The sequence below is a fragment of the Breznakiella homolactica genome, from assembly GCF_016616095.2.
Taxonomy (GTDB): domain Bacteria; phylum Spirochaetota; class Spirochaetia; order Treponematales; family Breznakiellaceae; genus Breznakiella; species Breznakiella homolactica.
The window spans coordinates 1,092,533-1,150,203 of sequence record NZ_CP067089.2; the positions used below are offsets into that span (position 1 = coordinate 1,092,533).

Here is a 57,671-nt window from a genome sequence, read left to right on the forward strand (position 1 = left end):
TCCCCTGGCGGTCGATGAAATATTCCTTGTTCGCCAGCACCACCAGAGCCGATCCGATGGAGGCATCGCCGTGGGGGTGATACTTCATACAGTGGCCCACCACATTGGCGACCTTATGGAACTTCCCGTCGTCCATCTCAAAAAGTGAATGGAGGATACGCCGCTGGACAGGCTTGAGGCCGTCCTCAAGATCCGGGATGGCCCGGTCCTTGATTACATAGGAAGCGTACTCCAGAAAATTTTTATCAAACAGGTTCTTTATATATGCCATGGTTTTGCCTACAAATCGTTAACCAGATTTTTCATGATATACTCCCGGCGTTCCGGGGTATTTTTCCCCATATAGAAGGTCAGAACCTGGGGGACCGCCTTGAGGGTATTAACCGATACCGGGACGAGGCGCATATCCTCGCCGATGAACTGGCCGAATTCCTTGGGGCTTATTTCGCCAAGGCCCTTAAACCGGGTAACCTCACTCTGGCTGCCCAGGGCTTTTACCGCCGCGTCCCGTTCCTTCTCATTGTAGCAGTAGAGGGTTTCCTTTTTGGTCCGCACCCGGAACAGGGGGGTCTCCAGAATATAGATATGGCCCGATGTAACCAGCTCCTCGAAATAGGACAGGAAAAACGTCAGCAGCAGATTACGGATGTGGAATCCGTCAAAGTCCGCGTCCGTGGCAATGACGATCCGCTCATACCGGAGTCCGTCCACATCATTCTCGATTCCCAGGGCCATCATCATGTTGTAGAGTTCTTCGTTCCGGTAGATTGAAGTCCGCTTCTTGCCGTACATGTTCTCGACCTTACCCCGGAGGGCGAAAATCGCCTGGGTCATCACATCCCGGCTCGATACCATGGAACCCGCGGCGGAATCGCCTTCGGTTATGAAGATGGTCGAATTCTCACCCTTTTCGCCGTCCTCCAGATGGTATTTGCAGTCCTTCAGTTTCGGGATTTTAAGGGCGATTTTTTTCGCCGCCTCCCGGGCTTCCTTTTTGACCACATTGAGTTCGGTCCGGAGTTTCTCGTTGGCCAGGATCTTCTGCTCGAGCTTTTTGGCGGCCTCGGTGTTTTTGTGGAGCCAGTCCTCCACGGCAACCTTGGTTTCCTGGACAACCCAGGTCCGGATATCGGAATTACCCAGCTTGTTTTTTGTCTGGCTTTCAAAAACGGGGTTCTTAAGTTTTACCGCCACCGCGGCGATGGTACCTTCCCGGACATCCTCGCTCCGGTAATCCTTTTTAAAATACGCCTGGATACCTTTAAGAAAACCTTCCTTAAAAGCCGAAAGGTGGGTTCCGCCGTCGGAGGTGTACTGGCCGTTCACAAAGGAGAAATATTCCTCCCCGTAGTTATTGGTATGGGTAAAGGCGAATTCAATATGATCTCCCCGGAAGTACCCGATGGGATAGATACAATCCTCGCCGGTCTCCTCGGTCAGAAGATCGTAGAGTCCCCGCTGGGAGATATAGGATTTTCCGTTGAGGGCCAGGGTCAGTCCGGCGTTGAGGTAGGCGTAATTCATTATCCGCCGTTCAATAAATTCGAGGTTGAATTCATAGTCGCCGAATATTTCATTGTCCGGGACAAACTCCACATAGGTGCCGTTTTTCTGTTTGTTTTTGAGTTTTCCCTTGCGCTCGGTTTTAAGACTTCCCCGTTCAAAAATGGCTTCGGCGAATTCATTGTCCCTGATGGCCACCACCCGGAAATAGGAGGACAGGGCGTTCACCGCCTTGGTCCCCACCCCGTTGAGTCCCACGGAAAACTGGAACACATCATCGTTGTACTTCGCGCCGGTGTTGATTACCGAAACGCATTCCACCAGTTTCCCCAGGGGAATCCCCCGCCCGAAATCCCGGACCTTTACCTTGCCGTCCTTTACCTCGGTTTCGATAAGCTTGCCGTTTCCCATGATGAATTCATCGATGGCGTTATCGATGACTTCCTTGAGGAGCACGTAGATCCCGTCGTCGGGATTTGAACCGTCCCCCAGGCGGCCGATATACATCCCCGTACGGAGCCGGATATGCTCCAGGGATGACAGGGTTTTTATTTTCGATTCATCGTATACCGCGGGGCCGGCCTTGGCGGCGGCTTTCTGCGCCGGCTTCGCCGGAGCCCCCTTCGCCCCCGAAGGGGCGGATTTAACCGCCGGTTTAGCCGGCGCCTTGGCCGCAGCCGCGGTCTTTTTCCCCGCCGCCGGTTTTCCGGCGGCTTTCATTTGAGTCTTAACTGCCATGGCATCCTACACTGAAAAATTCTTCATACTGTCAATCACTTCCGGAATAAATATCCGGAAGTCCCCTCCCGATTGTTTTTTAACTGTCCGTTCCGGCTATTTCCTGAAGTTCGGCAATTTTCTTTTTTATATCTTCTATTTTAATACTAAATTCGGAAATTGTCTTTTCCGCGGCGGAAATTCTCATCCGCTGCTCTTCGGTAGCCTTCTCTAATTTTAGAATTTCGGCTTTTTCTTCGTCGATCTTTATAGCCGCTTCCAGTTTTACGATTCTGTTCTGGGTATCCGCCACCGCGTCCCGGAGATCATGGATCCTGGTAAGGAGCAGTTTATCCTCGTTATCGAAATATTTTGAAAACTCCTTTTTCCGTTCCCCAGCCGATACGTAATCCCCGAACCGGAGGTACACAGCCTGGAGATTCTTTTTTTTCTGTTCCCGGTTTTTCTCAAGGCCGTCAATTATTTTGGCCGGATTCGATTCGGAACCGAAGCTCTCACCGATCCTGCGGCGTTCTTCCTTAAGCACCGCCGACCGGGTTTCCAGGTCCGTCAGGGAAGTCCGGATCTTTTCTGTTTCCCCCAGGATACTGAGCACTCCGGAGTTCGTGATGGTCTCTTCGTGGGTAAGGTGGCTGAACCGTTCCCCCATGGAGGTGTAGAGTTTCCGCAGGGAAGTCTGGCTGTTTTTAAGGGAGGTCCGAAGCACCATGGATTTGGCGTTATTGCCTACCCAGTTGAAAAAATTCCCGTTGTTTTTCTCATCCAGGACACCGAGGGTTTCCTCCAGGGACTCGATCTTCGGGATGAGGTTATCAAGCTGGCTGCGGTAAGGCGCCGCAAACGCTGAAAAAGCCGGATCCTCCGCGAGGCTTTCGCCGAGGCGGGTATAGAGATCCACAAGCTCCTTATTGCCGGTCCCCTGCTCCTGGGCAATGCCGAGCAGTTCGTCCTCCACGGCCTTAATCCGGGAAGAATCGGTCTCAATCTGCCGGATCCGGGTCTGGGATTCTTCCAGTTCCCGCTGAATTTCCAGGTACTCCGTACGGGCGGCTCCTGCCTCGGCCTGTAAATTTTCATCCACCAGCCGTTTAATCAGTGATTCCCCGAAATCCTCCAGCATAAGATTAAGCGATTTCTGGTCTTCACTCTTTTTAATCTCCAGGTCCTTAATAACCTTTTTTCTTTCATCCATACTTTTTACTATAAGCTAAAGACATTTTTCTTGACAATCCGCCCAGACCGCCCCATCATAAATAATGTCACCATCATTGGGAGATTTGTGCTTCAAGGAGACCTAACATGAGCTACACCACCGATGCTATCCGGAATGTTGCCATTGCCGGCCACGGAGGAACCGGCAAAACCACCCTTTTTGAAGGCTTGCTTTTTGCCGGAGGCGTGATTTCAAAGCCCGAAACGGTGGATTCGGGGAAAACCGTAGGAGACTACACGCCGGAAGAAATTGAACGGAAGATTTCGATTCATGCTGTTATGGGCCATGTGGAACGGAACGGCAGGAAAATAAACATATTTGATACCCCCGGTTCATCGGATTTTACCGGGGACGTGATACTGAGTTTCAGGGCCAGTGAATTCGCCCTGCTTACCGTGGACGGCCGGTCCGGCGTCCAGATTGAAACCATTAAACTCTGGCGCAACCTCGAAGGCCGGGAGAAACCCCGGGGAATTTACGTTACCCGCATGGATGACGAACGGGCGGACTTCGATAAGGCGCTCCAGGACATTAAAGAGAAGTTCAAGGTAGACCCGGTTCCGGTAACCATCCCCATGGGATCCGGAACCTCCTATAAAGGGGTCATCGATATTCTGAACGAAAAAGCGTATTTCGTGCAGGACGGCGCCCTGGAAAAGGCCGGGGATATTCCCGCCGAATACAAAGACGCGGTGGACGCAGCCCGGGAACGGCTCATTGAAGCCGCCGCCGAGGGTGACGACACCCTGATGGAACATTACATTGAAAAAGGTTCCCTGGATGCGGATGAAATGCATACGGGATTAATCGAAGCCCTGGCGGACCATAAATACGTTCCCGCGTTCTGCGGTGTGCCGGTTAAGAATTCAGGGCTCACCCCGCTGCTGGACTTCCTGGCAGACGCAAGCCCGGATCCGCGCACGGCCCATGACATAGCCGTGGGAGCCGACGGAGCCGCCCAGGATATACCGGTGGATCCCGATAAATCCCTGGCCGCGCTGGTGATCAAAACAACCTATGACCAGTTTTCCGGGAAGTTATCCTGGGTCAAAGTAATCCGCGGCAAACTGAGCGCCGATTCCGAGGCCCTCAATGTAACCGAAAACAAAAAGGAACGGATCGGCAAACTGTACACCGCCCAGGGCAAAAAACTGGAGGAAATTAAGGACCTTTACGCCGGTGACGTGGGAATTATCGCGAAATCAGCAACCCTGAAAACAAACGATACCATTGCCGCGCCGGATGCGCCCCTCACATTCCTCCCCCTGCGCCTGCCGGAACCGGTTCATTCCGTTGCGGTCAACGCGGTTCAGAAAAAGGATGAGGACAAGCTCGGCGAATTCCTGCTCCGGGCGACCGAAGAGGACAAGACCTTCCGGTATTTCTTCAACACCGAAACAAAGGAAACGGTCATATCCGGCATGGGAGAACTCCACGTTAACATCATCCTGGATAAGATCAAGCAGAACCAGAAAATTGAGGTACAGACCCATATTCCCCGGGTCGCCTACCGCGAAACAATAACCAAAAAAGCCGCCGCCGAATATACCCACAAAAAGCAGACCGGCGGACACGGACAGTATGGCAAGGTGGTGCTGGAAATCGCCCCGCTTCCCCGGGGAGACCAGTACAAATTCACCAACGCCATCTTCGGCGGCGCCGTTTCCAAGGGGTATATTCCCGGGGTCGAAAAGGGTGTCCAGGAAGGTATGGCCGCCGGGGTTATGGCGGGCTATCCCGTGGTCGATGTGGAAGTGAAAATCGTGGACGGCAAGGAGCATCCCGTGGATTCATCGGAACTCGCCTTTAAACTGGCGGCCCGAAACGCCTTCCGGGAGTCCATGCGCCAGGCGGCCCCGACGCTTCTGGAACCGGTTATGAACCTTACGGTTTTCGTGGAGGATAAATACCTGGGGGACGTCATGTCGGACCTTTCGGGGAAGCGCGGAAAAATCCAGGGACAGCAGTCCATGGGCGGCGGCATTGAGGAACTCAAGGCCCAGGTTCCCCAGGCGGAACTGCTCCGGTATTCCATCGACCTCCGGTCCATCACCAGCGGCACCGGTTCTTTCGGGGTCGAATTCGACCACTACTCTCCAATCAGCGGCAAAATTGCCGATGATGTAATAAAGGCCGCCGAGGCGTTCCGCGTCCAGGAGACCGACGATTAAACAGCGACCAGAGTTACCGGCCCGCGGCGGGCCGTAATCAAACGCCGCAAAAAGGAGGCGGGGCTGCTGCATAGTTTTGCGGCAGCCCCTTTTTTTACCGTTCGCCCATGGGCGTATAGGGCATCCTGGATTGTACGCATTTATAGGCGGGGCGGATGATCCGGCCGCCGGAAATGATTTCCTCCATGCGGTGGGCGCACCATCCCGCCACACGGCTTACCGCAAAGAGCGGGGTGAACAGTTCGTCGGGGATACCCATCATGCGGTACACAAACCCGGAATAGAAGTCCACGTTGGTGCAGATGTCCTTATCCGAACCCTTTACCTTTTTAAACACCTCCGGGGTAAGCCGTTCAATAAGTTTATAGAGGTTGAATTCATCACTCAGCTTTTTTTCTTCCGCCAGGCCCTGGGCCTTGTCCCGGAGCAGGGTCGCCCGGGGATCGGATTTTGTGTAAATTGCGTGGCCCTGGCCGTAAATAAGACCGGAACCGTCATAGGCGTTTCCCTGGAGTATTTTCGTCAGGTAGTCCGCGACTTCACTTTCATCATCCCACTTCTTTATGTTGGACTTGATATCCTCCATCATTCCCATAACTTTAATATTGGCGCCGCCGTGCTTAAATCCTTTAAGGGAGCCGATGCCCGCGGAAATGGCCGCATAGGTGTCGGTATCCGCGGAGGAAACGAGATGGACCGCAAAGGTTGAATTGTTGCCGCCGCCGTGTTCCGCGTGGAGGATCAGCGCAAGGTCAAGAACCTCCGCTTCGAGGCGGGAATATTTCTGGTCGGGCCTGATCAGGGAGAGAATGGTTTCCGCGCTGTTGCAGCCCGCCGCGGGGCTGTGGATTATAAGGCTCTTATTGTCGTAGTAATGCTTTTTTGCCATGTAGGAATAGGCAATGATAGTAGGAAACCGGGCAATGAGTTCAATACACTGGCGCAGGGCATTTTCCGGGCTGTTATCATCCGGATTGTCATCGTAGGAATACAGGGTGAGGACCGACCGGGCAAGCTTGTTCATGATATCCCGGGAAGGGGCTTTCATGATGTTGTCCTCGGCGAAATTATCCGGCAGAGCGCGGTTTTCACCCAGGATACCGCAGAACTGTTCCAGTTCCGCCTTGCTGGGAAGCCGGCCGAACATAAGGAGGTATACGGTCTCCTCAAACCCGAAACGGTCTTCCTTTTCCGCCGCGGCAACCAGGGATTCTACATCGATACCCCGGTAATACAGTTTCCCGTCCACCGCAACCTTTTCACCTTCATCTATAATATATCCGTGGACGTCGCCGACCCGGGTAAGCCCTACCAGAACGCCGGTCCCGTCCGCGTTCCGGAGCCCCCGTTTTACATTAAACCGGGTATACAGCTCGGAATCAATGTAATCGTTGCCGGTGACTTCGGCTAAATAGTTTTTCGTATTGCTCATGGCGCCTCCGTATATTTATACGCTATAATGCCGTATTATGAATGTTTATGCAATAGGAATTCCGGGGTACCTGCATTATATATGCACATCACAGCAAAGAAGCATGGCGATGCAAGTACCGGGGGGCCCGTCGTATGAAAAAAATCCCGCGGGGCGGTATTTCTTTTCATACGACACCCCATGAGACTTTGTCCCGCCATGCTTCTTTGCTGCCCAGTTGTTTATATGCAGGTACCCCGGCTTTGGCGGGAGGGCTGGGTGACGGGGAACAGGTTTGTTCAGGCCTTCGGTCTCTGCGAAGAAAGCTTCCTAAATCACCTCACCGACGGCAGGGCCGCCGCAGTATACCCGGAACGGCAGAAACATGGGGCGTACCGGTAACGCGGGGTGTCGGAGGCAAAGGGGGAAAAAGCGGCTTTCGAGACCTTTAGGTCGACGAGGAGCCCTTCCCCCTTTTCCTCCGGCAGGACCCCCGGACCTGTATCACCATGCTTCTGTACCGTTCCCATGGCTGCTGCGGTTGCCCTTCCCGGGTAATGCAGGATATAGTAAACCATGTTGTACCCTCAGATTAAGGAAATTCTGAAATTCCCGGCGGACTCCCGGGATGTTACGGTCCGCGGATGGGTCCGCACGAAACGGGATCTCAAGAACCTGGTTTTTGTGGAAGTTAATGACGGCTCATGCTTCAGCAGCATCCAGTGTACCTTTGACAGGGAAGCGGGCCTGGACAGCGATACGGAACAATCTCTGGGGGAACTTTCCACGGGCAGTTCCGTGGAGATCCGGGGAAAGCTGGTCACCTCCCCGGCTTCGGGCCAGGCGGTGGAAATTGCCTCCGCGCAGCTCAGGATTATCGGGATTGCTCCGGCGGAGTCCTATCCGCTCCAGAAGAAACGCCATTCATTCGAATTCCTCAGGGAAATCGGCCACCTCAGGGCACGGACCAATACCTTCGGCGCGGTAGCCCGGGTGCGGAGCCGCATGGCCTTCGCCATCCATGAGTTCTTCCAGCAGAACGGCTTCCAGTATGTGCATACCCCGATCATAACCGCCAGCGACGCGGAAGGCGCCGGAGCCATGTTCCAGGTAACGACCCTGGATCTCGACGGCATCGCAAAGTCGGGAAAACCCGTGGATTATTCCAAGGACTTTTTCGGCAAGCAAAGTTTTCTGACCGTTTCCGGCCAGCTTGAGGGAGAAACCTACGCCACGGCCCTGTCCCGTATTTACACCTTCGGGCCGACCTTCCGGGCGGAAAACTCCAATACCACCCGGCATCTGGCGGAATTCTGGATGATTGAGCCCGAATTCGCCTTTGCTGAGCTCGAAGACAATATGGAACTGGCGGAGAATTTCCTCAAATTCCTTTTCCGGAAAGCCCTGGATGAATGCGCCGAGGATCTTACGTTTTTTGACAACCAGATCCAGAAGGGCATCATCGAAACCCTTACTTCGGTGGTTAACTCGAAATTCACCCATATAACCTATACCGATGCCGTGGCTGAGCTGGAAAAGCACGCCGGGGAATTCGAATTCAAACCCTACTGGGGCTGCGATCTCCAAAGCGAACACGAGAAGTTCCTCACGGAAAAGGCCGCCGCGGGGCCGGTGATTGTCACGGATTATCCCAAGGAAATCAAAGCCTTTTACATGAAGCAGAACGATGACGGAAAAACCGTCCGGGCCATGGATGTGCTCGTCCCGCGGCTGGGGGAAATCATCGGCGGTTCGGAACGCGAAAGCAGCCTGGAAAAACTGGAAAAACGCATTACCGAAATGGGAATGAATCCCGAGGATTACTGGTGGTACCTGGATCTCCGCCGGTACGGGACGGTGCCCCATGCCGGGTTCGGCCTCGGTTTTGAGCGGCTGATTCTGTATATTACCGGCATGGCCAATATCAGGGACGTCATTCCCTATCCCCGGGCCGTGGGTCAGGCTGAATTCTAGGAGTTCCCGTGAACAATGCTGTCCTGCGGCGGCTGCCGCTTTTCCTCTGGCTTTTCTGCATCACCGCGGCGGCAGGAGCCCTGGATCCCGGGGCCGCGGCTCCGTCACTCCGGTCCCAGGCGGCGGTTCTTTTGGACGCCGCCACCGGAACGGTGCTGTATTCAAAAAACGGTGATGAACCCATATCACCCGCATCCCTGACGAAACTGATGACCATTCATCTTGCCCTCAAGGATTCTGAATCGGGAAAAACCTCTCTGGATACGGTTGTAAGCCTTCCCCGGGAAACATGGGCCATAAACCAGCCGCCCCGGTCGAGCCTTATGTTCCTTGCCCAGGGACAGACCGTAACCCTCGGGGAACTCCTCCTGGGACTGGCGGTATCATCGGGGAACGACGCGGCGGTGGCGGTAGCCCTCCACCTGGCGCCGTCGGTGGACGCCTTTGCGGAACGGATGACCGCGGAAGCCAAGGCCCTGGGACTGGAAAACACCAGTTTCGTTGAGCCCTCGGGGATATCGGAATACAACATGACCACGGCCATGGATTACGCCCGGTTCTGCCGGATCTACATAACCCTCCACCCGGAAACCCTGGAGCAGCTCCACTCGGTTCCGTCTTTTGCCTATCCCAAACCGGAGAACCTGCCTGAGATTTACCGGCAGCGGCCGGGAACCATAGAACAGTACAACCGGAACGCCCTGCTCCGCAGCTACAGCGGTGTGGACGGCCTCAAAACAGGCTACATTGACGAAGCCGGCTACAACATTGCCCTGACCGCCCGGCGGGACGGAACCCGCCTGATCGCGGTTATCCTCGGCGGTCCCGCGAATCTCGGCTCCCAGGAAGGTGAACGGATCAGGCGAGCCGACAGCACGGCCCTCCTGGACTGGGGGTTTGAATACTTCAAAACCCTGCGGCCGGTGGTGGCCGAACTTCCTCCGGTCCGGATCTGGAAAGGAACGGAGAATTCCGCCTCCGTGGTACCCGGAGAAACCCTGGAACGCACAATTATCAGCGACCGGGGAGACGGCCTCCGCTGGGAAGCCCGGATCAACGAACCGGTTACAGCTCCCCTGACCGCGGGCTCCAGTGTCGGGGATCTTGTTTTTCTCGATACCCAGGGAGAGCTGTTCCGGGTTCCCCTGGTACTCCAGGATGACCAGCCCCAGGGGAATGTGTTCAAACGTCTCTGGGATTCCATCCGCCTGTTCTTCCGTTCTCTGGGCAAAAAAAACTGACAGCAAAGGAGCGGCCGTGAAAATCACCATAATCGGAGGGGGAGTTTCGGGCCTTTCCGCCGGAATTTACGCCCAGCTTGCGGGATTCGAAAGCAGTATCTATGAAAAAGAACCTGTCCTCGGGGGCCAGTGCACCGGGTGGGACCGCATGGGATACCATATTGACGGCTGCATCCATTGGCTTACGGGGACCAAGGATGGTTCGGGAATCAATACGATCTGGAAGGAAACCGGCGTACTGGGAAACACCGAAATAATACAGCTTGAGAGTTTCGGCACCTATGAATTCGACGGAACATCCATAACCCTCTGGAGAGATCTCGATCGCCTCCGGGACGAACTGATCCGCCTTTCACCGGAGGATACCGGGGTCATAGAAAACATGGTCCGGGATATCCGCATCATGCAGAAAATGGTCATCCCCGTAAGTATGCCCCTGGACATGATGCCCCTCAGGGAAAAGCTGGCCATGCTTTGGGTACTCATGGGGACCGGCGGCATCATGACGAGAAACAGCAAAACGAGCTGCGCCGAATACGCGAAACGGTTCAGGCATCCGGCGATCCGGAAAATCATCGAAAAGCGGGTTCCCCCTGATTTCAGTGTGCTGGCGTTTCTGTTCGGTATGGGCAATTTTACCGGCGGGAACGGCGCCATTCCCCGGGGCGGAAGCCGGGGAATGATTGAACGCATGGAAAAGCGGTACCGGGACCTCGGCGGGACGGTTTATACGAATATGGCGGCGGAGGAAATACAGGTCGAAGGCACCCGGGCCCGGGCGGTCCGCTTTGCCGACGGGTCGGCCGCTGAAGCCGATTACGTGGTCGCGTCCTGTGACACGAATATTACCTTTTCAAACCTGCTCAAAGGCCGGTTCCGGGATAAACGCTTCGAACTGCGGTATAACAATCCCCGGGACTACCCGACCCTTTCGACTTTTCATACGGCTTTCGGGGTTTCCGCGGACCTGAAGGAGTACCCGTCTTCCCTGGTTTTTGAGATAGATCCCCTCAAGGTGGGCCATACGGTTTTTACGTCCCTGGGTGTCAGGAATTACGCCTATGAACCGGATTTTGCCCCGCCGGGAAACACCGTCATCACCACCGCGTACAACCAGACCGGAGAGGATTACCATTTTTGGAAAAAGCTCTACAGCAGCGACCGGAAGGCCTACCGCCGGGAAAAGAAAGCCATTGCCGAGGCAATTCTGGATAGGATACAGCGGCGGTTTCCGGAACTTTCCGGCAAAATCCGCGTTCTGGACGAAGCGACTCCGGTCACCTACAACCGGTATACCGGGGCGTGGCGGGGATCCTGGATGAGTTTTATGATGACCCCCAAGGCGAAGATAATGATGCATTCCGGCAGGATACGGGGCCTGAAAAACTGCTTCCTTACCGGCCAATGGCTCCAGCCTCCGGGGGGGCTGCCCACCGCGGCGATCTACGGAAAATTCACCATCCAGCGTATCTGCAGGCTCGAAGGCAGGCCGATTCTATTCCCTTCGGCTCAACCCACCTGAGAAACCGCGGTTAGTCCCGTTCGGAAGGATGTTTCCGGTCTTTCATCGAAGCGGCTTTTTTCATCTGAAGTTTCCGGTCCCGGAGGGCTACGTAAACAATCAGAGAAAAGATTATAAAGAGAATTCCGAGAAATATAATAACATTCTTTAAATCGCCGCCGGCTGCCTCCACGGGAAAATCCGAAACCACGCTGCCCGCGGCACCGGCTTTTCCGGCGGGTACGCTGAATATGAGAAACAGGCTGACACCAACGGAAGCAAGGATCAGTACAAGCGCGACGATGGAAGCCACCCTGACGGCGGTGGTTGATTTTTTTGACACAACAAAATAGATAAGCCCCGCAAATACGGCGAGTGACAGAAAACCGCCCCCGATAAATAAAACCAGTTCCATTTTTTACTTTTCCTCCGGAAAGACAGATTTTGAATTGTATTCTTGTTCAGAAACGCAGCTGCTCCGCGGTGTATCCCCGGCGTTCCAGCTGATCCAGCAGGCCGTCGGGGCCGTGCAGGTGGGCCAGGCCGACGATAACCAGTTCAATTATTTCTGAATTCAAATACTCTTCAAGTATCGGCATCCAGGATGAATTTCTGTCCGAAACCATCTTTTGATACACCGTGGGAAATACTTCCTTCATTTCCGCCAGCGACTGGTTCATATCGGAAGAACCGCCGCTTTTCCATTCTTCGATAAGCACCGGTATACCCTGCTCGGTGTTTTCGAAGTCATCCAGGGAATAGAGGATGTACTCATTTTCATATCCGTATCCCAGGTCGGTGAGGAGGTCCACCTGAAAATCGACGGATTCCAGAAAGTCCAGTGATTTTCCGTCTTCCTTGGCCTTTGAAAGATAGTACTGGTCAACCCCGAACTGGGAGAACCCGAGCATCTGCAGTTCCGCCATGGTCAGCATGTTGACCGCAATGGATGGTTTAAACCGTTTCAGGGACTGCGGCGGGATCCCCAGTTCAATGCATTTTTCCTCAAACCGGCGGTACACGGATTCACCGAGAACCGACCGGAGGGTTTGGTTTTCCGGCAGCACCATCTTCCGGATGGTTTTTTGGATCACCTCAGGATCTTCCATCCGGTCAATGTCCGCTTCAAGGACGAGCACCGACGCCTTTTTATAAGCCATGTCGAATTCCGCCGGCAGGGGGTAATCCTCCGCCCGGAGAATGTGGACACTGCCACCCAGGAAAATACTGTTTCCGTTTTCCGAGGAGATTTTCCATACCGAGGACTGGCCCTGGAGAACCGCCGCAAAGAGAAAAACCTGCGCCAGTACGCAGAAAAACCTTTTCATCGGCGCCGCGGTGCCGTGCATTGCGGGCCCCCGCTACCGGCTGTGTTCGATCAGGGTTGAAACCGGCACCACCGAATATCCCGCCCGGATGAGGGCATCCAGGAGCACATCGATCCGGCTGAACAGATAATCGTCCCTGCCTCCGGGAAGCAGTCCCAGCCGGACCGGAATAATGGAACCGGGTTTCTTCTGGGCCATTATGCGGTCCACCATGGCGGATGCGCCGAACTGGCTGATGCCGATACGTTTCGCGTCCTCCCGCAGGATCCAGTCCATGGGATCAACATCCCGGCCGATGGTCCGGTAGCCCGCGGAAGCCGCGGCGGTTACTATTTCAGCTGACGCGGCGTAATAGGGAGCGTGCCAGAGAAGACTCAGTTCGGCGGAAGCGGCCTTGAAAAATTCATCCTCATTGCGCGCGAGCCCCCGGGTTATGAATTCCCGGTTTATACGGTACCGGGCGTCGGACAGGTCAATGGGGGCGAAAAACATGGAAGCGCATTCATGCCCCGCGTCGCTTATTTCCCTGGCCGCATCGGGATGGCGGCGGATGAATTCACCGTTCAAAAAAAACGTCGCCCGGATATTGAACTGAGAAAGGGTATTGAGTATAAGCGGAAGCCCCTCGGAATCATCCATCAGGTCGAAGCAGAGGGCAACTTCCCGGAGTCCGGTCCGTTTGCCGTGGGCAAAAACCCCGGCCACCGCCGTATCCATGGTATCGGACACATCGGGAATCGCCTCAAAGAGGTTTTCTCCGGAAGGAAGCAGCGGAAAAGTTCCTACGGAAACGATGTTCCGGATCATGGGAATATTCGCATAGGGACCGGATGCCTGCCGCTCCAGATATACCCGGTACTGCCCGGAAACCTGGCTCTGGTTCCGGAGAACCGGGCTTGCCACCTGGCGCCAGGGACTTGTTCCGTCGGTGGCGTACCAGGAATTCCCGGAAAGCGCCATGATACGGGATGTTTTTTCCTCAAACCCGTACCGCTGGGCCGACGACAGGCAGATAAGATTGCCCTGCCCGGAAAGGCGGAGCCGCTCGATTTTCTGCGCATCCCCGACAATGATTTCATCGTTGCCGGTCCAGATCCCGGCGTAAACCGGTACGGTTCTGAGGGACGAAATCTGTTTCCAGTTTATGTAATCGTACAGGACCATCCCCTCGGCGCCCCACAGCAGCGCTTTTGTGCCGTCCGGGGAAAGGGCCGCTCCGGAACCCATGGGTATCTCCAGGGGAGAAAAAATCCGGGCCGACGACTCGGAAATCGTGTTAAGCCGGTACGCGGAGGTCGCCGCCCCTTCCCTGCGGGGGGAAGAAACGATTACCGTCACCAGCCCCGAGGCCGACCAGAGTACGGTGATGTCCGAACCCGACCGGGGAATGAAAACATAAGGAAGGGAAGATTCCCCGGCGGCGGAATAATCGTCGATTCCCAGGGGATAATAAAAGAGGTTCCGGCCGCCCTTGGCCAGCAGCATGGACCGGGAATCCGGCGAAACCCAGAACTGGTCGAAATTCTGGTCGAATTCAAAGGGAATTTTCCCGGCGATGGAGCCGATTTCCAGGAAATCCGCGTACATGGTCCGGGCAAACAGGTCAGAACTCCGCACACGGTAGACCGTAGAGCCCCGGAGGTAAAAAAAGTCCCCCGAAAATCCCCAGTACACCGATTTTACGGTTCCCTTTCCGATAATGCGGTACCGTTCATCCACCGTACCGGCGGCGGTATTAATGGCGTAATAATACAGGGTATCTCCCCGGTTGTACACAAAAACCCGGGAATCGGGACTCCAGCACGCGGGAAAGTAGCTTCCCGGACGTTCGATATTTTCCGAAATAACGGTCCGCGCGCCGGAAAGGGCGTCAACCATAACCAGATTGCCGTACGCCGGGCTTACCGGTTCAATATACAGAACCCAGCGGCCATCCCTGGAGGGAGCCATGGATTCCACCCGGCCGCCGAGGACCGGAGCACCGTCGGCAAAAGAAGGAAACCCCGGGATACTCCGGGGAAGCCCTCCGGTTACGGGAACACGGACCGTTCCGAAACTGTTCCTGATCTGGATGGTTCTGCCGTTTTCAATAAGGTCGATTTTTTCCGGGAAGGCGCTTAGCTGCCGCGTCTCCAGGGTTCCCAGGGACGCTGAAAAAAGAGCTCCCTGAGGGTACGCGCCGTTTCCGTCGGAATCGGCGTAAAAAAGCAGTTCATTGTTTTCGGATAAATCGAGACCGCTGAATACTACCGACGCAAACCCGGAAAACACGGAGCAAAGAAGCAGAATAAAAACTGCGGAAATCCTCGGTATGGCCGTTTTTCTCATGGATCACTCCCTTATTTGTTCCGTATCCCCCAAAAATTCATCCAGGTCATCTTCCATAGCCCGGAGCTGCGCTTCCATTTCGCAGAGCCGTTCCATGGTGTGCTTTACCTTCTGGGCCCAAAGCTGATCCATACTCCGGCTGAGTATGCCGTGGAAAGTTTCGTTCCGGGAAATATGGGGATACTCGATCTTGATGGATCTGTCGGTTTCATGCATTCAGCAAAACCGCCTTATAAAGGATCCGAGTCTGTACTGCGGTATATTGCGGGTGGTCAAAAAATCGCCGGTCATACATACAAAGTGTAATCCCCAGGATTCCGGACTGCAAGACCATCAATGGTCCGGGGAAATAGTAATCATCGCCTCGGTAAATTCCTGGGATGATTCGTGGGTGTTATCATAGGCTCTTATAAATGTTGCGGCAGCGATGAACGCAATAAGAATAAAAACTAGCTTTCGCATGGAACCTCCCGCTCCGGCAGATGACAATGTAGTACAGGATGGGATGGTTCGGGAAACCCAGCGGTTTCCCCTCCCACCACTAATTCTATCCCTAGGAATTGAGAAATTCAAGGGGATTCACGGCACGGCCGTTTTTATATATCGCGAAATGAACGTGCGGACCGGTGCTCAGCCCGGTGCTTCCCACTTCACCGATTTTGCTGCCCTGGGTAACATAGTCACCCTTGACCGCGGAAGTAGCATTCATGTGGGCATACAGGGTCTGATACCCGTTGCTGTGGGTCACGATGACGTATTTTCCGTACACGGAATTGTATCCCACCGCGGAAATCCGCCCGTCCATGGAGGCTTTTATGGTGGTTCCCGTGGGAGCCGCCAGATCGATCGCCGCGTGGAAGCGCCGGACCCCGGTAAAGGGATCGCTCCGCCAACCGTAGGGTGAGGTAAGCCGTCCCCGGATGGGATAGATAAACAGCTCACCCAGGGCCATCTTGAGATCCTCGGTCCGCATTTTCGCGCCGGGGATAAAGAGGACCGTACCGGGGGTTATGATTTCGCTGTCCAGGTCATTGGCGTCCAGGACCGCCTCCAGGGGAACCCCGAGGCCGGATGCTATTTTCGAAAGGCTGTCCCCCGATTTCACCGTATAGGGAACGCCGTCCATATTGGGAAGCCTGAGGACCTGTCCTTCCTGGATCCGTTTTGCGTTGGTTATGCCGTTGGAGGCAATCACCGCGTCCATGGATAATGACCGGGAAGCCGCGATTTTAGAGACCGAATCCCCCCGCTGCACCGTATAGGATTCCCAGGAGAAGGTTTCCATAAGGTCAAGCGGAATGGCGTCATCCTGGGCTTCCCCCTGCTCCGGGGTATTGAGTCCGGTATACGCCGCCAGGGCAAGCCGGTGGCCGCCGTCGTCCTCGGGGATTACCGACACGGAACGGTACGGAGCGAAGCCTTCCCAGTTTATTGCCAGGAAGGAGACAATGCCAATGATGGCGACACCGCAGATAGTTCCCAGGGTGGAAAATACCGACCCCGGAGCGGGAGCCTTTGCTCCGGAAGATTTCCGTTTGGCCGGGCGGTTTATACCAATTCCCGCGGTCCCGGGAAACAGCGCGGAACGCCGGGTTCCCGAGGAAGGAGTATTCTTTTTTCTGCGGACGGTTGTATTTTTCAGCGGGTTACGGCCGGAATAGTTTACCTTAAACAAATTTGACAGAACCCCGGGCTGTACCGGAAAGCCCTGGGATGTATCTTTTCTGTGTTTTTTTCCCTGGGCAGGGTGCTGTTTGAACTGATTAATATTAAAATGAAGGTAACCGGTATTTTCGGTCCGGGGTGTATAGGACTTACGTTTATGCACACGCTGCGCCGCAATTATATCTTTCATGATACTGGTTTATCGACATAATTGGAGGGAATCATTATACTAAGGTCTAATGGGGAAAAACACACGGACCTGGCAGCCTGGACGAGCTATACTTGCGGCTTTTGGCATAGCCTTATTCATGAAGTTTTTCCTCTTTGATTTTATGATCGCGGAAGGCCGTTCCATGGTGCCCGCCATATCTCCGGGTTCTATCCTCCTGGTAAACCGGGTGGCCTACGGCTTCCGTTTTCCCTGGGATCAGGGGTATTCCCTGCGGTGGAACCATCCCAAGGAGGGTGACATTGTGGTATTCATTACCCCCCTGGGACAAACCGCGGTAAAACGGTGCGCCGGACTCCCCGAAGGTGATGTGTTCATAGCCCTTGGGGATAACCGGGATGAATCCTATGATTCCCGGGCATACGGCTCCGTTCCGGTGGACCGGATTTTAGGCAAAGTAGTAGGAAAAAAATGAGCGATACCGAGGATAACCGGCACACTTCCCCTCCCCCCTCAAAAAAACGCTTTATTATATTCGCATCCATGCTGGCTCTTGCCGCTTTGTACATAGTTGTCCGCTACGTTGTGGTGATGGTGAATCCGCCGGACACGAACCCCTTCGGTCCCCGGCGCAGTTTCGTTGAACGGGGGCCTATTCTCGACCGGAACGGCCGGATCCTTGCGATCCAGACCCGCCTGGGCAACATTACCCTCTGGAAACCGGAAGCCGATGACATGGAAACCCTCATCAGGGAGCTGTCGCCGGTCCTTGAGACTCCCCCGGAGGTGCTGCGGGATACCATAGAGTTTTCCTACAGCGACTTTGTGTACCTTAAACGGCGGGCGGACCAGAGCACGGTGAAAGCCGTGGAAGAAGCGAAAGCCGAGGGACGGCTCCGGGGAGTCGGAATCGAGCCGATTGTGGGGAGGATTTATCCCGAGAAAAACCTCGCCAGCCAGATTATCGGTTTTGTGGGGGATGATAATACCGGCCTCGCGGGAATTGAGTACGCCTTTGATCAGCAGCTTGGCCCAAATGACGGGAGCCCCGGCGGAAGCCAGATTATTCTGACCATTGACGCCAACGTTCAGCATATTCTTGAGGAAATTGCCCGGAAGACCTATACGGAAAATGAAGCCGAAGCCGTCATGCTCATGGCCATGGACCCCCGGAGCGGGGAAATCCTGGGGTCAGCGTCCATTCCCGACTTCGATCCGAACGATATCCGGGCTTCGGATGAACGGTCCCGTATGGACCGGCCCGCCATCTGGGCCTATGAACCGGGTTCAGTTTTCAAAATCTTTTCCCTGGCGGCTCTTATGGACTCGGGAGCTATCCGGGGAAATACGGTATTTACCTGCAACGGCAGATACGAACGGGTTACGAACCTGGGAGAACGGATCACCATACGGTGCCTGGGAAGCCACGGTCCGGTTACTGCCCGGGATATCATAATCTATTCCTGCAACGCCGGGGCCGCCTACGCCGCGGACCGGCTGGACGCCGCCTCATTTTACCAGGGACTGCGGAATTTCGGGTTCGGCGGAAGAACCGGCGCCGGGGCTCCCGGGGAAACCGCCGGTTTCCTGAGGCCCGTGGAACGCTGGTCCGAACGGTCCAAGCCGACCATTACCATGGGGCAGGAAATCGCGGTTTCAGCCCTCCAGATGGTGCAGGCGGCCAGCGCCATTGCCAATGACGGCATACTCATTCCGCCGAAGATCGTATCCCGGATAGTATCGCCCGACGGCAGATCGGTTAGGCCCTATGAATCGGGGCAGGCAGTCCGTATTCTTGACTCCGAAACAGCCCAGGCGATCCGGAGCTATATGGTGGACGTTACATCGGGAATCGGAACGGGCTGGCGGGCAAACGTGGAAGATCTTTCCCTGGCGGTTAAAACGGGAACCGCCCAGCTTATTGATTCCTCCACCGGCGCGTATTCCGACGAGGATTTTATTGCCAGCTGTATAGCGCTGCTCCCCGCGGAATCCCCGTCCCTGGTGCTGTACCTTGTCATCGTAAAGCCCAAATCCGAGTACTTGGGCGGCCGTATCGCCGCCCCGCCTATCAGGGAAGCGGCAGAAGCCCTGGTGGATTACCTTGGTATCCCCCGGGGTCGGAATCCCCAGATCAGCCATTCCGGGGAAGTCAGCATCACCGCGAACCCCGCCGCCGCCATCGGGGAGACCATGCCGGATCTTACCGGATACTCCAAACGCCAGCTCCTGCCTCTGATCCTCAGGGAGGATATCCGGGTCGAAGTGATCGGCGACGGATGGGTCCGGCGCCAGAATCCCCCCGCGGGAACACCGGTTTCCCCCGGGGACACGGTAACCCTGGAGCTGGAATAACGGCGCCGGGCAATGAAATACTGGGAACAAAACCGGAAGATCCTAGAAACATACTACCCCGGTCTCGCGGAAAAGCTGGAACAGTCAGAAGACGATTGGGAAGGACCCCTGGAAATCCGCGGAACCCCGTCGGGGCTTCCGACCCTCCTTGTACAGGGGATGCATATCCATTCCCCCCGGGACCCGGCAGCCGAAGCCCGGCGGATCGCCGCGGCTGAACCCGGAGACGGCCCTGTTGCGGTATTCGGGTTCGGGCTGGGATACCTGCCGGAAGCCATTGCCGGCACGGCGCCGGGCCGGCCCCTCATCATCCTTGAAAAGCATCCCAAAATACTTCAAAAAGCCCTGGAAGAACGGGATCTGACGGAGCTGCTCTCCCGGAACCGTATCGTCTTTGTCGTCGGCGGTTCCCCCGAAGGAATAACCGGGGCGCTGCAGCTTTTTTCGGAACCGCCGGCGGTCCTGAAAAACAGGAACCTCGTTTCTCTGGACGAATCCTGGTACCGGGACGCGGAGAACCACCTCCGGGCGTTTGCGCAGCGGGATGAAGTAAACGCCGCCACACTCCGCAGATTCGGCAGGCGGTGGGTACGCAACCTGGCTAAAAACCGGGAAGCGATCCGGGATCTTCCGGGCATCCGTTTTCTGGCCGGATCCGGCAGAGGGTTCCCGGTGTTCCTGGCCGCCGCCGGCCCTTCCCTGGATGATATTGCCCCCCTGCTCCCGGAAATCCGGGAACGGTGTATTGTCATCGCCGTGGATACGTCCCTCAGGATGCTCCTCCGCCGGGGGATAGAACCGGACTTCGCGGTTTCCGTGGATCCCCAGTTCTGGAATGCCCGGCACCTGGACCGCTGCGATGCCCCGGGGTGCTGCCTCATCGCGGAGTCCGCGGTCTATCCCCAGGTACTGCGCCGCGGATTCCGCAGAAAACTCCTGTGCTCTTCCCTGTTTCCCCTGGGGCGTTTTATTGAAGACCGGGTGGATCCCAAGGGAGTTCTCGGGGCGGGCGGTTCCGTGGCAACCAGCGCGTGGGATTTCGCCCGTATCCTGGGAAGCGCCGAAATATGGATCGCCGGGCTGGACCTGTCCTTTCCGGACCTGAAAACCCATTTCTCCGGAGCCCTTTTTGAAGCGCGCTTCCTCGCGGAAGCTCACCGGCTCAGACCGGCGGAAACCTACGCCCACCTGGCGCTGCACGGAGGGTTCCCCTTCAAGGCGGCGGCGGCCGGCAGCGGGCAGGTTCTTACGGACCGCCGGCTTTCAATGTACGCCGGCTGGTTTGAACGCCAGTTCAGGAATTACCCGGAAATAAAAAGCTATCTCCTTTCCGGCAGAGGATTGGCGATTAAAGGAGCCGCGGCAGCGGCTCCGGAGGACATTCTCTCCCTGCCGCCCCGGCGCGGGGAGATAGACGCCCGGCTTGCGGAAACATTCGGGGCGATGGACGGCGGCTTCGGCAATCCCGAAGCTCAACAGGGGCGGGAGAAACAGTTCAATCATGCTTTGGAAGAACTCCGGAAGGAACTGGACAGGATCATAGCCGTTTCAGAATCAGCCGCGGCAGCGGCCCGGGAAGCCTGGAAAAACGCATCCCTTCTTTCCCCGGAACGGCGGGAAGCGGTCCTGGCGGAACTCGACAGCGCGAATCATACCATCATCGGCAGCGCGGCCAAAGACGTGGCGGGATTCCTCTTTCCGCCCATCGAAGAACTGGAATCGGCCCTGAAAACCCCCGGGCAGGATCCCTTCCGGAGCCATCTGGAGCTGTCTTTCCGGCTGTACGAAGCCCTGGCGGAAGCCGCGGAATACAACAGAAAATACCTTTAGCCCCGTAAATACGGTTACAAATGTTAATTATCTATACTTTCTTTCTAAAGATTTGACAATTGTCATCCGATATTTTAGATAACGGGAGGGTAAATCCTCAAGTTATTTGACGGTGCGCGTTTCGACGTCCAGACGCACCGTCTTTTTTTTGCCCCGGCGGCTGGCATCTACGAGTACAGCCAAATTCCCGCCTGGCTGACGTATTTCGATATAACAGCCACGTATATTTCACTCTGCATTTTGGAAACTTCCTTGTTCCAGGCGCTGGGAGAGGAAAAATGTTTCCGCACCCGTTCCCTGCCGTCCCGGGCGGTATTTATGCACTCATCAGCCCGGGCCGGGAGCGTCTTTTTAAGGGTTTCGGAAAGGAAATACGCGGAAAGGCCGATCACCAGGGGCTCCCGCCCTTCCCGCACCAGGTGGACAAAGTCATCCGCCGCGTGACCGTATTCCTGGTTCAGGAGCTGGGAAAATCCCCGGTACCACCGGATCCAGTCGGATTCATCCTTTCCGGCCGATCCCAGGTGCTGGGAAAAGAAGAGCGCCGCCCCGGAACTGTCCTTGTTCAGGATTCTGGCCACACCGAAGATCAGGGCGTTTGCCTCCACCAGGGACGGCTTGGCCACGCTGAGTTTATTTTCCAGGGACAGTACCGAAACAGGGTCGGAAAGCACCATATAGGTATTGGCCAGCAGCTTAACCAGCCGGGATGAATAATGGCCGTCCCTGAGGATTTTTCCTTCCAGATACTGCACCAAAGCGGGCCAATCTTCACGTTCCAATAGATAAAACAGCTTTTTGTTGATAAAATAGAATATGTTGAGACCTATGAGAATCAGCAGCAGCACCGCGATCATGGGCCAGCTCGAATGCCAGAACGATTGGGCAAAGTCGGGACCCAGGACAAAATAAGGCATAAGGAACACAATAACAAGGAAAATTAGTATTATTATATTGAATATGATGAAAATAGATTTGAATTTCACGCGCAATCTCTCCTATACTTACCGAAATTCATGATATGATGAAAGGAATTAACGAGTCAACGAGTATTGACGGTCAGCAGAGGACTATTGAATGAAGAATTTTTCTGTTAAGGATATACCGGCGGGGAGTTTTTTTTCCAAACCCGTATACCTGGACAGCCAGTTAATTTTGGCAACTCCGGAAACACCCTTTACGGCGGAAACAGTCCGCACCCTCCTGGATTGGGAATTCCGGGAAGTCTTCAGTGAAGGGGAACCCCGGGAGGAGTATTTCTCCGATGATGTGGATGAAGCCGATGAAATCCTCGGCGAAGGAGCGGACACATCGGTACTGAGCGACGGCGACCACATCCGCAAAGCCGAGGAATTCATAAAGAGCTTTCAGAATTATACGGAAAAACTGTTCACCAAAGTTGCGATGAACGAGGATTTTTACTTTAAGGATGTGGCGGAAAAGATAAAAGGGGTGGTGGAAATCATCAAGGAAGACCGCCGGTTCCTGTTCCGGTCGGAAAAAATGGCCCTTCCGGCGTCGGAAAACAATTACCTGGCGTCCCATACGGTAAAATCAACGATCATTGCCATTGTTATCGGGCAGCAGCTGAAAATGCCCACCCACAGGCTTATTGAGCTGGGGGTCGCCGCCCTGCTCCATGAAGTGGGCATGCTGAAGCTTCCCCCCCAGGTATACCTCAGCAAGCGGCCGCTGTCGCCCCAGGAAAAAAAGGCGATCCTCACCCACCCGGTGCTTTCATACAATATCCTCAAGGCGGCGGATTTTCCCCTGACTATCTGTATAGCCGCCCTGGAACACCACGAACGGGAAAACGGTTCCGGTTATCCCCAGAAACTGACGGGGGATAAAATCAGTCTGTACGCGAAAATCATTGCCGTGGCATGTTCCTATGAAGCGGTCACCAGTACCCGGCCCCACAAGGACGCCAAAGACGGATACACGGGTATGCTTGACCTCCTTAAAAACGAAGGCAAGCAGTACGACGATACCATCGTCCGGGCTCTGGTTTATTCCCTTTCAATTTATCCCATAGGCCTTTACGTACTCCTGTCAAACAACCGGAAAGGCCAGGTTGTGGATGTTAATCCCGAAAATCCCCGGTTCCCGGTGGTCCAGGTTTTCGGGGAGCTGACCCCGGACGGAAAAAACAAAACCCTTCAGACGAACAAGGACGGTATTCACATAACCAGACCGCTCACCCGTGAGGAGATCACAGTACAATGAACACCGACGACCCCCCGTTATCCGGCATTCTTATTATCCTTGGCTTAATTATCCTGGGCGGTTTTTTTTCCCTCGCGGAAGCCGCGGTCCTGTCTTCCCGCAAATCCCGGATCAGATCGAAATTCGAGGGCGGAGAAAAACAATACCGTAAAATCCTGGCCCTGATTGAACGGCCCGGGCCCTTTCTTTCGGCGATTCAGGTATGTATAACCCTGCTGGGTATCGTATCCGGAGCGCTGGGAGCCATCATGCTGGCGGAACCCCTGGCGGGGTATTTTGCCCGCCGCGGACTGTTCGGATCCTACGATTTAACTGCCGCCTGTGTAATCATCATTGCGGGCATAACCCTGCTGTACACGGTCTTCGGTGAAATGGTCCCCAAGAAAATTGCATTGGCGAATCCCGAAAAGATAGCCTCCCGCCTCGCGCCGATTCTTTCGGCACTGGCGGTCTTCTTCAAACCCCTGGTATTTATCCTTACCGGGATCAGCGGCCTGATCCTGAGGCTGTTCAGGATAAACGATACCCCGTCGGCTATGACCGAGGATGAACTCCGCACGGCCCTGATTGAGGGTGAAAAATCCGGTATTGTCGAAAGCGAGGAGCGGACCATGGTTGAAGGGGTATTCTACCTCGGCGACCGCCCTGTCAGCGCCTTCATGACCCACCGGTCGGAGATTGAATGGCTTAACATCAACGCCGGCGCGGATGAAGCCAAGGAACTCGCCAGGGAATCCGCTGACCAGCGGTATTTTCCCGTGGCCACCGAAAGCCTGGATAATGTTGTCGGGGTTGTCCTGGTGGAGGACATACTGCTTGCCCTCCTGGACAACCGGTGGAATGGACTCAAGGCCATCATGAAGTCCCCGCCCTTTATACCGGAAACCATGTCCGCCCTCAAGGCTTTTGAGTCCTTTAAAAAAGGCGACGCGGACATTCTGTTTATTATGGACGAATACGGCGGTTTTGCCGGGACCCTCTCCGTACGGGACCTTGTGGAAGAGATTGTCGGGGAGCTTTCAACGGACAATGACGAGGAGGAAATCCTCCTGCAGGATGACGGTACCTATCTGGTAGACGGGGTGGTAAACATCGATGACCTCGCGGAAACCCTCTGCATCGAGGATATGCTGGGAGAACACCATGAATACCATACCCTGGCGGGATTTATCCTGGAACTCGCGGAAAAGATACCCAAGACCGGGGAAGTCTACGAGTGGAACGGGTTCCGGTTTAAGATCGTGGATATGGACGGCAACCGTATTGATAAGGTCATCGTGTACCCTCCCGCGGAACAGGCGGGCAGCGCGGCAGCCCAGTAAACCCTACAGCGGCACGGTTCCTTCGGGGAATATAGAATCCTCTTCTCCCAGCCGGATTTTGGCATCTTTGAATTTTAGAAAAAGGCTTTCCTCCCGCAGCGCCCAGGAAACGAACAGGCCCAGATGGTACAGCATCTCCACTTCCTCGGGGAACCAATCCCGTTTCCCGGGGCTGGCCACTTCAAAACCCATAAAGCCGGTCAACGCGCCGAGTCCCCAGAGGGGAAGCACCACAATGGAATTTACATCCCGCCGGGCGAACTTATCCCTGAATTTTTCTGAGAAATACCGCATATCCGAACTGAGAATGATGCCCTGGTTCCGCAGGGCCGAAAGCCAGTCATCGGAAAGCGTAACTTCGCTGCCCCGTTCGAGCCGGGTTTCTACCCCCGGAGCCAGCCACTCGCTTATTTTCAGCGCCCTGGAGGCGCCGGTCAGGGCAAATACATACCCCCGGCTCACCCGGAATTCCTCGCCCACCCGGCTCAGTACCATATCGAGGGCTTTAGCCAAATCGAGCTCATTGGTAAAATAATGCAGGCTGTAGTTGAGAAGCCTGGAAAGATGGGGAGTGGTGATATAGGTCCCTTCGGGGGTTTTCATCAGTTCCATATCCACCGGATTAACCGTACGGACCGGGAAAACCCCCTCGGAGCTGTAAAAATTATGGAGCTTTCCGGACAGATCCTCCGGGGAAAGGGGTTTTGAGAAAAGATACCCCTGAAAAAAATCGACCCTGTTTTTTAACAGTATGTCCATCTGTTCGCTGTTTTCCACCCCCTCGGCCACGATCTTAAGCCCCGCGCCGTGGGCGAATTCCACCAGTATGTAGATCATCTGCTGCAGGTACGCATCGGTTTCGATGGTGGTGATAAAGGACCGGTCCGCCTTAACCTCGGTCACCGGAAGGTTCCGGAGATTGGAAAACGAGGCGTACCCTGTTCCGAAATCATCCAGGGAAAGGCTGATCCCGGCTTTGCAGAAGAGATCCAGGGATTCCAGGGTGTAATCGTTAAAGGTAACCTCCGCGCTTTCGGTAATTTCCAGGGACAGCTTTTCCGGCGGGTATTCCTGCTCATGGATAAGGGCTATGAGGTGCTTGCACAAATTGTGGCTGTTCAGCTGGATAGGAGAAAGATTAACGTGCAGCTTGAAGGATTCCAGAGTGTCCAAGCCCCATTTTTTCACCTGCGCTAAGGACTCCCTAAGGGTCCATTCCCCGATCAGACCTATGAGCCCCATCTGTTCCGCCTGGCGGATAAAAACATCCGGGGGAACCGGGCCGCCTCCCGGCATGGTCCAGCGGCAGAGGACCTCCAATCCGCACCAGGTTCCGGTGCGGGGGTCCGCCAGGGGCTGGTAGTTGAGGGAAAATCCCTCCATGCTGTTGAGGACACAATCCTTGAGAAGCAGTTCCATCCGGAGCTGGGTCTGGAGGGTGCTGCTCATATCCTCATCGTACCAGAGGATATCGGGATTCCGGTGGGCCAGCACCATGATCCGTTCAAAAACATTGACCAGTTCGGAATAACTTTCAAAGGGTTTGCCGCAGGGAAACACCCCGATGGCAATTTCAATAAAAATATTCTGATTCATGCTTCCCAGCTCAACGTGCCAGGGTTCCGTGAAACGGTCGGAAATTCTCCGCGCAAAGGCACGGACATCCGCGGGGGATTCTTTCTGGATGTACACACCAAAGGATTTTCCGCCCATACGGTAGATCCGGAATTCATTGTTAATATTGAAATACTGTATCCAGGAAACCACGGATTCTACCAGCAGATCCCCTACATCCCGGGAATAAACCTCGTTTATCCTATGAAGGTCCTTGATATCGAAACAGATCAGGTAATAGTTTTCACTGGTATGTTCCTGAATATCCTGGAACAGCCGCAGGGCGTTGGGGATCTTAAGGCGCTGGTCGTAATAGGCCAGGTACGAAATCTCTTCTTCAAGTTTTTTTCTTTCCGTGATGTCGATATACGTACACATATGCACCAGCCGGCCGTCGGTCCAGCGCAGCGCCCGGTCCGAGAGCCGGAGCCATTTATTGAATTTCGGAACGTAATTCTCCCAGACATGGGGTTTCCCCGGTTCACCGTTCTCATCAAGAAGATACTCGGCGGGACAGAACGGACAGGGACTGTCATAGCCGAGCATGGAATAGCATATTTTTCCGTTGGCTTCCTTGCAGGTTAAGCCGATGGTACTGGCATAGGTATTGTTGCACAGAATAATTTCGCCGGAATAGAAATCCGTTACATACAGCCCCACATCGGACAGGTCAACCATGGTCCTGAAGGCGTTTGAGGAATTCTGTATTTTGTTTGACAGATTCACGAGCTTTTCATTCTGGACTCTAATATTTTCCGAAGCTTCCGCAACCTTGATCATTTCGTCCATTATTATTTTCAGGAAATCAACACAGTCGTAAAATTCCCGTTCCGTAAAAAACGGTATATGCTCCAGAGCCTCGCCGGCCTCTTCCCGGTTAAAGCCCGCCTTTTCCGCGGCTTCAAGAAAACGGGAATTTTCCACCCCTTCAATCCGGACCTGCCCCAAAAGCCAGCAGCCGAGATACTGCCCGTTGATAAAAATCGGCACGGCTCCGGTTTTTAATCCCGTCAGCGGGCAAGTCAGGGCAGCGGGTTTCCGGGTTTTTCTGATTACGCCGATAAGATTCTGCTTTGTTTCCCGGCAAATATCCTGCCCCCACGAGGGCCTGCTCATCATCACGCAGAACAGGGAACGGTTTGAACTTTCCGTTACCGGTATTCCGTCGCTGTCGAGCATAAGCAGCGACAGCTTTACAACCCGGGAAAAATTGTCCTGAATATTCTGAAGGTAGGCGAAATCAAATATATCTTCCAGTTTTGTTTTTTCGGCGGTTTTCAGCATAGTAATCCCCTCTCTGATATACTACATCTCTATGATACTGTATCCGCCGTTATTTTCGAGATTTCCGGAAAAATAAATAGTAACTTCCTTTTAAAAATCAAAAAAAAATCCAGCACAATCCCGGACCAGGGCCCTCAATGCTTCCGCGCTGAGGGTTTCCGCAGACTGCAGATATCCGCCCCGCTTATTGAGTCTGCCATTGGCTTATGATAAAATCGGATAATGGTGAAAAAGCGAATGCTCTGTTTGGCCGGGATCGCACTGTTTGCCGCGGCAAGTCTGTTTCCGGCTCCTTATACCGTAATTTCCCCCGGGGATCCCGTTCTGGAGGATCTCCGCTTTGTGGTCCGGGAAAGCGGAAAAAGTTTTACTTCCCTCACGCCGCCCCTGTCAAAACACGAAGTTCTCCTGATTCTGGAAGGCATTGACGAGGGCCGGCTTTCCGAATCCGGCAGAAAGGCCTACCGGTCCGTTCTCCAGGCGGTCAATCCGGTACCGCTTCTGCAGACGGGCTTCTTCGGTTTCGATGTTCACGGTGAAGCGGCCCTCGAGGGCCGGTGGCGGTCCGACAGCGACATACCGTGGATGAAGAAGGAAAAAACCAGTTCCTCCGTGCTCAGCCTGCCGGTGGATCTGTATTTCGGGGAACGCCTGTACGGTACAATTGTCCCGGTGCTGCGGAGTGATCCCTCATTTTACGATAACGGAACCAACTGGGGCACCAATGTGCCCTATGAAACCGAACGGATCGACCTGAACATGCCCTTTAAAGCGTTTATGGCCGCCGGCGGCCCCTGGTGGAATTTTCAGATCGGACGGGACCGGCTTGACTTCGGGAGCGGTATCACCGGCAACCTCGCGGTATCCGATACGCCGGATTACTATGACTTTGCCCGGATCTCCCTGTTTTCGTCGAATATTAAATACACATTCCTGCTTTCCCAGTTTCCCATGGCCTTAAAAGGACTCATCGCCGATGGCTTCACCCACCCGGATATGAATGATTCCACGGGAACCACCCAGCGGTACCTCTATTTTCACCGCATCGATGTCAGGCTGTTTGAGCGGCTCTCTATAGGGTTATCCGAAGGCGTTATGGTCGGCAACTCACCGCCGGAACTCCGGTTTATGAGCCCCCTGGCGGTGTTCCATTCCTACTTCGGCTGGAACGATTACGACCAGACCGACGGTGATCTGGTGGGGTCCATGCTGTCGCTGGATCTGGAATGGGCAATTATGCCGTCCCTGACCCTCTACGGTCAGTTTGTTATGAACGATTACGCCACCCCCTATGAACGGAAAAACTGGCCCGATTCGGTCAGCCCCAACGGCCTGGGATGGCTCGCCGGGCTTGAATACGTCCGGGATATTCACACCTGGAGAACTTCATTTTTCGGGGAATTTATGTACGGCGATCCGTACCTCTATGTGCTGTCCAGCCCCTACGCCAGTTTTATTTCCATGCGGCGGCTGTCCCATCTAACCTCAAAGGATCCGGTTTACTCCTGGATCGGCTATCCCGACGGCAGGGATGCCTTACACGTAACCTTGGGGGCCACGGTGTACAAGGCCCCGGTAAAACTGGGAGCCCGCCTGTCCTTTTCATCCCAGGGCGAACACGGAGTATCATGGGATTGGACAAAAGGAGAAGATGCGGTTAATCAGCGAAGCCCCAGCGGTACGGCGGAAAACACCTTTAAGGCTTCCGCGGACGCGGAATGGGAAATACTCCGGGGACTAAAGCTTTCCGCGTATCTCGGCGGGACCTTTATTTACAACTATGAGCATTCCGGCGGCGAGCGCAGAATCGGAGCGGAGGCTGGCCTGGCGGTCTCGTATTTCTATTAGGCTTTTCCGGCGCTGTCCTGCGGGGGCCGGCGCTTTTTTCCGTCCTTTGATCCGGGATGCCGGCTGTTTTCCGGAGGACGCTCTTCCTCCGGGCTGTCCGGGAAGCAAACCTGCCCTTTGTACAGAACCTTGGGAAAAACCACGATTCCCATTTTCTTTTCCAGAGAAGCCAGCCGCGGAAGCTCCAGTTCATCCCCGATGGTAGCCATAATACCTTTCTTGCCGGCCCGGGCGGTCCTGCCGGCCCGGTGGATGTAGGCTTCGGCGGTCCTGGGAACATCCAGGGCGATAATGTGGGTTATACCGGGAATATCCAGCCCCCGGGCGGACAGGTCGCTGGTTACCAGGACCTGTATACTGCCTTTGCGGAAATCATCCATGGTCTGTTTCCGGTCCTTCCGGTCCATGCCCCCGTAGAGTCCGCCGGCGGCGACCCCGTGATGCTGGAGCTTGGAAACCACGGTGCCGATCTTACTGGTATCATCGATAAACACCAGGGCTTTCCTGGGTTTTACCGCGCTGAGCAGGGACCGGAGGGTATCTATCTTTTTCCGCCCCTCACTGAAAAACGCCCAATGCTCAATATACTCCCGGACTATTTCCTGCCGGGAGGTTTCTTTTTCCAGCGGCGGAGCCGTGAAAAACGGCAGCAGCCGGTCCCGGGCTTTCTGCGGTATGGTGGCGGAGCACGCGGCGGTTATCCGTTCCTTCGGCAGGAGCCCCGCCAATTCGGAAACCTCCCCGCAGAGTTCATCCGCAACGAGCCGGTCCGCTTCATCCATGATGAAACAGACAACCCCCCGGAGCTTCAGTTTTCCCATACGGGCGAGCTGGAGAATCCGTCCGGGGTTGCCCACCACGATCCGGGGTTTGTCTTTTTTCAGGGTTTCGATCTGGCGGCCGGTATTTGCGGAACCGATAAGCAGGCCGGTCTTGATGCCGGTCCCGTTAAGCAGAAAATCAGATTCCTTCTTTATCTGGGAACATAATTCATACGTGGGGGCGCAGACGAGCACTTCCGGTCCCTGACCGGACCGCGGGTTTTCCGCGAGACGCTGGAGTATGGGGACAAGGTAGGCGAAGGTTTTTCCGGTGCCCGTGGCGGATGAAAAGAGCACGTCCCGGCCGGCGGCCAGTTCGGGAATCACCAGCCGCTGAATCTCCGTGGGAACCGCGATCTGCCGTTCCCCGAGGCGCTGAATAAAAAACGGCGTGACCCCCATGCCGGCGAAGGTTTCCGCTTCGGATGGGCCGCTCATTTCCGGTATTCTTCGTAGACCGCGACCATGGAATCGATAAACCGCTCCACCGAGTAATTCCGGGAAATTTCCTCGGACCGCCTGCCCATGGTTTCCTTGAGCTGCGGATTGGAGAGGATCTCCACGGCTTTTTCCCACATCTTCGTATCATCCTCCACGGCAAACCCGTTTTCCCCGTTAAGCACCATATCCTGTATACTCGGGTCAGCGGCGGCAACAATGGGAAGGCCCGACGCCATGGATTCAATAAAGGTAATGGGATGCACCTCACTGTGGGAGGCGCTCATAAACATATCCGCCGCGGCGTAGATCTGTTTGATTTCCTCAGGCCATTGGAGATACCCGGTAAAAACCACCGAGGTATGGATTCCCAGTTCATAGGCGTGGTTCTGCAGGGCCCGCCGGTCGGGGCCGTCGCCGACCATTACCAGGTGCGCCTTGGGGCACCGCTCCCGGATTTCCTTGAAATTATTCATTAGGGTGTATACGTTTTTTTCCACCGCCAGCCGTCCTACGAACACGATGAGGTCGGCGTCGTCGGCGATACGGAACCGCTGCCTGATTTCCAGCGCGTCCTTGCTGAGCTCATGGGACCGTTCGTAGAACTGGGACAGATCTATGCCGTTGGGCACGACCCTGACCGGCCGGGGATATTTAATCCCCGCCAGATAATCCTTTATTTTCCGGGACGGCGCGATAACGCAGCGCTGGCTCCGCAGAATATGGCGGAGGAACGCCGGAAGGTTGTTTTTAAGAAAAGGCTTTATCAGGGGAACGTAATACAGATAGTCATCGTAGTAGGTATGCAGGGTATGGATAGAAGGAATTCCCAGTTTTCTGCTGACCGCCCGGGAAGCCATATACAGGCTGAATTCCGAATGGGTATGGATGATATCGAGATTCAGGGGTTTGGCGGCATCCAGAACCTGCTTTTCAAAAAAGACACCGATCCGGTGCTGGGGCTCATTGGGAAACTGGATCGATTTGAGCCGGATTACGCCTTCCTCGGGGACCGCATTGGGATGGCGGACGGTAAACACATAGACCCGGTGGCCGCGGTTTTCCAGTTCCTTTTTAAGGGTTCTGATAACCGTTACGACGCCGTTGACCTGGGGTACATAGGTATCACTGAAGATCCCGATATTCATAGGTACTCCTTCCCGTATACTATAGCCTATTATCCCGCAACAGTCGAGTCAGAGGGGGAGCGCCGGGACTGACAATCCGGAAAGCACCCGTGTGTAATGGTTCTGCGGGTGCTTTCCGGCTTAACCGGCCCGGTGCGGCCCGGTCAACCGGGGCTGCTCCCCCTCGCTGCAGCCCCGCTTCGCGGGTCTTCCGCTGCCCCCACTTCTGGTTCCCCGGTTCGGCTGCCTTTCCGGGGTGGTGTGATGCCGGAGCCGACAGCTGCCCGGCCGCACCCTATCCCGGGATGGTCTTCCCTCACCCAGCCCCCCCACAGAAAAAGCACAGCAGCATGGTGCGGCAAAGCAGCGCCGGGTGTCGTATGAAAAGCAATACCGCTCCGCGGATATTGTTTTCATACGACAGGCCCCGCGGAATTGGCATCCCCATGCTGCTGTGCTTTTTTCAGTATTGTATAAAAACCGTATAAATATGCTTTGCCAGTCTGGTCAAAATACCGGTATTCTGCTAAAATCTCACAAACTTTCCCTGGGTAAAGGAGATCCTCTTTGATCGGTATTGTTTTTCTGTCAATCTTTTTTGCGCTCATGATCGGGATCGGAATCTGGGGTATGCGGAAAACCAAGACCCTGGGCGATTTCTTTCTGGGCGGCCGGAATATGGGTCCCTGGGTTTCCGCGGTCGCCTACGGTACCTCGTATTTTTCGGCGGTGCTCTTTATCGGTTTCGCCGGGACCCAGGGATGGCAGTTCGGGCTCAACGCGCTGTGGATTGCCCTGGGAAACGCGGTTATCGGCGCCCTGGGAGCGTGGCTTATCCTTGCCCGGCGGACCCGCCGGATGACCCAGAACCTCGACACCATGACCATGCCGGAATTCCTTCAGAAGCGGTACGGCGCGAGCCACCTCAAACCAATAGCCGCAACGGTAATATTTTTCTTTCTCCTGCCCTATTCCGCCTCGGTATTCAAAGGCCTGGGCCATCTTTTCGAAACGGTCTTCGGAATATCCTACGATCTGGCGCTTATCCTCATGATTGCCTTTACCGGGGTATACCTTATCCTGGGGGGATACTTCGCCGTAGCGGTGACGGACTTTATCCAGGGAATGATCATGTTCTTCGGGGCCATAGCCATGGTGGCGGTCCTCTTCGGCAAAGGCGGCGGATTTACCGCGGTAATTGAGGGGATCCGTGAAAATTACCCCCTTCATATTCCCGAATCCCAGCGCCCGAGCATTCTGACCATCGGATCCCTGGTTTTCATGACCAGTTTCGGGACATGGGGGCTGCCCCAGATGGCCCAGAAATTCTACGCCATCAGGAATGAACGGGTCATCCCCAAAGCCGCGGTGGTAACCACCATCTTCGCGGCGGTGATCGGCTTCTCCGCCTATCTGGTGGGTATTTCATCCCACGTATTTTTTACCCTGGAAACGATCCCCCGGGACGCGTCCGGGCAGATACTCTACGACCTGATCGTTCCCACGCTGCTCACGGAACATCTCCCGGAAGCGCTCATGGCGCTGATTATGCTCCTGGTGCTTTCCGCGTCCATGTCGACCCTGTCGTCCCTGGTGCTGGTTTCATCTTCCGCCGTAGCCATCGATCTCATACCGATTCAGATTGACGAAAAAACCGGGAAGGACCGCTCCGTTGCCCTGATGCGTTTTCTGTCCGCGGTATTCATCGTAATTTCATATCTTATTTCCCGGTTCCAGTTCAGCTTTATCGTGACCCTCATGTCCCTGAGCTGGGGAGCCGTATCCGGCGCCTTCGCGGCCCCGTATATTTACGGTTTATTCTGGAAAAAGTGCACGAAACCCGCGGCCTACGCGGGACTTATTTCGGGGCTGATTACGGAAATTATCCTTTTCTTTGCCCTGGGACCCGCCCAATCGCCCCTGGCGGCGTCCCTGGCGATTATCATACCCTTCGGGGTAGTACCGGCGGTTTCAATGTTTACGAAACCGCCGGAACAACCATTACTCGACAGAGCCTTTGAAGGCCTGTAAAGCAGGAGCTATGAAAGAACTTGCCTTACTTGGAGATGAAGCGGTTGCCCTGGGAGCCCTCCACGCGGGGGTCAGCGCCTCATACGGTTATCCCGGCACTCCCTCAACGGAAATTCTGGAATCCCTGATTGCGGAATACGAAAAAGGCGGCCCCCTGGCGGCCTGGTGCACCAATGAAAAAACCGCCCTGGAAGCGGCCCTGGGGGTTTCCTATACCGGCCGCAGGACCATGGTCACCATGAAGCACGTGGGCCTTAACGTCGCGTCCGATCCCTTTATGAACGGAGCCCTCCTGGGAATCAAGGGCGGCCTGGTTCTGGCGGTGGCCGACGACCCGGGGATGCACAGTTCCCAGAACGAACAGGATTCACGGTTTTACGCGGCCTTTGCCATGATTCCCTGCCTGGAGCCGCGGAGCCAGCAGGAAGCCTACGATATGACCCGGGAGGCCTTTGATCTTTCCGAACGGCTGCACGTTCCGGTGCTGCTCCGCCTGGTGACCCGGCTTTCCCACGCCCGGGCAGGGGTTGCCCCGTCCGAACCAAAGGAACAGAATCCCCTGGCCAAGGCTGAGGACAAAACCGAATGGATGCTGCTGCCTGCCTATGCCCGGAAAAACTACAATGCTCTGATAGAGAAACAGAAGGACATGCTCTCCTGGTCAGAGGCTCACCGGGTCAATAAACTTGAGCTTGACGGCCGCGATACGGATCTGGCGGTGATAACCACCGGGACCGGCGGCAACTACTACGAAGAAAATCTCGACGATCTGGCCTCGTCCCGGGGAGGGAAACTCCCCGCCCGGCTGCACATCGGAGTCTATCCCATTCCCATGGAGTCCGTCCGCAGGCTCTGCGAAAAGGCCCACCGGGTTATCATTATTGAAGAAGGCCAGCCCCTCCTGGAGGAACGGCTCCTGGGGCTGCTGCCCCAGCGGCTTACGGTTTCCGGCAAACTGGACGGAACCGTTGTCCGCAGCGGCGAGCTCGATCCGGACAACGTACGGGCCGCTTTGGGACTCATGCCCAGGCCTTCGGTGAAGGCGGATATACCCGCCCTGCCCGGCCGGCCGCCCCAGCTGTGCCAGGGGTGCCCCCACGGGGAAAGCTACGAAACCATAAAACAGGCCGCGGCGGGACTCGAGTCGGTGGTGATAGCCGCGGACATCGGATGCTACGCCCTGGGCGCCCTGCCGCCCTACAGCGTTCCCGAGACCATTGTCTGCATGGGCGCCAGCGTGGGTATGGCCAAGGGAGCCGCCGATTCGGGTATCAAATACGCCATCGGCGTTATCGGGGACTCGACATTTCTCCATTCGGGGATCACCGGGCTGATCGACGCGGTGGCCGCGAATACCCCCATGACACTGGTTATTCTCGACAATTCCATCGTGGCCATGACCGGCTGCCAGGATACCATGCTGCCCTCCGCCCGGCTCAAGGATGTCGTCCTGGGGATCGGCGTCCATCCCGACCACGTAATCGAACTGGAGGCGAAACGCCAGCTCCAGGACGAGAATGCCGCCAGATTCAGAACCGAACTTGAATACCCCGGACTTTCGGTGGTGTTCTTCAAGCGTGAATGCCTCGAAGCGTTCCGCAAACGGAAGAAACAGGAAGCCGCTAAAGCCCAGAGCAGCGGGAACCCGGAGACCGGAGGCACCGTATGAAAAAAGATGTAATCCTCGCCGGTGTCGGCGGACAGGGAGTACTCTCCATCGCGGCCATCATTGCCCAGGCAGCCATATCCCGGGGCCTCGCGGTCCGGCAGTCCGAGGTCCACGGCATGGCCCAGCGGGGCGGCGCGGTGCTTGCTCACCTCCGTATTTCCGATACCGCCATCGCCTCCGATCTGGTTCCCCAGGGCGGAGCGGATCTCATTATTTCCATGGAACCGGTGGAAAGCCTCCGGTACGCCCAGTGGCTCTCTCCCCAGGGGGCGCTGGTAACCGCCGCGGACCCCTTTGTAAACATCCCCAACTATCCCGACCTTGAAGCGATACTGAACGCGGTAAAGCAGTTTCCGGAGCACCGCATTGTGCAGGCCGCAGCCGCGGCCAAGGAAGCGGGACTGCCCCGGGCGGTCAATATGGTTATGGTCGGGGCGGCAAGCCCCTTCCTGCCAATCCCGCCGGAAGAACTGGAAACCACCATCGCGGAGCAGTTCAAATCCAAGGACGTCTCGGTGGTGGAAGCGAATATCAAAGCGTTCAGGCTTGGCAGGCAGGCGGCCGAACAGGGACCGCAGTCATGAACTTCCAGTACTGGAACCGGCGGATGGAAACCCTGCCCCGGGATGAACTTGAAGACTATCAGCTCGAAGCCCTCAGGGTAATGGTTGAGCGGGCGCTGCGGACACCCTTTTATTCCCGGGAACTGCAGAAGGCGGGAATTACCGGGGGCGCGTCGATCAAATCCCTGGATGATATCCGCCGCATCCCCTTTACCACCAAGCACGAACTCCGGGAAGCCTATCCCTACGGAATGCTCAGTATTCCAAAAGAGGACATTGTCCGGCTCCACGCCTCCAGCGGAACCACGGGGGTTCCCACCACCATATACCTCAGCGGTGAGGATATAAAACGGTGGACATCCTTTGTGGCCCGCTCCATCTACGCCACGGGATGCGATAAAACCGACGTGTTCCAGAACATGATCACCTACGGCCTCTTTACCGGCGGACTGGGTTTCCACTACGGCGCCGAGGAAGTGGGCATGCTGGTCATACCTTCGGGACCGGGAAACACCGCGAAGCAGTTCCAGTTTATGAAGGATTTCGGCACCACCGTACTCCACGCCACGCCGAGTTTTCTCCTGCATGTGGAATCGAAAATGCGGGAAGAAGGGGTCCGGCGGGAGGAACTCCGGCTCAAGCGGGCCTTTGCCGGCGCGGAGCCCTACTCCGAGGACACCCGGAAACGAATTGAGGAACTCCTCGCCATCGATGTATTCAATTCCTACGGTCTTTCGGAGATGAACGGCCCGGGGGTTGCCTTTGAGTGCCAGGCGAAAAACGGCCTCCATATCTGGGAGGACGGCTACATCGCGGAAATCGTAAACCCCGACACCCTGGAGCCGGTGGCAGAGGGGGAATCAGGGGAATTGGTGCTCACCATCCTGTGCCGGGAAGCCACCCCGATTCTCCGGTACCGGACCCGGGACCTGACATCCTTTTACACCGAACCCTGCTCCTGCGGCAGGACCCACCGGAGACTCCGGCGGATTACCGGACGCAGCGACGACATGCTTATCATCAACGGGGTTAACCTCTTCCCGAGCCAGATTGAAGAAGTGATCATGGCCATCAAAGAGGTGGGCAACAATTACCTGATCCAGGTTGAAAAAGAAGGAGCCCTGGACCGGCTTACGGTAAAAACCGAGGTCGGACCGGATATTTTTATGGACGATGCCCGGCCGCTCAACGCGCTGAAGGAAAAAATACGCCGTACCCTGCAGGCCACCATATCCATCAGCCCGCGGGTGGAACTCCACGAAAGCGGAACCCTGCCCGTATCCGAAGGCAAGGCAAAACGGGTAATCGATACACGTCCCAAGGATATATAATAACGCTGCCCGATAACCTCAGTTATCGAGCAGCGCTAATTCCGAGAACAGACCAGAGGTAGAGCTATGATTTTCAATCCTGAATACGAATCCATGGACATCGAAGCCCGCGTAAAACTTCAGTTCGCGCGGCTCAAGAACCTTACGGAAAAGCTGTATTACCATGTACCGTTTTACCGCGGCAAAATGGAGGCGATGGGCATAAGCCCCCGGGATATCCGCTCCATGGCGGACATCGCCCTGCTTCCCTTTACCACAAAGGACGACCTCAGGGAAACCTATCCCTACGGACTTCTGGCGTGTCCCCAGGCGGAAATCGAGGAAATTCACATGTCCTCGGGGACCACCGGGGTTCCCGTGGTGGACGCCTACACCCGGCGGGACATCGAAAACTGGGAAGAAGCCATGGCCCGGACTCTGGCCGGGGCCGGCGGGTCCCGGAACGATACGGTCCAGAACTGCTACGGCTACGGCCTCTTTACCGGCGGACTCGGGGTCCACTACGGGGCGAAACGGCTCGGGGCCAACATCATCCCCATGTCCTCGGGCAATACCCAGAAACAGCTCATGGTCATGCAGTCCTTTGGATCGACCATACTCACCGGGACCCCTTCTTACGCCCTGTTTATGGCAGAGGAAGCCGAGGAATCCGGGATTAATCTGAAAAAACTGGGACTCAAAGCCGGCTGCTTCGGGGCGGAGCCCTGGAGCGAGAACATGCGCCGGGAAATTGAGGAACGGTACGGCATTGACGCCTATGACATTTACGGCCTCACGGAAATCACCGGCCCCGGGGTCGCCTTTGAGTGCGAAGCCAAGAACGGGCTCCATATCAACGAAGACCTGTTCTTCCCGGAAATAATCGATCCCGAAACCGGAAAACCCCTGCCGGAAGGCGAAAAGGGAGAACTGGTTTTCACCACCCTCGTCAAAGAAGGGACGCCCCTGCTCCGTTACCGTACCAGGGACGTGACCTTCCTCCGCCGGGAAATCTGCGCCTGCGGCAGAACCACCATAAAAATGAACCGTCTCTTCGGCAGGACCGATGACATGCTCATCATCCGGGGAATCAACGTGTTCCCGAGCCAGATCGAGCACGCCCTCATCGAAATTGAGGGAACCGACCCGCATTACGTCATCATTGTCGACCGGGGATCCAACCACCTCGACGAAGTGGAACTCCAGGTGGAAGTAAAGAAAGAATTCTTCAGCGACGAAACCAAAAGGCTTGAAGTGCTCAGGTCAAACATCGAAACCGTGATGAAGTCGAAGCTTGGCCTGGCCATGAAGGTCAAACTGGTGGAACCGAAAACCATTGAACGGTCCATCGGAAAAGCGAAGCGGGTTATCGACAAACGAACAATATAAATTAGGCGGCCGGCCCGGTATTGTGTTATACTTATACTGACGGGCCGTGCGGGTTATCCGGTCAGAACAAGGAGTGAGCATGCAGATTAAACAGATATCGGTCTTTCTTGAAAACAACGCCGGACGGCTGGGAGAAGTTACGCGGGTCCTGGCCAATGCCGGAATAAATATCAGAGCCATCTCCATTGCCGATACAGCGGATTTCGGGATACTGCGGCTTATTGTGGACAAAAACCTGGATGCCATGAAAGCCCTGGCGGATGCGGGCTTTACCACGCGGATGACCGATGTGGTGGCTGTTCAAATCGAAGATACCCCGGGAAGCCTGGCAAAGGTAATGGAACTGTTCCAGAAATCCCAGATAAATATCGAATACCTCTACGCGTCCCTGGAAGGAAAGGTGGGGAAAGCGGTGGTTATCTTCAAAATGGAAAACATTGAAAAAGGAATCGAAATCGTCAGTAAAAACGGTTTGTCAATGGTAGAAGAATTTTAACACCACCGGGGCATAGCCATGAAAATATTAATGACCACCAGTGAAGCGGTTCCTTTTGCCAAAACCGGCGGCCTCGCGGATGCTGTTTCGGCGCTTTCCCTGTCCCTGGCGAAACTGGGCCATGAGGTACGGATTGTCATGCCCCGGTACTATTCGATTGACCGGAGAAAACTCGATAAGCTTGAGGGAGCCATGGGAGTTCCCATGGGCAGCGGAGAAGAATGGTGCGCCGTTTTTACCACCGACATGCCCGGCTCCCAGAAAAAAAATCCCGTCCGGATGTATTTCATAGATCATGAGATTTTCTTCGGCCGGGACGGGGTTTACGGAACCCCTTCGGAACCGGATTTTCTGGATAACCCCAGACGGTTCAGCTTTTTTTCCCGTTCCGTATTCCAGCTGTGCCGCAAAATTGACTGGTATCCCGATATATTCCATGCCCACGACTGGCCCACGGCACTGGTTCCGGTATTCCTCAAGTTCGGAGAGCGCCAGGGGAAATTCGCCGGCGCCCGCTCGGTGCTTACGATTCATAACCTGGGGTATCAGGGAATATACAGCAAAAACAACTTTCCCTATACGGGCCTCGGCTGGAATGTATTCTATGACGCCGGTTTTGACGACTGGAATATGATGAACATTCTCAAGGCCGGGCTCAACAGCGCGGACAGCCTCAACACGGTGAGCCCTACCTACGCCCGGGAAACGAAAACACAGGAACACGGTTTCCGCCTGGATGGAGTACTGCGGTACCGTTCCGGTGATTATGCCGGCATTCTCAACGGGATCGACACAAAGGTGTGGAACCCCGCAAAGGATCCGCTGATTCCCGTACCGTACTCCACAAAGGATATGAGCGGCAAAGCCGCCGCAAAAGAACGGCTCCAGGAGGAATTCGGCCTTCCCGTCAACCAGGACATACCGGTTATCGGTATGGTGACCAGGCTTACCGAACAAAAAGGGGTTGGTTCGCTCTTCGGCCCTTCCTACGGTTCGGCGTATTCTATCTGCCGGGATATGGACATCCAGTTTGTTATCCTCGGTTCCGGTGAATCCTGGTGCGAACAGGAGATCAGAAGCCTTTCATCGCGGCTTCCCAATTTCAGCGGGAAGATAGGATACAGCGAGTCCCTGAGCCATATCATTGAAGCGGGGAGCGACTTTTTCCTTATGCCCAGCCAGTACGAACCCTGCGGCCTCAACCAGATGTATTCCCTCAATTACGGTACCCCGCCAATCGTCCGGCGGACCGGCGGTCTCGTGGATACGGTGGAAAACTTCAGCCAGGAAGCCGGCACGGGAACGGGGTTTATGTTTGATGATCTAACCCCCCACGCAATCTACAATACCGTCGGCTGGGCGGTATGGGCCTATTACAACCGGCGCGATCAGGTTGAAGCCATGCGCATCCGGGGTATGAAGCAGGATTTTTCCTGGGAAAAATCCGCCCGGAAATACGTGGAATTATACGAAAAGAACCTGGAACGGTGAACTATTCCGGAGCTGCTACAGTATAAAGAACTGCCGGAATCGTACTGGTACTATCGGTATTTCCATATGAAAGATTATCATCCCCAGAATCCAGCCCCACCCGTTGCTGCCAGAAGCGTTCTCCCATCCATGCTGCGGCACTGAATTGCAAGTATAATGCGGTTGCCCTGTAACTATTCGGTCCCTTCCAGGAGTTCGTTTATTTTCCCCTCGGTTACCATAAGCGCCAGACCGGATATGGCGGGATGTTCACAGGATGAAGCGCTGACTTTTGTTTCCCGGAGGCAGAGCGCCGGGAGGCGGCGGTTAACCGCCTTAAGCAGACCTTCGCCCAGCAGCTCCGCCGTGGGACCGCCCAGTATAACCTGTTCAATATCGAGGCTTATGGAAACAGCGGCGATGGCGATGGCAAGGTTGTCGGCGATGACCGCCGCGGTCTTTTGGGTGTCACCGCCGCTGTCCGCTATCGCTTTGCTGATCTTGCTTTCAAGCCATCCCAGGGAAGAAGGGTCGATTTTCTTGGAAATATCAAAACTGATATACCCTATTTCACCGGCCATGTGCGCCCCGCCCCTCCTGAGCCGTCCGTCAAGGATGATTCCCGCCCCGACCCCGGAACCCATGAAAATAAAAATCAGGTCCATATCATCCTGGGATTTTCTGTGCATAAACTCGCCGATTGCCGCGGCGTACACATCCCGTTCGATAATCACCGGAATATCCAGATCCTTTTCGAGATTGTCCACAACCTTCGATACATCGAGTCGGTCCGTAACACCGTAGCTCGGCGCGAGGGTTATTATTTTCGACTGCGGATCCACCGATCCGGGAATGCCTATGCCGATACCGAGAATTCTGCTGCGGTCTATTCCCGATTGGTTTATAACCGAATTGATGCATTTTACCAGGTGTTTTTTAAGCATAAAAAGTATATTGGGTTTATTGGCGAACCGTTTTATCGTGACTATGTTTCCCTGGAGATTGGCGATTCCAATATACAGATACCGGCTGTCAAATTCTATACCCACGGAGAAAGCGGCATCCTCGTTAAACCGTATTATCTGGGGTTTTCTTCCGATTTTGCTGACCCCTTCTCCCTCCATGGTAACAATTCCGAGGCTTATAAAATGGTCAATTATCTTTATCACCGTCGGGGAACTGATACCGGTTCTCCGGCTTATCTCAGCCCGGGAAATTTCCCTGACCGATGCAATGAGATTGTATACCGTCCGCCGGTTCATATCCTTAAGATCACTGGCGATATAACGTTTCACAGTGTTTTTCCTTATATAGCGCTTCCGTATCTTCGTTTTCCGTTAATTGATTAACTAGGTTAGTTAATGATACACATCATTTTTTTTATTTGTCAACAAATACTGTAATTAATTAACAAACTTAATAAATTAATTGACAAAATAAAATATATGACCTTATGATTATCAAACTTAGTCAATTAGGAGGAATTCAGTATGAGGAAAATTTCGGCAATTCTGTTTGCCCTTACCGCTGCCTTAGTGCTTATCTCCTGCAATAAAGGTGAAAGCGGCGGCAAGGACGGCAAGCCCGTTACTATTGTATATTGGCAGTATTTCTACCAGACAAAAGTAGAACTTGTGGATGATCTCATTGCGGAATTTGAAGTGGAAAACCCCGGGATCAAGGTTGAGCATATTCACTTTCCCTACGAAAACTACAACCAGAAAGTAGCTTCCTCCGTGCCGGTAGGAACGGGACCGGACGTGATAAATCTTTTCTACGGATGGCTTCCGATGTACGTAAAAGCGGGCTACCTGCAGTCGCTGCCTGCTTCCGATTTCAGCCAGGAGTACTTCAAAAACAACTTCTTTTCATTTGTGGAAGAAAGTGTCAAATTTGACGGAAATTACTATTCGGTTCCCACGGCGGTACGCACCCTTTCCCTGATATGGAACAAGAAACTTTTCCGTGAGGCGGGAATGGACCCTGAAGTTCCCCCCAAGACCCTGGATGAACTGGTAACGTTTGCGAAACGGCTCTCAAAGTACGACGCCCAGGGCAATCTTATCCAGGCAGGGCTTGCCATGCAGCCCACCGGGCAGGGCCACAGCTGGATCCGGGAAGTCCTTATCCGCCAGTTCGGCGGCGTTCCGTACAGCGCCGACGGCCGGAAAGTCACCTATGCCACACCGGAAGGCGCGGCGGCGCTTAAGTGGTACACCGACCGGATCATGGTGGACAATGTGGGGTTCCCCAATTTCACCACCGATGACGTGACGGCTTTCAGATCCCAGAAAGCGGCTATGAACGTGGACGGCTCCTTCCGCATCGCCACCCTGAACGCGGTGACCGACCTTGAATGGGGAGCCGCTGAGCTGCCCACCCACAACGGTATAAAATCGAACTACGCGTCATTCTGGACCAATTCCATAACATCCGGCGTCAAGGATGAAAAACTGGAAGCATCCATCAAGTTCCTTAAATTCCTTGCCTCTCCTTATGTGCAGGAACGGTGGCTTGAAAAAGTCGGAGAACTCCCGGCCAATCCCTCCTTCGCCGCCCAGCAGGAAAATGTCCCCCTGGTGGGGGAATTCCTCAAGGGCCTCGATTACGCCCATGCCACGATTTTCGTGGATGAAGCGGGACAGCGGGATATTTTCGTGAATATGGTTGACCAGGTCAGGCTCAACAATGTCGCTCCCGCGGCGGCCATGCGGGAAGCGGCGGAAAAAGAACAGCAGATCATAGACAACTTCTGGAAATAGGATTCCGGCGGGACCGGTCCGTAAGCCGTTTGTATATGGACCGGTCCCATACTTTTTTCTGCGGAGTAAACAATGACCCTGGCAAAAAAACGTATTTTAACAGCCTACGCGTTCCTCGCCCTTCCCCTGCTCTATTTTATCTGTGTGCGGTTTATTCCCATGCTGTACGCCATGGTCATGGGAATGACCAACTGGGGACTTCTCGCGAAGGAACTGAAATTCGTAGGGTTCGATAATTTCAGGACAATTTTTTCAGATCCTGTTTTTCACAAAGCCTTCGGTAACACCATCAAATACGCGGTCATCGGAGCGCCCCTGGTCATAGTTATCAGCCTTTTCTTCGCTCTGCAGCTTAATGTTATAAACCGGGGAAAGGGTCTCTACCGGCTCCTGTACGTGCTGCCCTATATTACGCCGATCGTCGCGGTGAGCTGGGTCTGGCGCTGGATGTACCAGCCGCCGCCCATAGGCCTGATCAACGGCGTCCTTTCGTACTTAGGGCTCAAGACCCAGGGCTTTCTCAATGACCCAGGACAGGCGCTTTACTGCATAACCCTGGTCAATGTCTGGGTTGAGCTCGGCTACTGCATCACGATTTTCCTCGCGGGGATTCAAAACATTCCCGTGGAATATATTGAAGCGGCGAAAATTGACGGAGCGTCCAGCAGGACCCTGCTGTTCAGAATAACCCTCCCCCTGCTGCTGCCCATAACCCTGTTCCTCATGGTCATGGAAGGCATCCAGTTTCTGCGGATTTTTACCCAGGTATACAATATGTCGGTCCAGGCTACCGGAGGCCCCCTGGATTCAACGAAATCGGTGGCCCTCTATATTTACCAGACCGCGTTTACCAAATTCCAGATGGGCCTCGCGGCCAGCGCCAGTATGGTCCTGTTTCTTTTGATCATGGCGGTAACCCTGATTCAAATTAAGTTTTTTGACCGCAAGGTCAGCTATTAACCCGGGGGATATATAGTCAAATAATTTAAATTATTTGACTATTTCCGATTGTAAGTGCTTCTGATATAAGGAATTTTTTAATTCCTTATATCAGAAACTTAAATTAAAGGACTATATGAAAGAAAAAAGCCGTCAAATGGTCTTCGCCTATATTATCCTGTCGCTGCTGGGCATTGTCATGGTGTTCCCCTTCTTCTGGATGCTCATGTCGAGTTTTAAGGACGCGACCCAGATATACCATCTGTCCCTGTTTCCTTCAAACCCGACCCTGGATAATTACGTCTATATATTTACCTCACGGTATTCGAAATTTACTATTTGGTTTCTGAACAGTGCCCTGGTGGCGGTGGTCACCACCTTGTCGGTAATCTTTTTCGATTCCCTCCTGGGGTACACCCTGACGAAATTCAACTTCCCCGGGAAGCGGATTATTTTCCTCATAATCATCAGCACCCTGATGATTCCCACGGAAATGCTGGTCATCCCCTGGTACTCCCTTTCGGTGACCTTCAAATGGGTGGACTCCCATTGGGGGATCATGTTCCCCGGTATGATGAGCGCCTTCGGAATGTTCCTCATGCGCCAGTTCATGGCGTCCATACCGGAGGATCTCCTGGACGCGGCCCGTATCGATGGCCAGAATGAATTCCGGATTTTCCTTACCGTAGCCATGCCCCTGGCGAGTTCGGCCATAGCAACCCTGGCGATTTTCAATTTTATCGGGAACTGGAACGCGTTCCTGTGGCCCCTCATCATCGCGTCAAAGCCGACAACCTTCACGCTGCCGGTAGGGCTCGCCAATTTTTCCGGGGAGGCCATCAGCGAATGGCATTTGATCATGACCGGGGCGACCGTATCCATGGCGCCGCTGATCGTGATCTTCCTTATTTTCCAGCAGAAGATAATAAAAGGCATATCCCTGAGCGGTATGAAAGGATAAGAAAATGCGTGTAATTGATTCCCATGTCCATTTCCCTTCGGAAAAAATAATCGATACCGGCGGAGCGGATAGGCCGGAAGGAAAAGCCGCCGGCGCCAGTATGCCCGGGGCCCCCGCGCCGGCAAATCCCTGGCTCATAGAAGAAAAGGAAAAATGGAAACGGGCATGGCGTTTCCCGCCGGAGGAAAAACTCGATACGGAAGAATCCATCCGGCGCTGGAAGGCCGAATGCGACTCCCATGATTTCCTCAAGAATGTGGTCTTCGTAACCGCCGGGGACAACGAGTTCGCGGCGGAGCTTGCGGAAAAGGATGGACGCTTTATCGGGTATGCCCACCATGATCCGCTCCTCCCCGACGCGGCGGACCGCCTGGAAAAGGCCCTTGGCTCTTTGAGGCTTAGGGGGTATAAACTTCTTGGTCCCCAGATCGATGTTCCCCTGAATGACAAACGGTTTTATCCGCTCTGGGAAATCGCCCAGGCCCGGGAAGTGCCGGTGCTGATCCATTTCGGCATACTGGGCGGCGCCGGGGGTATTGCCAATCATATCAATATCAATCCCCTGGTGATCCACGATGTGGCCAAGGATTTTCCCCGGCTGCCTATAATCATCCCCCATTTCGGCTGCGGATACGTATTTGAAACCCTCAACCTCTGCTGGGCGTGCCCGAATGTGTGTATCGATACCAGCGGTTCAAACCAGTGGATGCGCTGGATGCCCTATGAACTCAACCTCGAGATCCTCTTCAGAAAATACCGGGAAACCATCGGCGCGGGCCGCATCCTTTTCGGGACGGATTCGAGCTGGTTCCCCCGGGGCTTTACCGACGCCTATCTCGATGAGCAGATCCGTGCCATGGTGTATGTGGGATATTCCGCCGATGAACTCGACCGGGTCCTGTATTCAAACGCCGCCTCACTGCTGAAACTGTAGGAGCCTCCCATGTTTTCCAAAACCTATGTAAACCGGGTCCTGGATCCCTGCTACCAGAACTGGCGGAAGTATTTTACAGAAATTTCCTATGCCGTGCACAAGGCCCATCTGGTGATGCTCCGGGAACGGAACATTATCAAACCCGATATCGCGGCGGCCATAAAGCAGGGCATGGATTCCATTGAAAAGGATTTTGTCTATCCTGAAACTATTCCGGATAATACGGAAGATCTCTACTTTGTATTCGAGAAGGAACTGGGCAGACGGATCGGCGAAGACAAGGCGGGATTCCTCCACACCGCCCGGAGCCGAAACGACATGGACGCGGCGGTATTCCGTATATTTATCCGGCGGCGGATTTTGGAGCTGCTCGATTCCCTGGCGGTTTTGGCCGGGAGCCTCCAGGACCGCATAGCCGGGAACGGCGGCACGGATCCCATTATCCTCTACACCCACGGCCAGCCGGCGAATGTTTCCACCATGGGGCATTACCTTGGCTCCATGCTTCTCAACATCGGGGAATGCGCCGAATCCCTCTGTAAAGCCCTGAATACGGTCAACAAGTCACCCATGGGTGCCTGCGCCATTACCGCCACGGGATTCCCCATTGACCGGTCCCTGGTATCGCAGCTCCTCGGATTCGAAACCCCGGTGGTCAACTCCTATGAAGCCATTTCCACGTCCCACTGGCTGACCTTTCCCGCGGCGGCTCTGAAGCTGCTGCTCACCGACATAGGCCGGTACATGGCGGATATGGGCCACAAGGCAAGCTGTGAAGTCGGGATACTGTGGTTCCCGGATTCCCTGGTGCAGATTTCGAGCATCATGCCCCAGAAGCGGAATCCCGTCATCCTGGAACACGTCCGCATACAGGGGGCGCTGGCCGCGGGGATTCTCGGCGGTATTGAGGATATTTTCAGGAACGTTCCTTTTCAGGATGTGAATGAAGCCGGCGACGCGGCGGCGGATGAATTTTCCCGGGCCGCTGATCTGGCACTGTCGTGTCTGGACCTCTTCAATGAAACCGTTCAGAATGCTGCCATTGTCCGGGACCGGGTCTATGAAATTTCCGCATCCTACGGTATCTGCACCACCGAGCTGGCGGACAGCATGGTCCGGGACTTCGGCATCTCCTTCCGGGAAGCCCACGGCCTTACCAGCGCATTCGTCAAATCAGGAAACGATAAAAAGACACTGCGCCGGAAATACGCCGAAGCCGGGTACGGGGAACTGCCCTATTCCGACGCGGAAATCGACCGCATTCTGTCGCCGGATAACTTTATCGCCGTCCGAACCGTCCCCGGAGGACCCGCTCCCGGGGGGATGGAGTCCGTGGTGCAGGCGGCTTCCGGCGTAACCGAAAATCTGCGGGCCGTGATATCCGGGATACGAACAACGGAGGAAAAAGCAAGCCGGGAACTGGCGGACCGGTACGCGGCCCTGTAGGGTCGGCCGGCAGCAGCAAAAAAGGCTGTCCCTGGGGACAGCCTTTTTTATACCATACCCCGGAAATCCGGGGTACCGGTAAAACTACAGATCCATGCCGCCGATTATCTTAATCCGGCCGTCGGTCGAGGGCGTGATAGTTCCGCCTTCAGCCCGGATATATTCAATGACAACATAGGAAAGAAGCAATGAGGTATTGAAGGGGTCCTCCGCCTTGAGGAGCGCGGTATATCCGTCGCCGCCGCTCAGAAGGTAGTCGTTGGTGCAGAACCGGTAGGTTTTGTTGGGATCCACCGGAGCTCCGTTGATGGTCAGATCCCTGAGCTGTCCGGTGCCGCTGGTATAATCAATGGTATACCGGACGTCCTTGGACATCTGGGGCCATCCGCCGGCTCCCTGGGGAATCGTCGCGATGAACGAGAACAGTTCGATGATATCGGAGCCTTTCATGGATACGATAAAGAGGTAGTTCTCGAAGGGCAGGATCGTCAGGATGTTTTCCTGGGTTATGGGTCCCTTGGGAAGTTCCGCGCGGATATTGCCGCCGTTATGGAAGGCAAAGTCAATGTGCTGGTTGTATACGTTCCGGAAGTACCACACATTGGCGTCACAGATCATATCACCCAGGGCGATTTCCTTTTTGCGGCTCAGGCGGTCGCCGAATTCAAAGGTTTCCGCGGCCTGGCCGATGACTTCCTTGAGGCTTTCTTCGGCTTTGATGATGTACGGCGCCAGGAGGGCGGACACCGCCGCATCGGGCTTATAGACCACATTGTCCTTGCTATTGATAGCCACGGGCTTCCAGTCGAAGTTCATCAGTTTTCCGTCCACCACGGACAGTTTTCCTTCACCTACGAATTTTCCCCATTCGTTGGCGGAAACCACATAGGTTGATCCCACTACTTTGGGCGCATCGAAATATGAGTGGGAATGGCCGTCAAGGATAATATCGATACCGGGGACGGCGGCTGCCATTTCCAGGGATGTCACGTGGGAAGCGTCTTCCTTAACGTCGCCGATATGGGTAAGACCGATGACGATGTCCACTTTTTCCTTGTTCCGCAGGATATCCACCATTTCCCGGGCCGCGTCCAGCTCATTGATAAAGGTAAGGTCCTTGCTGGGACTGGCGATTATCTGCGTCCGCAGGGTGGTAATGCCGAAAAGGCCGACCCGGATACCGTCGTAATTTTTTACGAGGTACGGCGTGCCGCCGAGGTATTTACCGTTTTTGGTCTTGATGTTGGAACAGATAAATGGGAATTCCGCCATGCTTATCTGGTTGTCGAGTTTTTCCTGGGTTCCGTCAAATTCATGGTTCCCGAAGATAGAGGCATCGTAACCCATCATGTTGTAGGCTTTAATGTCCGGCTCGGCGCTGAACATGTTGGAAAGGGCCGAACCGGTGTTGATGTCCCCGACATCCACCAGCAGGACCTGAGGGTTTTCCGCCCGGACGGATTTAATAAAGGTCGCCCGTTCAGCGAGTCCGCCCAATCCACCGTTTGGAAGCACCGTGCCGTGGTGGTCATTGGTATGCAGGAGAACCAGTTCATAAATCTTCCCCGGGTCCCGTTCCACCGGTTTGGGGCTCCCGGAACAGCCGAGTACCAGTGCAAGAGTCAAAAACACCATCGCTATTGGCGCCAGCCATTTGATGCGTTTCATCAGAAATTCCTCCTAATAATAACTAAAGTTTTTATACTCTAAGTATATGAGGTAAACCGCAATTTGTCTCCACCCCCGGGTCAGAAAATCGGCGATTTTTCCCGCCGCGCCGCCGCTTATCAATACATCCGTTATTTCCGATAATTTCAGTAATGGAAAAAAGAATTGAAGAGAACAAGGATCCCCTGACAGGTCTCTACCGGGGGATAAATATCGGCGAAACCCTGGCGCATTTATATACGAACCACGCGGATCCCCGGGGAGAATACTATCTGGTATGCATGGCGATTTCATCGTTCAGCAGATTTAACAGCCTCTGCGGCTACCGGAAGGGCGACCAGCTTCTGGAAACCATCGGAAAAATCATCGCCGCGAATTATTCCTGCGGAATACGGGTAAACGGCGATACATTCCTGTTCCTTACAGGAAAAAACCAGGAATTTGAGGAAAACCCCGCGGCGTTTCTCTGCGGCGCCATCGGCGAACACATCGGAACGGAGTACCTCAAAATCCTCACCCTCGCCCTGGGGATTTCCCGGATCCGCAGATTTGAGATTCCCGGCAGGGCTGTCTTCGAAGAAGCCTTTACCGCCCTGGGATACGCGAAAAACATATCCCCGGGACACCAGGCGGTTTTTTTCGATAAAAAACTGAGAATGTGGGAAGAACAGAAAAAAAATATTGAAAAGAACATGTTCCGGGCCCTGTCAAATGAGGAATTCAAGATCTATGTCCAGCCCAAATACGCCGTTGCCGGCAATGACTGCCGCAGCGGCGAAGCCCTGGTCCGGTGGGTATCCGGTGACCTGGGCTTTATCATACCGGAACAGTTCATTCCGCTCTTTGAAAAAAACGGCTTTATCGTTGAGATTGATTTTTTCGTACTCACGTCCATTTTTAAAACCCTCCAGCGGCAGCTCCGGGAAAACCGCCGGGTCTACCCTATTTCGGTAAACCAGTCCAGAGCGACCGTGGCCTATCCCGGATACCTGGAACGGCTGCAGACGGTGATGGAACAATACCCCATACCCCTGGAGTACGTTCAGCTTGAAATAACCGAAAGCGCCATGGAAGGCGGCGGCCCGGAATTTCTCCGGCTTCTGGCGGCCCTCAGAAACATGGGATTCTCCATCGCCCTGGATGATTTCGGTTCGGGGTATTCATCCCTGAGCAGTCTCAGAAGCCTGCCGGTGGATACTTTAAAAATCGACAAGGAATTTCTCCGTGAATCGGATACCTCCGAGCGGAGCCGGACCATAATCAAAAATATCGTCAATATGTCCAAAGACTTGGGTATCACCGTGGTATGCGAAGGGGTTGAAACCGAAGACCAGCTGCTGTTTCTGGCTAAAATCGGCTGTGATTACGCCCAGGGATACTACTGCGCAAAACCCATGCCCCTTTCGGAATACGAAGGCGAATACCTCCGTATTCCCGGCTGAACCACAAAAGACTTTTTTCCGCCGCCGGCGGGAAAGAGAACCGGTTTTGTCATATACTGAAGATATAAACAATTATTTAAAAAACAGGAAAGAGTATGGATTTTTTCAGTTACCAGTATCTGCTTGACCACGCGTCTACCCTGAACGTGGTGTACATCGTTCTGCTGATCATTTCATCAATTGTACTCGTCATTCTGGTGGTCCTCTGGATACTGAAACGGCTTTACCCGAAATACCGCGAATACCTCCTGATTTTTACCATCCTTACGGTACTGCTGGTGAGCGTCCAGATCACCAACATGCTTTCCCTGTTTACCCTGGAAGGGGATCACCGTACCAACATCCGGTATATTGAGGAAATAGCAAAAAAACTGTCGGTTCCGGCGGATACCATTTTTTCAAGTACCGTAAACTATTCCGCCGAGACCATATATATGATAGACGGTGAGTACTACCGGCTGGTCCTGAACAACGACGGTAAAAATTTTCTTATTGAATATATTTCCATGAAGTATATTGACCCCATTACCGTGATTACAAAATAACAAAAGGGAGGAAACGCGGTGTTTTACCTAAGTGTAGCCGTAAAACTGACTATTGGTTTTATCTGCCTTCTACTGTATCTGAATATCTCCGGCAGGACACAGCTTGCGCCCATGTCCGCCACGGACCAGATCGGTAATTACGTTCTCGGCGCCATAATCGGGGGTATTATCTACAATCCCGGGGTCAGTGTACTCCAGTTTATTGCGGTTATTTCCATGTGGTCCCTGCTTATGATTCTGACCAGGATTATTAAAACACGGAATCTTGACGCAAAGGGAATAATCGACGGAAAACCCGTTCTCCTGGTGGATCATGAAAAGATTCTGACCGATAACTTCAGGCTCGTAAACCTTTCGGTCCCGGACTTCCTCCTGAAGCTGCGGCAGAACAGCGTCCACAACTTAGCCGAGCTTGAGCTCGTATGGATAGAGCCGAACGGCCAGCTGACGATCCAGAAAAAAGGCGAGACACCTATTTCCCTTGCCCTGATTGAGGACGGCAATATCAATAGATTCAACCTGGATAAAGCCTTCCGGGACGAGGACTGGCTGATGGCGGAACTCGGAAAACAGGGTATCCAGGATTTGTCCGAGGTGTTCTGCGCCGAATGGTACAGCAATGTCCTTACGGTTTACCGGTATAATCCCCAGGTGGAAGAAAAGGAAAACGACGGAGCGGAACAGGCAAAATAACGCAGCAGATAATTATTAAAAATATATGTAAAAAACCAGGAGTTAAAAATGGCGAATTCAATCAAATCGGGCATTGCCATGCTGAAGGTACTCGAAAGCTGGGGAGTGGATCATCTCTACGGCATTCCCGGCGGTTCCTTTAATTCAACCATGGATGCCCTCTATGAGGAACAGAAAAATATCCGGTATATCCAGGTCCGGCACGAAGAAGCGGGCGCCATAGCCGCGGCGGCGGACGCCAAGCTGACCGGGAAAATCGGGGTCTGCTTCGGCTCAGCCGGGCCCGGGGCGACCCATCTTTTTAACGGCCTCTACGACGCTGCCATGGACCACGTACCGGTGCTCGCGCTTGTCGGACAGGTTGCGTCTACCGCCATGAATTACGATTCCTTCCAAGAGCTGAACGAAAATCCCATGTTCGCCGACGTGGGTGTCTACAACCGTACGGTCATGACCCCCGAAAGCCTTCCCCATGTGGTCGATGAAGCCATACGGCGGGCCTACGAATACAGCGGAGTTTCGGTGGTGACAATTCCGGTGGATTACGGCTTCAAGGATATTCCCGACATCCCCGTATCGAGCGCCGGCAGCCACCGCAGCGGCGTTCCGTCGCCGGATGTAAAGGATATTGACGCCGCCCTGAAACTCATTGAAAAGGCGGAACGCCCCGTACTGTACGCCGGCCAGGGATGCCGGAACGCGGCGAAGGAACTCCTCGCCTGTTCGGAACACTTTTCCATGCCCCTAGTCATGTCGGTGCTTTCCAAGGGCATTGTCCCGGAGAGCGCTGAAAATTTTCTGGGAAGCGCCGGCAGGCTTTCGACAAAACCCGCCAATGAAGCGCTGGCAGCTTCGGACCTGATCTTTTTTATCGGAAGCGATTTCCCCTTTGCCAAATACTTTTTCCCCAGGGACGCAGTATTTATCCAGGCCGATATTGACTCTTCCAAACTCGGCCGGCGGCACAGGGCGGATGTGTCCATCCTGGGTGACGCCGGACAAACACTGAGGCTCATGGCCGAACGCGGGAAGAAGCGCGCTCCTTCGGCTTTTTTAACGGCCTGCAGGGAGAACAAAAAAAACTGGCAGAACTATATCCATTCCTTTGACGACCGGAATGACGAACCCCTCCGGGCCGAGCCGGTCTTTAAGGAAATCAACCGGATCGCCGCGGAGGACGCGGTCTTCGTAACCGACGTGGGCAATGTCACCGTCCACGCCGTACGGCATCTTGCCATGAACGGAAAAGGCCACAGGTTCACCACCTCCGGATGGTTCGCCACCATGGGTTATGGCCTGCCCGGCGGGATTGCTGCCCAGCTCAGCTTTCCCGGCAGGCAGATTTTCACCCTGAATGGAGACGGTGCCTTTGCCATGGTGATGCAGGAAATCATAACCCAGGTTAAGTACGGACTTCCGATTATCAACATTGTGTTATCCAACAACTCCCTGGGCTTTATCGACGCGGAGCAGGAAGATACGGGCCAGCCGAAATTCGGGGTGGACCTCCAGGGAGCGGATTTCGCCAAGGCCGGGGAGGCCATGGGCGCGAAGGGCTTTACCGTTACCAAACGGGACCAGCTCAGGGAGGTTTTTGACCAGGCCCGGCAAAGCAAGGTCCCCGTGGTGATCGATGTCAAGATTGAAAACAAACGGCCCTTCCCGGCGGAGGCCATGGTCCTGGATCCGGAAAAACACACGGTCCAGGAGATTGCGGAATTCAAAAAACGCTATGAAGCCGACATGCCCATTCTCAGGGATCTGATGGCGGAAAACGCCTGATCTCAGGTTCCACGCAGGACGGTGAAATCCCCGGTCACCGCCGCCGTAAAGGCGATCAGGTCCCGGGGACTGAGCAGTATCTGAATCCCCCGCATGCCGCCGCTCACCGCAAGGGTATCAAACAGTTCCGCTGTTTCGTCAATGAAGGTAGGAAACTGTTTTTTCATGGCGATGGGTGAACAGCCGCCGCGGACGTAGCCCGTTACGGACAGCAGGTCCTTCATCGGAATAAGATCAATTTTCTTTTCCCCCGCGGCGCGGGCGGCTTTCTTAAGATCCAGCTCCTCCGCCACGGGGATGCAGAAAACCGAGTATTCCCGGGAAGCGCCCCGCAGGACCAGAGTCTTGAACATCCGTTCGGCGGGGATCCCCGAGGATTCCGCGGCGTGGATTCCCGAAAGATCTTCTTCATCAACCTCATATTCGGCGGCGGTATAGGAAATTCCCGCGCTGTCCAGGAGCCGCATTGCGTTGGTTTTTACCATATCCTCAGTATAGATGGTCCCATCGGCTCTGTCACCGGGCCGTACAGAACCGCCCGCGGGGGAATTGAATCCCCCGGGCTGCTTGGGTATTATTCAGCCTGGACGATGAATATTGAACGGTCATTTACCAAGGCGCTGCATGATTTTTCCATGGCTGAAGCGGGAGACAGAATTCTCATCGGCGCTTCCGGCGGCAAGGATTCCCTGGCGTTAAGCTTCCTCTTTTCCCGGTACGCGGGCCGCCGCGGCCGGGATATTTCCCTCTTTGCCCTGAAGGTGCGGAACCGGGAAATTGAAGGCGCCCCAGATCCCGGCCGGGAGGCCCGGCTGAAGAAGCTCTATGAATCCTGGGGAATTCCTCTGGAATTCACCGATGCTCCGGCGCCGGCGGAATCCAGGCCGGAAAAAAACGGCTGCTTCCGGTGCGCTTCCCTGCGGAGAAAAGCAGTGATGGATTTCGCGGTAAGAAACTCCATGAACAAAATCGCCTTCGGGCACCACCTTGACGACATACTCACCACATTCCTCATGAATATGGCCGGCAGGGGAAACGGGAGCGCCATGAAGGCGGTCAGGAAGTACGATGGGTTTGGGGTTGCCCTCATACGGCCGCTGGTGTACGTTCCGGAAGAAAGCATCCGGCGGTTCGCCGCGGTGCGGGAATGGTCTGCGGCGGCCTGCACATGCCCCCAGGGCACCGGCGGCCTCCGGAGCCTCTACCGGGAACGCCTCGAAACGCTCTGCGGCTCTTCCCTGGAGGCGAAGCGGAGAATGCTCGCAGTGCTTATCAGCGAAGGGAAAGTATAACCGCCCTGCAAAAGAGCCGTCGCATGTCCTTTCCCTTACGATTCGTGGGTACCGTCTTCCGGAGCGGCGGTCTCCGTTTCAGGGAGGGCCGAAACGGTAACTTCCATCACCCGGTGGCGGATGGTTTTTGAAACCGCTACGGAAATGTTTTTGTACACAAAGGACTCCCCTTCCCTGGGAATATCCCCCAGCTGTTCCATAACCCAGCTGCCCACGGTGGTGGCATTCGTTTTTTCTTCGTTTATATCCAGAGAGAAAAGTTCGAACAGGTCCTCCAGATCGGTGTTGCCGTGGACTTTATAGGTATCGTTACTGAGGGGGATAATTTCTTCCTGGACATGGTCGTGTTCATCCCAGATATCCCCCACAAGTTCCTCTACAATATCCTCAATGGTAACAATGCCCACGGTACCGCCGTATTCATCCACAATGGCGGCTATATGGGATTTCTGTTCCTGCATAGCCTTGAGGAGTTTGGGAACCTTCATGTTCTTAGGGATAAAAACCATGGGTTTGATTATTTCTTCCAGGGACTTATGCTGCTTTAATACCTGGTAATGGAAATCCTTCTGAAGGATTACCCCGCAGATATGATCAATTGAATCATTGTAAACCGGAAGCCGCGAATAGCCGGTTTCATAGAACATTTTCTCAATGGCCTCCAGGGAATCATCCAGGGCAATGGCTTTTACATCGACCCGGGGAGTAAAAATATCCCCGGCGGTGAGATCGTCGAATTCGATGGCCTGCTTGATCATGTCCTCTTCCTGGGCGTTTATCCCCCCCTCCTGGCGGACTTCCTCAACAAAGGTAATAAGTTCTTCTTCGGTCACGGACCGGTCGGTATTGAGGCGGAATATTTTCAGGATCATGGATTTCCAGACGGCCAGCGCTTTGTTTACCGGGGTGAGTATTATAATAAAAACCCGCAGAACCGGAGTCGAGAACATGGCAAAACTCTCCGGCGCTTCCTTGGCAAGGGTTTTTGGAGAAATCTCCCCGAAGATGAGTACCAGGACCGTCATGGTCACCGTCGCGATGGTAACGCCCATGTTTCCGAAGAAACCCACAAACAGTACCGTTGCCAGGGCGGAGGACGCGATATTTACGATATTGTTTCCGATCAGAACACTGGAAAGAAGCTTGTCGTAGTTGTCCGCCAGCTCCAGGGCAGCCATGGCCCGCTTGTTTCCCTGGATACCGAGGTTTTTCAGTTTTATTTTATTTAATGAAGAAAAGGCAGTTTCACTGGCCGAAAAGAACGCTGAACAGATCAGCAGAAATCCGAGGGACACGATTAAACTTATACTATGAGAGTCCATAATAATTCAAAATACTATATCCAAGACGCAATATCAATAAGCGGGGGAGCACCGGCTCTGACAAGCCGGAAAGCACCCGTGTTTAACGGTATTGCGGGGCCTGTCGTACCAAAATGGGAATGGCTCCGTGTCGGCCTTCGGCCTCGAAAGTCGCTCATTCCCATTTCTGTACGACACTACACCCACTTCTGGTTCCCGGGGAACCATCGCCGGTATGGATGACTTTCCGGGCCGCGGGATGCCGGGGTTAAAAAGAAAGGGTTACCATCATACCCATGGGCAGAGGATTAAAAGCCACCTGGGTATTTCCGATGGACTTCGGCTTCCGGTGGATCCATGGAATGAACCAGCCGTAGAACGAGCCTATGGCAGCTCCGGCAAGGACATCGGTAATAAAGTGGTTTCCCGAGAAAATCCGCATGGCGGCAATGCCGGTTGCCATGGCGTAGCTGCCGGCAATTACGGGGATCTTCCATTTCGATTCGGGGTATTCCGTCACAAAGGTGGTGGTGAGGAACGTAGCCCCCAGGAAGGCAAAGGAGGTATGCCCCGAAGGAAAACTGTTGTAGTAATCGTCTTCCTCCCCGGAAGGTATGTCCCCGAAATACGTATACGGCCGGTTCCGCTTTACGGCGAATTTAAGGAGGTCCTTGGTGGCATAGGTCAGCAGGAAGGCTTCGGTATACATTATTCCGTAGGTGAGAACCGCGTCGAGATCGGTAATGTTGCCCAGCAGGGAAATACCCGGCAGCACCAGAAGCCCGTAAGCCAGGGCGGAGCTCACCGTGTCCATGGTTCCTTTGTAGGAATACATAAGCTGCCGGTCCAGGCCGTTTATATCGTCCTTGCT

47 protein-coding genes (2 of these 47 running past the window's edge) are annotated in these 57,671 nt (G+C 54.6%); 27 read left to right on the plus strand and 20 right to left on the minus strand.

The window, feature by feature from the left end; translation table 11 throughout:
- The 3 genes from JFL75_RS05145 to JFL75_RS05155 form a co-directional block, all read right to left on the minus strand.
- A protein-coding gene (locus JFL75_RS05145; protein ID WP_215625617.1) for a DNA topoisomerase IV subunit A crosses the window boundary here: on the minus strand, positions 1-271 show its start. 1,655 nt of this gene lie to the left of the window's left edge; 271 of the gene's 1,926 nt are visible here — the first part of the coding sequence; it begins with the start codon at positions 269-271; its stop codon lies off the left edge, out of view.
- An 8-nt stretch (positions 272-279) separates the two neighbouring features.
- The gene (locus tag JFL75_RS05150) at positions 280-2,241 is read right to left on the minus strand and encodes a DNA topoisomerase IV subunit B (RefSeq protein WP_223292769.1); all 1,962 of its coding nucleotides are present in this window, start codon (positions 2,239-2,241) and stop codon (positions 280-282) included.
- 79 nt (positions 2,242-2,320) lie between these two features.
- Positions 2,321-3,433, minus strand: a complete 1,113-nt coding sequence (locus JFL75_RS05155; RefSeq protein WP_215625618.1) for a hypothetical protein — start codon at positions 3,431-3,433, stop codon at positions 2,321-2,323.
- Positions 3,434-3,540: 107 nt separating this feature from the next.
- Here JFL75_RS05155 and fusA point away from each other — a divergent pair, with 107 nt between their 5' ends.
- The gene (gene fusA / locus JFL75_RS05160) at positions 3,541-5,625 is read left to right on the plus strand and encodes an elongation factor G (RefSeq protein WP_215625619.1); all 2,085 of its coding nucleotides are present in this window, start codon (positions 3,541-3,543) and stop codon (positions 5,623-5,625) included.
- Between the two features lie 94 nt (positions 5,626-5,719).
- Here the strand turns inward: fusA and JFL75_RS05165 are convergent, their stop codons facing one another.
- Positions 5,720-7,057 carry a citrate/2-methylcitrate synthase gene (locus tag JFL75_RS05165; RefSeq protein WP_215625620.1) on the minus strand — a complete coding sequence of 446 codons (1,338 nt, stop codon included), beginning with the start codon at positions 7,055-7,057 and terminating at the stop codon, positions 5,720-5,722.
- Between the two features lie 314 nt (positions 7,058-7,371).
- A complete protein-coding gene (locus JFL75_RS05170) occupies positions 7,372-7,614 on the minus strand; it encodes a hypothetical protein (RefSeq protein ID WP_215625621.1) in 243 nt (80 codons plus the stop codon).
- Here JFL75_RS05170 and asnS point away from each other — a divergent pair.
- Genes asnS through JFL75_RS05185 form a run of 3 tightly spaced genes read left to right on the plus strand, consistent with a single transcriptional unit; the run spans position 7,613 to position 11,773 of the window.
- Positions 7,613-9,010, plus strand: coding sequence for an asparagine--tRNA ligase (gene asnS / locus JFL75_RS05175; RefSeq protein ID WP_215625622.1), 1,398 nt, complete (start codon positions 7,613-7,615; stop codon positions 9,008-9,010). The two genes, JFL75_RS05170 and asnS, sit on opposite strands and share 2 nt — an antisense overlap.
- Positions 9,011-9,018: 8 nt before the next feature.
- On the plus strand, positions 9,019-10,251 hold the full coding sequence (locus JFL75_RS05180) for a D-alanyl-D-alanine carboxypeptidase family protein (protein ID WP_223292770.1): 1,233 nt from the start codon (positions 9,019-9,021) through the stop codon (positions 10,249-10,251).
- A 16-nt stretch (positions 10,252-10,267) separates the two neighbouring features.
- Complete coding sequence (locus JFL75_RS05185) at positions 10,268-11,773, plus strand: phytoene desaturase family protein (RefSeq protein WP_215625623.1); 1,506 nt, start codon at positions 10,268-10,270, stop codon at positions 11,771-11,773.
- Between the two features lie 10 nt (positions 11,774-11,783).
- Here the strand turns inward: JFL75_RS05185 and JFL75_RS05190 are convergent, their stop codons facing one another.
- The 6 genes from JFL75_RS05190 to JFL75_RS05210 form a co-directional block, all read right to left on the minus strand.
- On the minus strand, positions 11,784-12,167 hold the full coding sequence (locus JFL75_RS05190; protein WP_215625624.1) for a hypothetical protein: 384 nt from the start codon (positions 12,165-12,167) through the stop codon (positions 11,784-11,786).
- 46 nt (positions 12,168-12,213) lie between these two features.
- Complete coding sequence (locus JFL75_RS05195; RefSeq protein ID WP_215625625.1) at positions 12,214-13,101, minus strand: TraB/GumN family protein; 888 nt, start codon at positions 13,099-13,101, stop codon at positions 12,214-12,216.
- A gap of 12 nt (positions 13,102-13,113) precedes the next feature.
- Entirely contained in the window at positions 13,114-15,408 is a 2,295-nt protein-coding gene (locus JFL75_RS05200) for a polysaccharide deacetylase family protein (protein ID WP_215625626.1), read from the minus strand.
- A gap of 3 nt (positions 15,409-15,411) precedes the next feature.
- Positions 15,412-15,624, minus strand: coding sequence for a hypothetical protein (locus tag JFL75_RS05205; protein WP_215625627.1), 213 nt, complete (start codon positions 15,622-15,624; stop codon positions 15,412-15,414).
- A gap of 117 nt (positions 15,625-15,741) precedes the next feature.
- The gene (locus tag JFL75_RS20860) at positions 15,742-15,870 is read right to left on the minus strand and encodes a hypothetical protein (protein WP_285291960.1); all 129 of its coding nucleotides are present in this window, start codon (positions 15,868-15,870) and stop codon (positions 15,742-15,744) included.
- A 91-nt stretch (positions 15,871-15,961) separates the two neighbouring features.
- Positions 15,962-17,236 carry a M23 family metallopeptidase gene (locus JFL75_RS05210; RefSeq protein WP_223292771.1) on the minus strand — a complete coding sequence of 425 codons (1,275 nt, stop codon included), beginning with the start codon at positions 17,234-17,236 and terminating at the stop codon, positions 15,962-15,964.
- Positions 17,237-17,312: 76 nt separating this feature from the next.
- Between JFL75_RS05210 and lepB the strand changes: the two genes are divergently transcribed.
- From lepB to JFL75_RS05225, 3 genes are read left to right on the plus strand one after another with little or no spacing between them, the layout of a single operon-like run.
- Positions 17,313-17,717: a signal peptidase I gene (gene lepB / locus JFL75_RS05215; protein WP_215625629.1), complete on the plus strand. Its 405-nt coding sequence runs from the start codon at positions 17,313-17,315 to the stop codon at positions 17,715-17,717.
- Positions 17,714-19,597, plus strand: coding sequence for a penicillin-binding protein (locus JFL75_RS05220; protein ID WP_215625630.1), 1,884 nt, complete (start codon positions 17,714-17,716; stop codon positions 19,595-19,597). Before lepB ends, JFL75_RS05220 begins: the two co-directional genes overlap by 4 nt.
- Positions 19,598-19,609: 12 nt before the next feature.
- Positions 19,610-21,427: a motility associated factor glycosyltransferase family protein gene (locus JFL75_RS05225; RefSeq protein ID WP_215625631.1), complete on the plus strand. Its 1,818-nt coding sequence runs from the start codon at positions 19,610-19,612 to the stop codon at positions 21,425-21,427.
- A 167-nt stretch (positions 21,428-21,594) separates the two neighbouring features.
- Here the strand turns inward: JFL75_RS05225 and JFL75_RS05230 are convergent, their stop codons facing one another.
- A complete protein-coding gene (locus tag JFL75_RS05230; RefSeq protein WP_215625632.1) occupies positions 21,595-22,413 on the minus strand; it encodes a hypothetical protein in 819 nt (272 codons plus the stop codon).
- 91 nt (positions 22,414-22,504) lie between these two features.
- Between JFL75_RS05230 and JFL75_RS05235 the strand changes: the two genes are divergently transcribed.
- Both JFL75_RS05235 and JFL75_RS05240 read left to right on the plus strand, forming a co-directional pair.
- The gene (locus tag JFL75_RS05235) at positions 22,505-23,653 is read left to right on the plus strand and encodes an HD-GYP domain-containing protein (RefSeq protein ID WP_215625633.1); all 1,149 of its coding nucleotides are present in this window, start codon (positions 22,505-22,507) and stop codon (positions 23,651-23,653) included.
- A complete protein-coding gene (locus JFL75_RS05240) occupies positions 23,650-24,975 on the plus strand; it encodes a hemolysin family protein (protein WP_215625634.1) in 1,326 nt (441 codons plus the stop codon). Before JFL75_RS05235 ends, JFL75_RS05240 begins: the two co-directional genes overlap by 4 nt.
- A 3-nt stretch (positions 24,976-24,978) precedes the next feature.
- Here JFL75_RS05240 and JFL75_RS05245 read toward each other — a convergent pair whose 3' ends face one another.
- Complete coding sequence (locus tag JFL75_RS05245) at positions 24,979-27,873, minus strand: EAL domain-containing protein (RefSeq protein ID WP_215625635.1); 2,895 nt, start codon at positions 27,871-27,873, stop codon at positions 24,979-24,981.
- A 222-nt stretch (positions 27,874-28,095) separates the two neighbouring features.
- Here JFL75_RS05245 and JFL75_RS05250 point away from each other — a divergent pair, with 222 nt between their 5' ends.
- Entirely contained in the window at positions 28,096-29,721 is a 1,626-nt protein-coding gene (locus tag JFL75_RS05250; protein ID WP_215625636.1) for a capsule assembly Wzi family protein, read from the plus strand.
- On the opposite strand, the gene JFL75_RS05255 is transcribed toward JFL75_RS05250, so the two are convergent.
- Complete coding sequence (locus tag JFL75_RS05255; protein WP_215625637.1) at positions 29,718-30,980, minus strand: DEAD/DEAH box helicase; 1,263 nt, start codon at positions 30,978-30,980, stop codon at positions 29,718-29,720. The genes JFL75_RS05250 and JFL75_RS05255 overlap by 4 nt on opposite strands.
- Positions 30,977-32,128, minus strand: coding sequence for a glycosyltransferase family 4 protein (locus JFL75_RS05260; RefSeq protein WP_215625638.1), 1,152 nt, complete (start codon positions 32,126-32,128; stop codon positions 30,977-30,979). Before JFL75_RS05260 ends, JFL75_RS05255 begins: the two co-directional genes overlap by 4 nt.
- A 546-nt stretch (positions 32,129-32,674) precedes the next feature.
- Here JFL75_RS05260 and JFL75_RS05265 point away from each other — a divergent pair.
- The 7 genes from JFL75_RS05265 (at position 32,675) to JFL75_RS05295 (ending at position 41,056) form a co-directional block, all read left to right on the plus strand.
- Complete coding sequence (locus tag JFL75_RS05265; protein WP_215625639.1) at positions 32,675-34,138, plus strand: sodium:solute symporter family protein; 1,464 nt, start codon at positions 32,675-32,677, stop codon at positions 34,136-34,138.
- 10 nt (positions 34,139-34,148) lie between these two features.
- The gene (locus JFL75_RS05270; protein ID WP_215625640.1) at positions 34,149-35,807 is read left to right on the plus strand and encodes a thiamine pyrophosphate-dependent enzyme; all 1,659 of its coding nucleotides are present in this window, start codon (positions 34,149-34,151) and stop codon (positions 35,805-35,807) included.
- Entirely contained in the window at positions 35,804-36,391 is a 588-nt protein-coding gene (locus JFL75_RS05275; protein ID WP_215625641.1) for an indolepyruvate oxidoreductase subunit beta, read from the plus strand. The genes JFL75_RS05270 and JFL75_RS05275 overlap by 4 nt, the downstream gene beginning before the upstream one ends.
- Positions 36,388-37,701: a phenylacetate--CoA ligase family protein gene (locus tag JFL75_RS05280; RefSeq protein ID WP_215625642.1), complete on the plus strand. Its 1,314-nt coding sequence runs from the start codon at positions 36,388-36,390 to the stop codon at positions 37,699-37,701. Before JFL75_RS05275 ends, JFL75_RS05280 begins: the two co-directional genes overlap by 4 nt.
- A 66-nt stretch (positions 37,702-37,767) precedes the next feature.
- Positions 37,768-39,069, plus strand: coding sequence for a phenylacetate--CoA ligase family protein (locus tag JFL75_RS05285; RefSeq protein ID WP_215625643.1), 1,302 nt, complete (start codon positions 37,768-37,770; stop codon positions 39,067-39,069).
- Positions 39,070-39,148: 79 nt separating this feature from the next.
- Positions 39,149-39,565 carry an ACT domain-containing protein gene (locus JFL75_RS05290; protein WP_215625644.1) on the plus strand — a complete coding sequence of 139 codons (417 nt, stop codon included), beginning with the start codon at positions 39,149-39,151 and terminating at the stop codon, positions 39,563-39,565.
- Positions 39,566-39,583: 18 nt separating this feature from the next.
- Positions 39,584-41,056, plus strand: coding sequence for a glycogen synthase (locus tag JFL75_RS05295; protein ID WP_215625645.1), 1,473 nt, complete (start codon positions 39,584-39,586; stop codon positions 41,054-41,056).
- A 173-nt stretch (positions 41,057-41,229) separates the two neighbouring features.
- Here the strand turns inward: JFL75_RS05295 and JFL75_RS05300 are convergent, their stop codons facing one another.
- Positions 41,230-42,330, minus strand: a complete 1,101-nt coding sequence (locus JFL75_RS05300) for an ROK family protein (RefSeq protein WP_215625646.1) — start codon at positions 42,328-42,330, stop codon at positions 41,230-41,232.
- 195 nt (positions 42,331-42,525) lie between these two features.
- Here JFL75_RS05300 and JFL75_RS05305 point away from each other — a divergent pair, with 195 nt between their 5' ends.
- The 5 genes from JFL75_RS05305 (at position 42,526) to JFL75_RS05325 (ending at position 48,077) form a co-directional block, all read left to right on the plus strand.
- Positions 42,526-43,797: an extracellular solute-binding protein gene (locus JFL75_RS05305; RefSeq protein ID WP_215625647.1), complete on the plus strand. Its 1,272-nt coding sequence runs from the start codon at positions 42,526-42,528 to the stop codon at positions 43,795-43,797.
- A 72-nt stretch (positions 43,798-43,869) separates the two neighbouring features.
- Entirely contained in the window at positions 43,870-44,757 is an 888-nt protein-coding gene (locus JFL75_RS05310) for a carbohydrate ABC transporter permease (protein WP_215625648.1), read from the plus strand.
- Positions 44,758-44,872: 115 nt separating this feature from the next.
- Entirely contained in the window at positions 44,873-45,697 is an 825-nt protein-coding gene (locus JFL75_RS05315) for a carbohydrate ABC transporter permease (RefSeq protein ID WP_215625649.1), read from the plus strand.
- A gap of 4 nt (positions 45,698-45,701) precedes the next feature.
- Complete coding sequence (locus JFL75_RS05320; protein WP_215625650.1) at positions 45,702-46,631, plus strand: amidohydrolase family protein; 930 nt, start codon at positions 45,702-45,704, stop codon at positions 46,629-46,631.
- A 9-nt stretch (positions 46,632-46,640) separates the two neighbouring features.
- Positions 46,641-48,077, plus strand: coding sequence for a lyase family protein (locus JFL75_RS05325; RefSeq protein WP_215625651.1), 1,437 nt, complete (start codon positions 46,641-46,643; stop codon positions 48,075-48,077).
- An 84-nt stretch (positions 48,078-48,161) separates the two neighbouring features.
- On the opposite strand, the gene JFL75_RS05330 is transcribed toward JFL75_RS05325, so the two are convergent.
- Positions 48,162-49,745, minus strand: a complete 1,584-nt coding sequence (locus JFL75_RS05330; RefSeq protein WP_215625652.1) for a bifunctional metallophosphatase/5'-nucleotidase — start codon at positions 49,743-49,745, stop codon at positions 48,162-48,164.
- 152 nt (positions 49,746-49,897) lie between these two features.
- On the opposite strand from JFL75_RS05330, the gene JFL75_RS05335 reads away from it, so the two are divergent.
- The 4 genes from JFL75_RS05335 (at position 49,898) to spxB (ending at position 54,207) form a co-directional block, all read left to right on the plus strand.
- The gene (locus JFL75_RS05335) at positions 49,898-51,187 is read left to right on the plus strand and encodes an EAL domain-containing protein (protein WP_215625653.1); all 1,290 of its coding nucleotides are present in this window, start codon (positions 49,898-49,900) and stop codon (positions 51,185-51,187) included.
- A 95-nt stretch (positions 51,188-51,282) separates the two neighbouring features.
- Positions 51,283-51,732 (plus strand): DUF3290 family protein, encoded by a 450-nt coding sequence (locus JFL75_RS05340; RefSeq protein ID WP_215625654.1) that lies wholly within the window; start codon positions 51,283-51,285, stop codon positions 51,730-51,732.
- A gap of 18 nt (positions 51,733-51,750) precedes the next feature.
- Positions 51,751-52,425, plus strand: a complete 675-nt coding sequence (locus JFL75_RS05345) for a DUF421 domain-containing protein (RefSeq protein WP_215625655.1) — start codon at positions 51,751-51,753, stop codon at positions 52,423-52,425.
- A gap of 48 nt (positions 52,426-52,473) precedes the next feature.
- Complete coding sequence (spxB, locus tag JFL75_RS05350) at positions 52,474-54,207, plus strand: pyruvate oxidase (RefSeq protein ID WP_215625656.1); 1,734 nt, start codon at positions 52,474-52,476, stop codon at positions 54,205-54,207.
- A 2-nt stretch (positions 54,208-54,209) separates the two neighbouring features.
- Here spxB and ybaK read toward each other — a convergent pair whose 3' ends face one another.
- Positions 54,210-54,692: a Cys-tRNA(Pro) deacylase gene (ybaK, locus tag JFL75_RS05355; RefSeq protein WP_215625657.1), complete on the minus strand. Its 483-nt coding sequence runs from the start codon at positions 54,690-54,692 to the stop codon at positions 54,210-54,212.
- 105 nt (positions 54,693-54,797) lie between these two features.
- On the opposite strand from ybaK, the gene JFL75_RS05360 reads away from it, so the two are divergent.
- On the plus strand, positions 54,798-55,499 hold the full coding sequence (locus JFL75_RS05360) for a PP-loop family protein (protein WP_215625658.1): 702 nt from the start codon (positions 54,798-54,800) through the stop codon (positions 55,497-55,499).
- A 35-nt stretch (positions 55,500-55,534) separates the two neighbouring features.
- Here JFL75_RS05360 and JFL75_RS05365 read toward each other — a convergent pair whose 3' ends face one another.
- Together JFL75_RS05365 and JFL75_RS05370 are read right to left on the minus strand one after the other, a co-directional pair.
- Positions 55,535-56,794, minus strand: coding sequence for an HlyC/CorC family transporter (locus tag JFL75_RS05365; protein WP_223292772.1), 1,260 nt, complete (start codon positions 56,792-56,794; stop codon positions 55,535-55,537).
- Positions 56,795-57,068: 274 nt separating this feature from the next.
- Positions 57,069-57,671: the 3' portion of a phosphatase PAP2 family protein gene (locus JFL75_RS05370; protein ID WP_215625660.1), read on the minus strand. 168 nt of this gene lie beyond the right edge of the window; 603 of the gene's 771 nt are visible here — the last part of the coding sequence; its start codon lies beyond the right edge, outside the window; it ends in the stop codon at positions 57,069-57,071.

Coding starts and splice junctions, on each gene's coding strand:
- JFL75_RS05315 (WP_215625649.1), top strand. CDS start 44,873: ATGAAAGAAAAAAGCCGTCAAATGGTCTTCGCCTATATTATCCTGTCG.
- JFL75_RS05240 (WP_215625634.1), top strand. CDS start 23,650: ATGAACACCGACGACCCCCCGTTATCCGGCATTCTTATTATCCTTGGC.
- JFL75_RS05290 (WP_215625644.1), top strand. CDS start 39,149: ATGCAGATTAAACAGATATCGGTCTTTCTTGAAAACAACGCCGGACGG.
- JFL75_RS05285 (WP_215625643.1), top strand. CDS start 37,768: ATGATTTTCAATCCTGAATACGAATCCATGGACATCGAAGCCCGCGTA.
- JFL75_RS05220 (WP_215625630.1), top strand. CDS start 17,714: ATGAGCGATACCGAGGATAACCGGCACACTTCCCCTCCCCCCTCAAAA.
- JFL75_RS05280 (WP_215625642.1), top strand. CDS start 36,388: ATGAACTTCCAGTACTGGAACCGGCGGATGGAAACCCTGCCCCGGGAT.
- asnS (WP_215625622.1), top strand. CDS start 7,613: ATGTTGTACCCTCAGATTAAGGAAATTCTGAAATTCCCGGCGGACTCC.
- JFL75_RS05295 (WP_215625645.1), top strand. CDS start 39,584: ATGAAAATATTAATGACCACCAGTGAAGCGGTTCCTTTTGCCAAAACC.
- JFL75_RS05165 (WP_215625620.1), bottom strand. CDS start 7,057: ATGAGCAATACGAAAAACTATTTAGCCGAAGTCACCGGCAACGATTAC.
- JFL75_RS05200 (WP_215625626.1), bottom strand. CDS start 15,408: ATGAGAAAAACGGCCATACCGAGGATTTCCGCAGTTTTTATTCTGCTT.
- JFL75_RS05245 (WP_215625635.1), bottom strand. CDS start 27,873: ATGCTGAAAACCGCCGAAAAAACAAAACTGGAAGATATATTTGATTTC.
- JFL75_RS05335 (WP_215625653.1), top strand. CDS start 49,898: ATGGAAAAAAGAATTGAAGAGAACAAGGATCCCCTGACAGGTCTCTAC.
- JFL75_RS05275 (WP_215625641.1), top strand. CDS start 35,804: ATGAAAAAAGATGTAATCCTCGCCGGTGTCGGCGGACAGGGAGTACTC.
- JFL75_RS05360 (WP_215625658.1), top strand. CDS start 54,798: ATGAATATTGAACGGTCATTTACCAAGGCGCTGCATGATTTTTCCATG.
- JFL75_RS05305 (WP_215625647.1), top strand. CDS start 42,526: ATGAGGAAAATTTCGGCAATTCTGTTTGCCCTTACCGCTGCCTTAGTG.
- JFL75_RS20860 (WP_285291960.1), bottom strand. CDS start 15,870: ATGCGAAAGCTAGTTTTTATTCTTATTGCGTTCATCGCTGCCGCAACA.
- ybaK (WP_215625657.1), bottom strand. CDS start 54,692: ATGGTAAAAACCAACGCAATGCGGCTCCTGGACAGCGCGGGAATTTCC.
- fusA (WP_215625619.1), top strand. CDS start 3,541: ATGAGCTACACCACCGATGCTATCCGGAATGTTGCCATTGCCGGCCAC.
- JFL75_RS05310 (WP_215625648.1), top strand. CDS start 43,870: ATGACCCTGGCAAAAAAACGTATTTTAACAGCCTACGCGTTCCTCGCC.
- JFL75_RS05325 (WP_215625651.1), top strand. CDS start 46,641: ATGTTTTCCAAAACCTATGTAAACCGGGTCCTGGATCCCTGCTACCAG.
- JFL75_RS05235 (WP_215625633.1), top strand. CDS start 22,505: ATGAAGAATTTTTCTGTTAAGGATATACCGGCGGGGAGTTTTTTTTCC.
- JFL75_RS05255 (WP_215625637.1), bottom strand. CDS start 30,980: ATGAGCGGCCCATCCGAAGCGGAAACCTTCGCCGGCATGGGGGTCACG.
- JFL75_RS05250 (WP_215625636.1), top strand. CDS start 28,096: ATGGTGAAAAAGCGAATGCTCTGTTTGGCCGGGATCGCACTGTTTGCC.
- JFL75_RS05190 (WP_215625624.1), bottom strand. CDS start 12,167: ATGGAACTGGTTTTATTTATCGGGGGCGGTTTTCTGTCACTCGCCGTA.
- JFL75_RS05205 (WP_215625627.1), bottom strand. CDS start 15,624: ATGCATGAAACCGACAGATCCATCAAGATCGAGTATCCCCATATTTCC.
- JFL75_RS05150 (WP_223292769.1), bottom strand. CDS start 2,241: ATGGCAGTTAAGACTCAAATGAAAGCCGCCGGAAAACCGGCGGCGGGG.
- JFL75_RS05270 (WP_215625640.1), top strand. CDS start 34,149: ATGAAAGAACTTGCCTTACTTGGAGATGAAGCGGTTGCCCTGGGAGCC.
- JFL75_RS05170 (WP_215625621.1), bottom strand. CDS start 7,614: ATGGTTTACTATATCCTGCATTACCCGGGAAGGGCAACCGCAGCAGCC.
- JFL75_RS05330 (WP_215625652.1), bottom strand. CDS start 49,745: ATGAAACGCATCAAATGGCTGGCGCCAATAGCGATGGTGTTTTTGACT.
- lepB (WP_215625629.1), top strand. CDS start 17,313: ATGGGGAAAAACACACGGACCTGGCAGCCTGGACGAGCTATACTTGCG.
- JFL75_RS05195 (WP_215625625.1), bottom strand. CDS start 13,101: ATGCACGGCACCGCGGCGCCGATGAAAAGGTTTTTCTGCGTACTGGCG.
- JFL75_RS05155 (WP_215625618.1), bottom strand. CDS start 3,433: ATGGATGAAAGAAAAAAGGTTATTAAGGACCTGGAGATTAAAAAGAGT.
- JFL75_RS05225 (WP_215625631.1), top strand. CDS start 19,610: ATGAAATACTGGGAACAAAACCGGAAGATCCTAGAAACATACTACCCC.
- JFL75_RS05320 (WP_215625650.1), top strand. CDS start 45,702: ATGCGTGTAATTGATTCCCATGTCCATTTCCCTTCGGAAAAAATAATC.
- spxB (WP_215625656.1), top strand. CDS start 52,474: ATGGCGAATTCAATCAAATCGGGCATTGCCATGCTGAAGGTACTCGAA.
- JFL75_RS05340 (WP_215625654.1), top strand. CDS start 51,283: ATGGATTTTTTCAGTTACCAGTATCTGCTTGACCACGCGTCTACCCTG.
- JFL75_RS05260 (WP_215625638.1), bottom strand. CDS start 32,128: ATGAATATCGGGATCTTCAGTGATACCTATGTACCCCAGGTCAACGGC.